Here is a 57671-nt window from a genome sequence, read left to right on the forward strand (position 1 = left end):
GGAGGTGCCCTGGAAATAACGGCACCACAGCGCCGAAACCAGCGAAAGGCCGACGATATCCTCGCCCAGCGCCAGCCGGTCGGCGGTGGATGGCAGGATGAATTTCGGCTGGCGGTTGGAACCGTCCTGCGCCAGACGCGGAATGGTGTCGCCGATTTTCGGATTGAGGAAACGCCGTTCGATCAGCCCGAAATAGTCGGCAAGATTCGTATCGGGAACCGGCGGAATGACCGGAATGATCTCTTCCTTTTCGAGCTTTGCCAGAAATGCCCGGATCAGCGGATGTTCCATGGCTTCATGCACAAAATGAATATCAAGAAGGGCCGCCGGATAGGCGATTGCCGCGTGGCCGCCATTGAGGATGCGGATTTTCATATGCTCATAGGGCGCGACATCTTTCACGAACTGCACGCCTGCCTTTTCGAGCGCCGGCCGGCCGGCGGGGAAATTATCCTCCATCACCCATTGCTTGAACTCCTCGCAGAAGACCGGCCAATTGTCCTCAATGCCGAAATCGTCGCGGGCGATATTGCGTTCGCGCTCGCCGGTAGCGGGCGTAATGCGGTCGACCATGGAATTGGGGAATGCAACGTTTTCGCCGATCCAGTTGGCGAAGGCCGGATCGGACAAGGCTGCGAGCCCAACCACGGCATTTTTCGTGACCTTGCCATTATGCGGAATGTTGTCGCAGGACATGACGGTGAAGGGTTGCAGCCCCTTGTCCCGCCGCGCCTTCAGCCCGGCGACGATCAAGCCGAACACGGTTTTCGGCGAAGCCGGGTTCTTCCCGTCTTCGGCAATGGCCGGATGCTGCGGGTTGAAGGAACCGGACGCATCGATGAAATAACCGCCCTCGGTAATCGTCATCGAGACGATGCGGATTTTCGGATCGGCGAGCGTATCGATAATGACCTTTGTGTCGCCCACCGGCAATATGTCGATCATCGGCCCGGTGACCCGCGCGCCGGTGCGGTTATTGTCCTGCTCCACCACCGTCGTCAGGAAATCCTGCGCGGCAAGTTTCTCACGCATCACCGCATCGGACGGCAAAACGCCCGCACCGATGATGGCGAAGTCATGGTCAGCGCCCATGTTGAAGAGGTCATCCAGATAAACCGCCTGATGGGCGCGGTGGAAATTGCCGACGCCGAAATGCACGATGCCGGCGGAAAGATCGGTCCGGGAATAGGCCGGAACCGCCGCCGTTTTTCTGGCGTCGTCAAGCGTTGCGAGGGAGAGTTTGCATGTCATGTCACGATCCTCGAAGGGGAAACGTTGTTCGTGCCAAGGCCGGGCGACAGGCGCCCGATACTCAGCTCATCCAGTTGCCGCCATCGACATTATAGGTCTGGGCGACGATGTATTCGGCCTCATCGGAGGCAAGGAAGATCGCCATGCCGGTCAGGTCTTCGGCACGGCCCATACGGCCGAAAGGTACGGCCTCGCCGACCAGCCGCTTCTTTTCGCCGGCCGGGCGGTTTTCATATTTCGCAAACAGCGCATCCACGCCGTCCCAATGCTCGCCATCGACCACGCCCGGCGCAATCGCGTTGACGTTGATGCCGTGCCTGATGAGATCGAGCCCGGCCGACTGGGTGAGGCTGATGACGGCGGCCTTGGTGGCGCAATAAACCGCCACCAAGGCCTCGCCGCGCCGGCCCGCCTGGCTTGCCATGTTGATGATCTTGCCGCCTTTTCCCCGAGCAATCATTGTTTTTGCGGCGGCCTGCATCATGAACAGCGTGCCGGATACGTTAATCGAAAACAGCCGCTCGTAGCTCTCGCGTTTGATCTCGACAATCGGTGCGAGGTCAAAGAGTGCGGCATTGTTGATGAGGATATCGAGCCCGCCCGCCTGGCCTTCCACGGTGCGGATGGCGGTGTCGATGGAATGCTGTTTGGTCACGTCGAGTTCGACGGCATAGGCATTCTCGCCGATCTCGCGGGCGGTCCTGCTGGCGCGCTCGAAATCGATATCGGCAATGGCGACGGTTGCCCCCTCGCGTATATAGGCCTCTGCAAAGGCGCGGCCGATGCCGCGCGCCGAACCTGTTATCAGCGCAGATTTGCCTTCCAGTCTTCCCGTCATATCGCCTTACCCTTCTCATCGAACCTGTGTATCTTGGTCTCGTCCGGGGTGATGAACACGGTATCGCCATGCCTGCATTCGAACTCACCATCGGTCCTTGCGGTGATCGGGCCGATGCCTGACACCTCGAGATGCAGGAAGGTATCCGATCCGAGATGTTCGGCGACGGTGACCTTGCCCTGCCAGAGCCCACTTTCCTTCGACAGCAGCAGATGCTCCGGCCGCACACCGGCGGTGGTGGCATTCTTGCTGCGGGCAAAGTCGCCGGTGATGAGGTTCATGCGCGGTGAGCCGATGAAGCCGGCGACGAAGAGGTTGGCGGGGGTGCGGTAAAGCTCCATCGGCGAGCCGACCTGCTCGATATTGCCGCGGTTCAAGACGACGATCTTGTCGGCCATGGTCATGGCTTCCACCTGGTCGTGGGTGACGTAGATCATCGTTGTCTTCAACGTGTTGTGCAGCTCGGAGATTTCCAGCCGCATGGTGCCGCGCAGCGCCGCATCGAGGTTGGAAAGCGGCTCGTCGAACAGGAAGGCTTTCGGTTCGCGCACGATGGCGCGGCCGATGGCGACGCGCTGGCGCTGGCCGCCTGACAGCTGCGAGGGCCGGCGTTCGAGATAATCGGTGAGGTTCAGCACCCGGGCGGCATCCTCGACCTTCTTGTCAATGATCGCCTTGTCGAGCTTGGCCATCTTCAGCGGGAAGGCGATGTTGTTCCTGACGCTCATATGCGGATAAAGCGCATAGGACTGGAACACCATGGCAAGGCCGCGCTCGGCCGGGGCCTTTTCGGTAGCGTCATTGCCGTCGATGACGATCTTGCCGCCGGAGACGTCCTCCAGCCCGGCGATCAGGCGCAAAAGCGTGGACTTGCCGCAGCCGGAGGGGCCGACGAAGACGACGAATTCGCCGTCGTTGATATCGAGATCGATCGACGGGATGACTTTCGCCTCACCGAAGAGCTTGGACACGTTCTGAAGGGAAATGCTGCCCATGTTTGTCGTTCCTTATTTCACGGCGCCAAAGGTCAGGCCACGCACGAGTTGTTTCTGCGAGAACCAGCCGATGACGAGAATGGGGGCGATCGCCATCATCGAGGCGGCCGAAAGTTTTGCCCAGAACAGCCCCTGTGGGCTTGAGAAGGAGGCGATGAAGGCCGTCAGCGGCGCCGCATTGGTGGTCGTCAGCCGGATCGTCCAGAAGGCTTCGTTCCAGGCAAGGATGACGTTCAAGAGCAGCGTCGAGGCAATGCCCGGCACCGCCATTGGTGTGAGCACATGGACGATCTCGTTCCACAGCGACGCGCCATCCATGCGGGCTGCCTCGAGGATCTCGCCGGGGATTTCCCGGAAGTAGGTGTAGAGCATCCAGATGACGATCGGCAGGTTGATGAAGGTGAGCATGATGGTGAGCCCGATGCGGGTATCGAGCAGGCCGGCATTGCGGAAGATCAGGTAGATCGGCACAAGCACGGCGACGGCCGGCATCATCTTGGTGGAGAGCATCCACATCAAAATGTCCTTGGTGCGTTTGGTCGGCGAGAACGCCATGGCCCAGGCGGCGGGAATGGCGATGATCAGCGCGATGATCGTCGAGCCGAGCGACAGCACCACCGAGTTCATGAACGGCTTGAAGTAATCGCGCTGGGTCTGGACCGTCACGTAATTCTCGAAGGTGCCCGAGGGAATGAGGCTGAAGCCGGCGATCGCCTCCGGTTCGGTCTTGAGCGAGGTGAGGAAGGCATAGAGGATCGGGAAGAACAGCAGCAGCGCCACGGCCCAGGCCGCGATGGAAAAGCCGATCTTCGCACGTGTGGTTGTCTTGCGGGCCATGATGTTTCCCCTTTACCGGTCGAGGTTCTTGCCGACGGCGCGCATCAGGAAGATGGCGACGATATTGGCGAGGATGACGGCGATGATGCCGCCGGCCGATGCGCCGCCGACGTCGTAACCCAGAAGCGCGGTGCGATAGATGAGGAAGGCAAGGTTGGTGGAGGCATAACCCGGTCCGCCATTGGTGGTGACGAGGATTTCCGCGTAGACGCCGAGCAGGAAGATCGTCTGGATGAGAATGACGACGGTGATGGCGCGCGACAGATGCGGCAGCGTCAGATGGATGAAGCGGTTGATGAAGTTGGCGCCATCCATCTCGGCGGCTTCCTTCTGCTCGCCATCGAGCGACTGCAGGGCGGTGAGCAGGATCAGCGTCGCAAACGGCAGCCATTGCCAGGCGACGATGATGATGATGGAGAGCAGCGGAAACTGCGCGAACCAGTCGACCGGCTGCAGGCCGAAGAAGCGTGAGAGATCGGCAAGCACGCCGTAACCGGGATGCATGATCATGTTCTTCCACACCAATGCTGCCACCGGCGGCATGACGAAGAAGGGCGAGATGATCATGATGCGGACGATGCCCTGGCCGAAAATGTCATTGTCGAGCAGAAGCGCAATGGTGATGCCGCCGATGACGGTGATCAGCAGCACGCCGCCGACGATCAAAAGCGTGTTCCAGATCGACTGGAAGAAGGCCGGGTCGGTGTAGAAATACTGGTAATTGAACAGACCGGCAAAGCTGACATTGGCCGGGTTGAGGAGATTGTAGTTCTGGAACGAGAACCACAGCGTCATCGCCAGAGGCACGATCATCCACACCAGCAATAACAGCACCGATGGCGCAAGCATCACCCGCGCCAGACCGCTCGTGTTTCGAGTTGCCATTGCACTCACCTCCCCTTGGGTACAGGCGTCACGACATGCGCCCGGCATATCCGGAAGAACCGGCTCATTCTTGTTTTGATTTGAAAGGCATTAGAGCCGCCTGGCGGCTTCCGACCCGGAGTGTTCGCTGCCCGGCACGGGAGCCGGACAGCGATCTTCGGGAGGATTACTTGATGTAACCGGCGCGGGTCATTTCACGCGTCGCAGTTGACTGGGCGCCCGCAAGCGCATCATCAACGCTGGACTGACCGGCAACGACCGCCGAGAACAGCTGACCGACCGTAGTGCCGAGCGCCTGGAATTCAGGGATCGCCACAAACTGACCGCCGGTGTAAGGCACGGGCTTTACAGTCGGCTTGGTTATATCGGCAGCATCCATGGCGGCAAGCGTCGGCTTGGCGAAGGCTGCGGCCTTTTCGTAATCGGCGTTCTTGTAAAGCGAGGTGCGGGTGCCCGGAGGCACGTTTGCCCAGCCTTCCTTGGAAGCGACGAGCGTGGTGTAGTCCTTGCTGGTTGCCCAGGCGATGAACTTTTCGGCAGCTTCCGCCTTCTGCGAGCTCTTCGGGATCGCAAGGTTCCAGGACCACAACCAGTTGCCATGGTTCTTCAGTTCGCCATGCGTCGGGAAGAGCGCATAACCGACCTTGTCGGCAACGGTGGAATCCTTCGGGTTTGACACGAAGGAGGCAGCGACCGTGGCATCGATCCACATGCCGCATTTGCCCTGCTGGAACAGTGTCAGGTTTTCGTTGAAGCCGTTGGAGGAGGCGCCCGACGGACCGGCATCCTTCATCAGATCAACATAAAACTGCAGGGAGCTTTTCCACTCCGGCTGATCGAACTGCGGCTTCCAGTTTTCATCGAACCAGCGGCCACCGAAGGAGTTGGTGAGCGCGCTGATGAACGCCATGTTCTCGCCCCAGCCGGCCTTGCCGCGCAGGCACATGCCGTTGATATCGGCCTTGCGGTCGGTAATCTTGCGGGCGGCGTCACCGATGAATTCCCAGGTCGGGTTTTCAGGCATCTTCAGACCGGCTTTTTCAAACAGGTCCTTGCGATACATGATCATGGCGGATTCGCCGTAGAAAGGTGCTGCGTAAAGCTTGCCCTCGGCGGAAAGACCGCCACGGATCGCCGGCAGGATGTCATCGACATCGTATTTATCGCCGAGCTTTTCGAGCGGCAGCAGCCAACCCTGCTTGGCCCAGATCGGCACTTCATAGTTGCCGATGGTCATGATGTCGTATTGGCCGCCATTGGTGGCGATATCGGTCGTCACGCGCTCACGCAGAACGTTTTCTTCAAGCGTCACCCACTCGACCTTGATGTCGGGGTTCTTGGTGGTGAAGTCCGAGGTCAGACCCTGCATGCGGATCATGTCGCCGTTGTTCACGGTGGCGATGGTCAGCGTCTCGGCGGAAGCAAGGGTCGAAAAGGCGAGTGCCGAGCATGCGCCCAGCAAAATGGTCTTCAATGTCATATCTTCCTCCCAGAAGAAAAATGATGAGCATTCGCTTTGCTCTAGGGCATTTACTCACCTCATCAGCAAAAAAGTCAAGCGACATCCTGTGCTGCGACGCACATGGAAAAACCAAGCCTTTGATTTTATGTGCTTAATTTTTGCTCAGTGGGTGAGCAAATATTCGCTCGTGACTTCATCGGTGATGAGGCCGTTCAGCAGACCGCCCCTCAGCGCCGCCAGAATCGAGGCGTTCTTGCGTGCGCCCTGCGCCATGCCGATGACGGTGCAGGTCTCTCTTGAAGGGATGGGAACCGAGGCGACGCGCTCGTTGACGGAATGCTCGAGAATGCGGCCATTGGCATCATACATCCAGCCGCAAATCTCGCCGACCGCCCCGCTTGCCATCAGCGCTTTCATCTCGTCCACGCCGAGGAAACCATCGACGCAGAGCGGTGCGTTTTCGCCAAGTTCGCCGACACCAACAAAGGTGACATTGGCGGCGGACCCAAGCGCCAGCGTGGAGCGCACCATGGACTGGTCGTGCAGCAGCTCCCGCTCCTCAGCCGACGAGCACAGAACCGGCAGCGGCATCGGAAAATGCCGCGCCTTGATGGCATCGGCCATGCTGAAGATGACGTTATAATAGGCGGCCGAGCCATCCGGCCCGATATTGCCCGTCAGCGAGACGATACGGTGCTGCGGGCATTCCATCGGCGGCAACTGGTCCACGGCGGCCTTCAAGGTACGGCCGGTGCCGATGGCAAGCACGATGGGATCGGCATTTTTCAGCCAGCGCTCGATTTCCGCCGCTCCAGCCTCGGCAATTCCGACCGTGGAAGAGACTCCGGCCGGATCGCTCGGCACCACCTCGATATATCTAAGGTCGAATTTCTCTTTCAGCCGTTCGGCCTTTTCCAGACAGGCGGCGATGGGGTGATCGAGCCGGACCTTGATCAGCCGCTCGGCGACGGCCAGCGACACCAGCCGCTGCGCCGACTGCCGCGAGATGCTCATGGCGGCGGCGATCTCATCCTGCGTGCGGCCGGCGACATAATAAAGCCAGCCGGCGCGGGCCGCATCGTCCAGCCGTCCATGTGCGTCGTTTCGTCTGGCCATGCCGCTGCCCTTTTCCGAATTCTGCTTGCGCATTTGCTGGCATTTTTTTGCGTCGGCTGTCAAACGGCGGATGTGCGCAAAGACTATACGGCGCGAAAATCGGCGGATGAGGAACGGTGACCGACGGGCTTATACGTCCGTGTCGTTATTTTTCGTCATTCCGGCCTTGAGCCGGAATCCAGCCACGGCGCGTCCGCGCCGTGAAAGAGTCTTTCGCGATCAAGGACTTGATCGCGCTGGACCCCGGATCAAGTCCGGGGTGACGATGCTGGATTATGCCCGCACCCTCATTCACGCCGCTTCCTGCACCAGATGCCCTGCGGAAACCTCGCGGTAGTGGCGCTGCGGCGGCACATAGTCCACCGGCCGGATCGGGCTTTTGATCTCGTCGGTCGCCATGTTGCGCCGGATCTGCCGCCGCGTCGGGTCCGGCACCGGAACGGCGGACATGAGCTTCCTCGTATAGGGATGTTGCGGATTGTCGAAAACCGCCGCACGCGGGCCGATCTCGACGATCTCGCCGAGATACATCACCGCCACACGATGGCTGACGCGTTCCACCACCGCCATGTCATGGCTGATGAACAGGAAAGCGAGATTGAGGCTCTGTTGCAGGTCGAGCAGCAGGTTGCAGACCTGCGCCTTGATCGAAACATCGAGCGCCGACACCGCCTCATCGGCGACAATGACCTTGGGGTCGAGCATCAGCGAGCGGGCGATGGCGATGCGCTGGCGCTGGCCGCCGGAAAATTCATGCGGGAAGCGTCGCATCATATCCGGGCTGAGACCCACCTTTTCCAGAAGATCGGCCGCCTTTTCGCGGGACTGCTGTTTGGTTCCGAGGCGATGCTCGATAAAGGGCTCCATGATCGCCGTGCCGATGCTCATGCGCGGATCGAGCGAGGCGAACGGGTCCTGGAAGATCATCTGCACGCTGCGGCGCATGGTGCGCAGCGTCGTCTTGTCGAGCTTCAGCACCTCGTAGCCATCGAGCATGACATTGCCGGATGTCGGCTCGATCAGCCGGGTGATCGAGCGGCCCGTGGTCGACTTGCCGCAACCCGATTCACCCACGAGAGACAGGGTTTCGCCCTCGGCGAGATCGAAGGAGACCTTTTCCACCGCATGCACGGCCCCGGATTTGCGGCCGAAAAGGCCGGTGCGGATATCGAAACGGGTGGTGAGGTCCCTGACCGAAAGAATGGGCGTGCGGCCGCCGGAGACCGTGTCCTTCACCTCCGCGACGGGCTGGCTTTCGCCGGTCTTGATATCGATGATCGGGAAACGCGCCGGCAGCACCCTCTCCTTCATCGAGCCGAGCTTCGGCACCGCCGAAAGCAGCGCCCGCGTATAAGGATGGCGGCCACGATGGAAGATGTCGTCGGTAGTGCCGGTTTCCACCACATCGCCGCGGAACATGACGATGGTGCGGTCCGAGACTTCCGCCACCACGCCCATATCATGGGTGATGAACAGGACCGACATCCCCTCCTCTTCCTGCAACGTCTTGATGAGGTCGAGAATCTGGCCCTGAATGGTGACGTCGAGCGCCGTTGTCGGCTCGTCGGCGATCAGCAATTTTGGTTTGGAGGCGAGCGCCATGGCGATCATCACGCGCTGGCGCATGCCGCCTGAAAACTGGTGCGGATAATCGTCGAAACGGTTCTTCGCATTGGGAATACGAACCTTCTCCAGCAGGCCGATGACCTCAGCCTTCGCGGCCGACGAAGAAATATCCTGATGCACGGTCAACGCTTCGGCGATCTGCTTGCCGATCGGGAAGATCGGGTTGAGGCTGGTCATGGGTTCCTGGAAGATCATCGAAATGTCCTTGCCGCGAACCTTGCGCATCTCCTCTTCCGGCAGCGCCAGCAGGTCGCGCCCGCCGAGCATGACCTTGCCTTCGATCCGGCTCGTCTTTTTATCGAGGAGCCGCATGATGGAGAGCGAGGTGACGCTTTTGCCCGAGCCGCTTTCACCGACGATCGCCACCGTTTCGCGCGGCGCGATCTCGAAACTCATATTGCGGACCACGGATTTCCAGCCGCCATCGACGCGGAAGGATGTGGTGAGATTTTGAACCGATAAAACCGGGCTGACTGAACCGCCGGTCTGTTCCATTGATGTCGCCGCCAAAAGCATGCCGATCTCCTGAAAAGCAGAAGGCGGCCATGAAGGCCGCCGGATGTCTTACGCAGCAAGTGCGGTTTCGGCCATCGAAACCCAGTAGCTGATGCCGTAAGGCAGCGCATCGTCGTTGAAATCATAGGCCGCATTGTGCAGCCCGGCCGTATCGCCATTGCCGATGAAGATGAAGGCGCCGGGGCGCGCTTCGAGCATGTAGGAGAAATCCTCCGCCCCCATATGCGGGTTGGGGTTGGTGTTGACGGCGCTCGCACCGGCCACGCCCATCGCCACGCCGGTCGCGAATTCGGTCTCGTCACTGTGGTTGAAGGTGACGGGATAACCGCGATGATATTTCACCTCCACGGTGGCGCCATGCGCCATGGCGGTGGCAGTCGCCACTTCCTTCAGGCGCTTTTCGGCGAAATCGCGGGTTTCCGGCAGCAACGTGCGCACCGTTCCCGTCAGCGTCACCGCACCGGGAATGACATTGACGGCCGTGCCGCCATGGGTGGTGGCGACGGTGACGACGAGCGATTTCAGCGGATCCGTCTCCCGCGAGACGATGGATTGCAGGGCGATGATGATATGCGCCGAGGTCAGCACCGGATCGATGGAAAGATGCGGTGCGGCCGCATGGCTGCCCTTGCCGGTGATGACGATTTCGAAACTATCCGCCGCCGCCATGGTCGATCCCTTGCGGATGGCGAAATTGCCAACCGGAATGCCCGGCTCATTATGCATGCCATAGACCTGCGAAATGCCGAATTTCTCCATCATGCCGTCGTTCAGCATGGCGAGCGCCCCCGCGCCGCCCTCTTCCGCCGGCTGGAAGATGACCGCCACGGAACCCTTGAAATTGCGGGTCTCGGCCAGATATTGCGCAGCACCAAGAAGCATGGCGGTGTGCCCGTCATGACCGCAGGAATGGGCCTTGCCCGGCGTCTTCGAAGCCCAGGGCTTGCCGCTCGTCTCTAGGATCGGCAGCGCGTCCATGTCGGAGCGGAAACCGATGGTCGGGCCATCCCCATGCCGGCCCTTGATGATGCCGACCACGCCGGTTTTGCCGATGCCGGTCTCGACCACGTCGCAGCCGAAGGATTTCAGTTTTTCGGCCACGAATTTCGATGTTTCGAAGACATCGTAGAGCAGCTCCGGGTGTTCATGCAGATGGCGCCTCCAGCCGGCAACTTCTTCCTGCATTTCAGCCACACGGTTCAATATCGGCATTCTCTTTTTCCCTTTTTTTGTTCCCCGCCGGGTTGTCGGACGCCATATTGCGTTTGGAATTTCTCGTTTTGCAAGCATGAAATTTGCTGCATGAGCGAAAAATAGGCCCAAAACTGAATGGCTCAATTTTTGTTCATCAAAGAAACATTGGGACTTGCTTTTCAAAAAAACTGACAATAGCATCATCGGGAATGGAGGAGTATTCCTTAGCAAAGTCAAATACTTAGAATAACAGACCTTGCACATGACGACGGGAAAAGCGTCAAACATTCAAATAGATAAAATCCAAAAAGGGGAAAACTACAATGAAGAAGCGCAGCGTTCTCTTTGCCAGCACGGTGGCGGCCATGGCCTTGGCAGGCTCTGCCGCCCATGCCGAGCGCGGCAGTGACGGCGAACTGAAAATCCTGTTCTGGCAGGCCGTATCGACACTCAATCCCTATCTTTCCGGTGGCACGAAGGAAGTCTACAGCTCGTCCATGGTGATTGAGCCGCTGGCGCGCTACGACGAAAAGGGCGAGCTGGTGCCGATGCTGGTCACCGAAATTCCGACGATCGACAATGGCGGCGTCGCGAAGGATTTGCTCAGCATGACCTGGAAGCTGAAAAGCGACGTGAAGTGGTCGGATGGCACGCCGTTTACCGCCGAGGACGTTATTTTCACCTGGAAATATTGCACCGCACCGGATGGCGGCTGCGCGCAGGCGGCGCAATATGAGGGCGTGAAGAATGTCGAGGCCGTCGACGCCCACACCGTCAAGGTCAGCTTCACCGAACCGAAACCCTACCCCTATTCCGCATTCGTCGGCGCACAATCGCCGGTCATCCAGAAGAAGCAGTTTGAAAAATGCGTCGGTGCTGCCGCACCCGGCTGCACATCCGCCAATTTCGGTCCCATCGGCACCGGCCCCTTCGTGGTCAAGGATTTCAAGCCGAATGACGTGATCAGCTTCGTCGCCAACACCAATTATCGCGACCCGGCCAAGCCCGCCTTCGCCACGGCGACCCTGAAGGGCGGCGGCGATGCCGCTTCCGCCGCACGCGCCGTGCTGGAAACCGGCGAATTCGACTATGCCTGGAACATGCAGGTGGAGCCGGAAATCCTCGCCACCATGGTGGCTGCCGGCAAAGGCAAGCTTGAGACAGCCTTCGGCACCCAGGTCGAGCGTATCAATCTCAACTGGTACAATGCCGATCCGTCGCTGGGCGACAAGCGCTCCACCAAGGAGGGCGGCCCGCACCCGGCCCTTTCCGATCCGGCCGTGCGCCGTGCATTGTCGCTTGCCATCGACCGCGATGTCATCGACGAAGCGGGCTATGGCGAAGCGGGCAAGCCGACCTGCAACATCGTGCCGGCTCCGGAAGCTGTCGCTTCCACCAAGAATGACAGCTGGTGCCTGAAGCAGGATGTGGAAGGGGCAAACAAGCTGCTCGACGATGCAGGCTGGGTGAAGGGCGGCGATGGCATTCGCGCCAAGAATGGCGTGAAGCTCTCCTTCCTCTATCAGACCTCCACCAACTCGGTTCGCCAGGCCACGCAGGAGCTGGTGAAGGACATGTGGTCGCAGATCGGCGTTGCCTCCGAACTGCGCAATGTCAGCGCCTCGGTCTTCTTCGGCGGCGACCCGGCAAGCCCGGATACCTTCCAGAAATTTTATGCCGACGTTGAAATGTACACCAACAATTTCGACGGCACGGACCCGGAGAAATATCTGGCGGAATGGCTGTGCGACAAGATCCCGGCCCCGCAAAACGGCTGGCAGGGCCAGAATATTCCGCGTTATTGCAACCCGGAATTCGACAAGCTGGTGGGTGAACTCTCCAAGACCGCGGACCTTGCCAAGCGTGGAGAGATTTCCAAACAGCTCAATGACATGCTGACGGAGGAAGGCGCGCATATTCCGCTCATCCACCGCGGCAGCGTTTCCTCGCATTCGCTGACGCTGGAAGGCGTTCGCATGAATGCCTGGGATTCGGAACTCTGGAACGTCGCGGACTGGTCCCGCAAGAAGTAACACGCAGATGGGCCGGCTTCTCCCCCGGAGAGGCCGGCCTTCTGCATGCCCCTGGACCATGATCTGAAGACACATTTGCCGCGTTAAGGCGAAAACGCTCCCAATTTTCGTCCTGCCGCGCTCTGGGTCTGGAGAGTTTCAGATGTTTACCTTTACGCTCCGGCGGCTCGCCTTTGCCGTACCGACGCTGCTCGTCATCAGCTTCGTCATCTTCGCGCTGCTCGATCTTGCGCCGAACGACCCGACCGGCGACCTGCCGCTCACCATCCCGCCTGAAGTGCGCGAGCAAATCCGCGCCTCGCTCGGCCTCGACCAGCCCTTCTTCATCCGTTACCTGATGTGGCTGCAGCAATTCTTCATCAACGAACCGCTGAACCTCTTCGAAAGGCTGACCGGCTGGCAGATCGGCGATGGCAGCCGCATGCGTGTCTTGTCATGGGCGACACGCAGCCCGGTGGTCGATCTCGTCATTCAGCGCATGCCGCAGACGCTGTGGGTGGTGGGCCTCGCCTATCTCTTCGGTGCGCTGCTGGCCATCCCGATCGGCGTCATTTCCGCCTATAAGCAATATTCGATCTTCGACCAGATCGGCACCTTCGTTTCGATGGTCGGTTATTCGGTGCCGACCTTCTTTACCGGCGTGCTGCTGGTGGTCGTCTTCAGCTCTTACCTGCAATGGTTCCCTTCCGTTTATGACACCAACCTTCAGGTGACCGACTGGGGCAGTTTCGTGGCGCAGGTGAAGCAGATGTTCCTGCCGGTGCTGGTGCTGACGCTCTACAATGTCTCGCAGATCAGCCGCTTCGTGCGCGCCTCCATGCTCGACAATCTGCACCAGGATTATGTGCGCACCGCGCGCGCCAAGGGCGTGAAGGAAAAATCCGTGCTGCTCGTGCACGTGCTGCGCAACAGCCTGATCCCGGTCGTGACCGTGATTGCGCTCGGCGTGCCGACCATCTTTTCCGGCGCCATCATCACCGAGCAGATTTTCCGCGTGAACGGGCTTGGCCAATTGCTGATCACCGCCGTTCAGGGCGCGGATATTCCGCTGGTGCAAACGCTCACCTTCATTTTCGCGGTGCTTATCGTGCTCTTCAACCTGATTGCCGACGTGCTGTACGGCATTCTCGACCCGAGGATCCGCTATGACTGACGCCACCATCGCAGCGCCGACGGTTGCGGCCACCCCCACGCAATCCGCCCTTGCCGATATCTGGAAACAGTTCCGCGTTCACAAGGGCGGCGTGGCGGGCCTATTCGTCTTCGTCTTCATCCTGCTTGCGGTCTATGTCGGCCCCTATATCCACACCGTTGCGCCCAACGCCATCAACGTGAAGGCGCGCAACCAGTGGCCGTCGCTTGCGCATCCCTTCGGCACCGACAATCTCGGCAAGGACATGCTGGCGCAGGTTCTGGCCGGCGGGCGCATTTCGCTTGCCGTCGGCATCACCGCCATGTTGCTGGCGCTGTTTCTCGGAACGCTGGTGGGCGTACTGTCTGGCTATTTCCGCAGGCTGGACGGCCCGCTGATGCGCCTGACCGACCTGTTCCTGGCGCTGCCGCTTTTGCCGCTGCTGCTCGTCATCCTGATGCTGTTTCGCGATACGTTGCGCGCCGCCTTCGGGCCGGAAACCGGCATCTTCATCCTCATCGTCTTCGTGATCGGGATAACCAGCTGGATGCATACGGCCCGTATCGTGCGCGGCGATGTGCTGACGATCAAAAGCCAGGAATTCATCATGGCGGCGAAATCGAGCGGCATGCGCGAATACCGCATCATCCTCAGGCATATATTGCCGAATGTACTGAGTTCGATCATGGTCTCGGCCACCCTCGGCATTGCCGCCGCCATCATCACGGAATCCGCGCTCTCCTTCCTCGGCCTCGGCTTCCCCTCCGACTTTCCGACCTGGGGACGGCTGCTGTTTGATGGCGCCAACTTCCTGCAACTGACACCGTCGCGCGTGTTATGGCCGGGGCTGGCGATTTCGCTGACGGTTCTGAGTGTGAACTATATCGGTGATGCGGTGCGCGATGCGCTCGATCCGCGGGCGCTGAAGAGCTGAGCGCTCCCCGTCCCTTATCCCTGTGCTTGTCACAGGGATCCAGCCAGCCCAAGTCCTTGGGCTGAAAGGACTCTCCCCGTCGCGCGGACGCGCGTCGGCTGGATTCCTGTGACAAGCACAGGAATGAGGTTGAGGGGAGCCCCGGCACAAAAGCGGGACGCACCCTAGTGGTAATTCACCTGTTCCGCCTCAAGGATGCTGTCCGCATCCAGCGCCGCAATCGGAATATCGCTGCGCGCCGGAATATCGCCGGAAAGCTGAAGCGCCAGATAACGCCCGCAGCAGACCCGAAGGAATGAGGTGAAATTGCCGAGATCGTGCCCGGCATCGATCGATTCATTATAAAGCTTGGCGATGAGCTGCACGCTGTTCATGCCGTCACGCCGCGCGATCTCGTCCAGCGTCGCCCAGAAAAGGTTTTCAAGCCGCACGCTGGTGACCATGCCATCGATCCTGAGCGACCTTGTATGGCTTTCCCAAAGCGTCGGGTCTGCCTTGATGAAAAGCTTGCACATGGTTTCCTCCCTTACCACGCCTGAAAGATAGGCGGAAAACGGGGCTGGAAAAAGCCCCGTTTCGCCGACCTTATTTGCCGAGCACGGCCATGAATTGCGAAAGCCAGGCCGGATGCGCCGGCCATGCGGGCGCCGTTACCAGCTTACCGTCGGTAACGGCCGCATCGATGGCGATATCGGCATAGGTGCCGCCGGCCAGTTCCACTTCGGGGCGGCAGGCGGGATAGGCAGAGCAGGTACGGCCCTTCAAGACGCCCGCAGCGGCGAGCAATTGCGCGCCATGGCAGACGGCGGCCACTGGCTTGTCGGCCTCGAAGAAATGTTTCACCGCCGAAAGCACATCCGCATTGAGGCGCAGATATTCCGGCGCGCGACCGCCCGGAATGACAAGCGCATCGTAATCCGCAACCTTGATATCGGCGAAGGTGGCGTTGAGCGCGAAATTATGGCCGCGTTTTTCCGAATAGGTCTGGTCGCCCTCGAAATCATGGATGGCCGTGGCAATGGTCTGGCCCGCCTTCTTGCCGGGGCAGACGGCATGCACCGTGTGGCCGACCGCCGACAAGGTCTGAAACGGCACCATGGTTTCATAATCCTCGGCGAAATCGCCGGCGATCATCAAAATCTTCTTCGGCATGTCTGCTCCTCCCGTTTTCGAATGCCTCTGGGCACCCTAACAGGCGGGATCGAGATGCGGGTATTATGGCAATACTACAGGGCCGATAAAGGTGGGATCAGCGAGCCTGCGGCGGCTGCGGCCAGCGTCTCACACCGCCGCCCCAATTCTCGAAGGCTTTTGAAAGCTTCAGCACGAACAAATCCTCGTAACGCGGCCCGACGATCTGCAAGCCGATGGGCATTCCCGATCTGGAGAAGCCGCAATTGATCGAGGAGGCCGGTTGTTCCGACATGTTCCACGGCACGGTGAAGGCGATATGTTCGAAGGGCCGTTCCGGATCATTGGTGGGCGAGGCCCAGTCGGCCGGATAGGACACGACGGGATTGACGGGTGAAATCACCGCATCAACGGACTGCATCAACCGCCCGCAGGTCTTACGCATTTCCATGGTCTGGTTGAAACCGAAAACGGCGCGCGAACCGGAAATATCCGCCCCCTTCTGCGCCCATTCATGAATATAGGGAAGGATCGCGGCGCGACGGTCAGCGCTCAGCGCCGCCATATCGCCCCAGAACTTCGCCCGCCAGAAATCATCCAGCCCATCCAGCATTTCCCGCGTCAGCACCGGCTCGACCGGGATGACGATGGCGCCCGCAGCCTCGAACAGCTTCGCGGCGGAAAGCACGGCGTCGCGCACCTCTTCGTCCAGCGGCAGGCCGCAGCCGGCATCCAGCATCAGGCCGATTTTCAGGCCCTTCACATTAATATCGAGGTCCATCCAGTTGATATCGTTGGGCGGCAGCGAGGTGCCGTCGCGCCAGTCGGGTCGCGAAAGCGTCGCCATGGCATAGGCGGCATCGGCAACGGTGCGGGTCATCGGCCCGGCGCAGCGGCCGGTATAATAGGGATCGACCGGGATGCGGCCCTGGCTCGGCTTGAAACCGAACAGGCCGGTCCACCCCGCCGGCAGCCGGACCGAGCCGCCAATATCCGTGCCGATATGCAGCGTGCCGTAACCCGCAGCTCCGGCCGAGGCCGCACCGGCGCTGGAGCCGCCGGGGTTCTGGGTGGGGTCCCACGGATTGCGGCTGAGCTTGTGGAAGCTGGAAAGGCCGGAGGAGAGCATGCCGTAATCCGGGCAGGTGGTCTTGGCGTAAATAATCGCGCCATCCTCACGGCAGCGGGCGGCCACCGGCGCGTCCTCAACCGCGGGCACCAGTTCCACCGCCCTCGTGCCAAGCGGCACCGGATGGCCTTTCGTGGCGATCAATTCCTTCAGCGAAACCGGAATGCCATCGAGGGGCCCGAGCGTTTCGCCCTTTTGCCAACGTTCCGTCGAGGCCAGCGCCTGCCTGCGTGCATCTTCCGGATCATAGGCGTAAAGCGCATTCACCACCGGTTCGAAAGCATTGATGCGCGCCTCCACCGCCTGCCAATATTCCGATGGCGAAAGCTTCTTATCCCGGTAAAGCGCCAGGATTTCGAGCGTGTTGAGGTCTATGAGATCGGTCATGGCATCGTCTCGTCAGAAAAACAGGAAATAAGGGCGACAGCTTTTTTGAGCGGTCAGCTCGTATCGCGCGGGTCCAGCAGGTCGCGCAGGCCGTCGCCGAGAAGATTGAGGCCGAAGACGGCGAGCGCAATCGCAAGGCCGGGCATGATGGCGAGCCAGGGTGCGGTGCCAAGATAGGTCTGGGCATCGGCCAGCATCCGCCCCCAGGTGGCGGCGGGCGGCGGCATGCCGAGACCGAGGAAGGAAAGGCCTGCTTCCGTCAATATCGCAAGACCGAGCTGGATCGTCACCTGCACAATGATCTGGTTGGAAATATTCGGCACGATATGGAAAAGCGTGATCTTGGCGCGGTTCTGGCCGATGCTGGTGGCGGCGGTGACATATTCCCGCGACCATATCTGCAACGCCGCCCCCAGCGTCAGCCGGGCAAAGACCGGCACCATGAAGGTGGCGATGGCGATGATGGCGGTAAAACGGCCCGTGCCGATGAAAGCGCCGAGCATCATGGCCGACAGGATAGGCGGCACGGCGAAGATGATGTCGCAGATGCGCATGACCACGGTTTCGGTGAAACCGCGCAGCGCCGCAACCGCCACGCCGATGGTCGTGCCGATAAATGCGCCGATGGCGACGGCGGCGATGGAGGTGGACAGCGAGTTCCACGCACCGGCCATCAGCATCGACAACACGTCGCGGCCGAAATGGTCCGTGCCGAGGCCGCCATAAACGAAGGGCGATTTCAGCTTCTGGACGATCTGCATCTTTGTGGGGGACACCGGCGTCCAGACCAGCGACAGCAGGGCGACTGCGACCAGAAAGACCGTGACGGCGATGCCGACGGCAAAGGCGGGGCGGCGGCGGATCAATCGCATCATCGCGCACCTGCCCGCAGTCTCGGATCGATGAAGAGATAGGCGATATCGACCACGAAATTCATGACGATCACCAGCGCCGAGAAAAACAGCACGACGGACTGCATGACGACGATATCGCGCTGGGTCAGCGCCTGATAGGCAAGCCGCCCGAGGCCCGGCAGGTTGAAGACATTCTCCACCAGCACCGCGCCGGCAATGAGGAAGGTGAATTGCAGGCCGATCATGGTGACGACAGGGATCATCGCATTCGGCACCGCATGCCGCCACAGCGCCACCCGCTCGCTCAGGCCCTTGGCGCGCGCGGTGCGCACGAAATCCTCGTTCATCACTTCCAGCACGGCGGAGCGGCAGACGCGGGTGAGAACCCCGGCCTGCGACAGCGCCAGCGCGATTGCCGGAAGGATGAGCGCCGTAAGGCCTGCTGAAAAGCTCGGCGTCCAGCCGGGAAAACCGCCGGCCGGCATCCAGCCGAGCGTGGTGGAAAAGACGATGATGAGCAGCAGCCCGACCCAGAAGCCGGGCACGGCAATGCCCACATGCGAAAACAGCCCGGCCGCAAAATCCAGCGCCCCGTTACGGCTCCTCGCCGCCGCCACGCCGAGCGGAATGGCGATGGCCACCGAAAGGCAAACGGCCAGCAGCGCAAGCGGCAGGGTAACGGCCAGCCGCTCCAGGATCAGCCCCGCCACCGGCACGCCATAGGTATAGGATTGCCCGAGATCGCCATGAAACACGCCGGCCAACCAGTGGAGATAACGCAGCGGCAGCGGCTGATCGAGGCCCATCTGCTTCTGCAGCGCGGCGAGCGTATCGGGGCTCGCCGAGGTTCCGAGCATGATGGCCGCCGGATCGCCCGGCAGCAGGCCCATGACGACATAGATGATGAGGGAGACGGCAAACAGGGTGATGACGAGGCTTAAAAGACGCCGGATGAGGACGGCTAACATCTGGCATCTTCTCCTTGCTTTGTTTCGCCTGCGGTCGAAGGTCCAGTTATCTCTCTCCCGTCATTCCGGCCTTGAGCCGGAATCCAGCCGACGCGCGTCTGCGCGGCGGAGAGAACCCTTTCAGCCCAAGGACTTGGGCTGGCTGGATGCCGGATCATCCTCGGGCTCGACCCGGGGACCGGCATGACGGAAGAAACGGGTATCGACAAACGTCACTCTTCCCAATGCACATCCGTCAGCACATTCGAGGGAATGGGCTCGTTTTCCCACAGCCCCTTTACCTTCCTGTCCCAGACGCCGAGTTTCGGCATGACGAAAAGATAAAGGGCGGGCACGTCTTCCGCGAGGATTTTCTGGGCTTCGCCATAGAGCTTTTCCTGCTCGCCGGCATCCGCCGTCTTTTCCACATTCGCCACGACCTCGTTGAAGGCCGGGTTCTTGTAATTGAAATAATAGGGGTCGCGCGCATAGATATCGATATCCATCGGCTCGGCATGGGCAACGATGGTCATGTCGTAATCCGCGCCCTTCAGGACATCCGCCACCCATTTCGCTGGAAACTCGGTGGTCTCGATGGTCATGGTCACGCCGATTTCGGCAAACATTGCCTGCAGGATTTGCGAGGTGCGCTGGGCATAGGCCATTTGCGGGGCCTTGATGGTGAAGCTGAATCCGTCCGGATAACCGGCTTCCGCAAGCAGCGCCCTGGCCTTGTCGATATCATAAGGGTGAACGCCCGTCGTATCGATATAGCCGCGGTCATTCGGCGTGTAATGGCTGCCGATGGCCGTGCCGAAGCCGGACCAGGCGCCTTCGATGACAGTGCCGCGATCCACAGCCATCATCAGCGCCTGACGCACGCGCTTGTCATCGAAAGGCTTGCGGGCATTGTTCATGCCGGCCACGACCTTCAACTCGGTATTGCCGACGAAGGTGCCGAGGCGCGCGTCGCCATCGAAGGAGGTCATCAGTTCCGGCGCGCCGAATTCCGGGAAGGCATCGATATCGCCGGATTTCAGTGCGGCGGCCTGCGCCTGCGGATCGGACACGAAACGGAAGGTCGCCTTGTCGAGCTTTACCGAAACGGCCTTGTCCCAATAGGCGTCATTCTTCTGCAACTCGACCTTGTCGCCCTTGGCCCAGTTAACGAATTTGAACGGTCCGGTGCCGACAGGAGTGGTGCGGTTATTCTCCGCGCTTTTCGGCGCCACCATCACGGAGGCGGGCCAGCCGAGCCAGTAGAGAAGGCTGCCGGCCGGCTGCTTCAGCTTCAGCACCAGCGTTGCCGCATCCGGCGTCTCGATAGTGTCTATGGCGGCGAAGAAGCGTTTCTGCGGATTGACCGAGCTTTCGCCACGCGCCCGATCCAGCGAAAATTTGGCGACAGAGGAATCGAAAGCCTCGCCATCATGGAAGGTCACGCCCTTGCGCAGCTTGAACGTATAGGTCTCGCCATCAGGGGAAATTTCCCAGCTTTCGGCAAGCTGCGGCTTTACCTTGCCCTCGCGGTCGATCTTCACCAGACCTTCGAAGACATTCTGCCAGGTGACCTGACCGATGGCGACGGGGGCGGCGATGGTCGGATCGAGACCGGCCGGCTCGACGGCCATGCCAAGCGTCAACGCGGTTTTCGGCGCGGCCTCGGCAACCTTTGCCGAAAGCGGCAGCCAGAGCGCCGTGCCCAATGCAAGGGTCAGCGCGGTACGGCGCGAAAGCGTTGCCGCCTGCGAAAGATAAGTGCGTGGCATCATTGTCCCCTGTCTGGCGGCCGGGGCATTTTTGCCCTCGGAAGACCGCCCGTTGCAAAAAGAGTGTCATGTTGCAGGCGCACACACAATCTCGATTTTTGTGTGCTCCGTGTAGCTGAAATGGCTACACGGAAATGCAGATGGAAATCAACCTTTCGGGCAGATTGCCGGCCATCTCGCTTATCCCGCCGTCGCCTCGCGCATGAAGCGCTCGATGAAAGCGGCGAGCTTGGAGGCGGCGAAGGACAATTGCCGATCCGGTGCGACGCAGAGATCGATCTGGGTGTGGATGCCCTTCTTGCCGGAGAGCGGAACGGCGACCATCTGCCCGCTGCGGATTTCCCGCGCCACCGAAAGCGCCGGCAGAAGCGTGGCGGCGGCGTGGCCCAGCACCAGTTCCTTCAGCATTTCCAAAGAGCTGGTGATGAAGACGGGATCAAGCTCGATGCCCGCATCGGCAAACAGCGTGTCGAAGGCCTGACGCGCAGCGAAACTTTTATCCGGCAGGGCAAGCGGCAACCCGGCCAGCTCTTTCAGCGAGACTTCCGGCTGTGCCGCGAGCGCATGGCCGGCCGGGAAGATGGCATCGTAGCTGATGCGGGTGCGCGAGCGCACTTTTACGCCGGAAAGCTTCGGCGCGAACAGGCTGACGACAAGATCGGCTTCCGCCGCACCCAGCGCCTCCATGGCCTGGCGGGCGCTGGTAATATGCACCTCGAAGCGCAGTTTTGGGTATTTCAGGCTGAACTGCGCCAGCACCGGCGCCAGAAGATTGGCCACCGTCGCGCCATTGGCATAGACCGTGACCCGGCCGCGCTGCAGGCCCTTTAGGTCGTCAATGAGCTGGTGCACATGGTCGAGTTCCCGCAACGTCTTGCCGGCGCGGGCGGCGAGCAGCTCTCCCGCAGCCGTCAGTTTCACGCCCCGGCTGGAACGCTCCACCAGCGGCGAGCCGAAATAATATTCGAGATTTTCGATCTGCCGGCTCACCGCCGTCGGCGCCACATTCAGGTTTTCCGCCGCGGCGCGCATGGAGTTGGTGCGGACCAGTTCGTCGAAATACATTAATGCGCGCAGTTGCATGGGGTGGATACCTTGTTCGGATAGGTCACGTGGCGGTTCACCATATCATCGCAGCGTCGCGAGAAAATACTTCACGCGGGAAGATCGCTCGTGAAAGCAAAGCTCGCCGCTTGTTTCTTCTCCCGCCGGGGAGAAGGTGGCGCGCAGCGCCGGATGAGGGGGCGACGGCAAAGATATGCGGAGAGCTTGCCCCCTCATCTGCCCCTTCGGGTCATCTTCTCCCCGGCGGGGAGAAGAAAAAGGAGGCACCCTCGCGCCATCACGCGCGTTTGAAACCCTCGCTCGCCACCAGCAGCTGCCTTGTATAATCCGCACTGAATTCTCGGCTTTCCAGCGCCTCCGCCTCCAGCATTTCCACCACCTTGCCGCTTTTCATCACCGCGAGGCGATCGCACATATGGCTGATGACACCGAGATCGTGGCTGACCATGACGAAGGTGAGGTTGCGGTCCTTGCGGGCCTGTTCCAGCAGATTGAGGATTTCCGCCTGAATGGAGGCGTCGAGCGCCGAGGTCGGCTCATCCAGCAGCAGGATTTTCGGCTCGACGATCAGCGCACGCGCAATGGCGATGCGCTGGCGCTGGCCGCCGGAAAGCTGGTGCGAATACCGGAAGCGGAAGCCGGAACCGAGGCCGACTTCATCCAGCGCGCGGGCAATGCGCTGTTCGCGATTGTCGAGACCGTGGATGACCAGCGGTTCGAGCAGCAGCGCATCCACCGTCTGGCGCGGGTGCAGCGAGCCGTAGGGGTCCTGAAACACCATCTGCACGTCGCTATAGAAGCTCCTGTCACGACGCTTGCCGGCATAGGAGCGTCCGGCCACTGTCAGGGAGCCTTCATCGAAATGGTTGAGGCCGGCAATGGCGCGCAGCAGCGTCGATTTGCCGGAACCGGACTCGCCGACGATGCCGAAAGATTCGCCCTCGGCCACATCGATGCTGACGCGGTCGAGCGCGATGTAACCGTCGAAATCGACCACCATGTCGCGGACGGAAAGAACTGAACTCATGCGCGCCACTCCGGCTTGCGTTCCAGAACCGGCAGCGGATGCCGGTGGCCGCCGATTTCCGGCAGGCAGTTCAGCAGGCCCTGCGTATAGGGATGTTTCGCTTCCTTCAGATTGGCCGAGGACAGTTCCTCCACCACCTTGCCGGCATACATGACGAGGACGCGGTCGCAGAAGGAGGAGACGAGCCTGAGATCATGGCTGACGAAGATCAGCCCCATGCCACGGTCGCGCACCAGCTTGTCGAGAATGTCGAGCACTTCGAGCTGCACCGTCACATCGAGCGCCGAAGTCGGTTCGTCGGCGATCAGCAGTTCCGGGCCGCAGACCAGCATCATGGCGATCATGACACGCTGCCCCATGCCGCCGGAAACCTCGTGCGGGTAAAGATCGAAGACGCGTTCCGGGTCGCGTATCTGCACGGCTTCGAGCATGGCGAGCGTGCGCTGGCGCGCCTCGCCGCTGCCGATCTTTTCATGGGTGCGCAGGGTTTCCATGATCTGGTGGCCGATGGTCATGACCGGATTCAGCGAATATTTCGGGTCCTGCAGGATCATGGCCATGCGCTTGCCGCGCATGATCCGCCGCTCCTTTGCAGACGCCTTGAGCAGATCGATGTCGCCGAAGCGCAGCGCATCCGCCTCGATACGCGCATTTTTCGGCGTCAGCCCCATGATGGCGCGGCCTGTCTGCGATTTTCCGGAGCCGGATTCGCCGACGATGCCGAGACGCTCGCGGCCGAGCGTGAAGGACACGCCGCGCACCGCCTCCACCAGCCCGGTGCGGGTGGGAAAGGACACGCGGAGATTCTGGACGGTCAGAAGCGGCGCGCTCATTGGCCCGCCTCCTTGGGGTCCAGCGCATCGCGCAGGCCATCGCCCAGCAGGTTGAAACCGAGGCTGACAATGAGGATCGCCACGCCCGGCATGGCCGCGACCCACCATTGGTCGAGAATGAAGCGGCGGCCGGAAGCGATCATCGCGCCCCATTCCGGCAGCGGCGGCTGTGCGCCGAGGCCGAGGAAGCCGAGACCGGCGGCAGTGAGGATGATGCCCGCCATATCCAGCGTCACACGCACGATGAGCGACGACAGGCAGAGCGGCATGACGTGCTTCAGCACGATACGGAAGGGCGACGCGCCCATGAGCTTGACCGCGGCGATGAAATCGGAATTGCGGAAGGTCATGGTTTCGGCGCGCGCGATGCGCGCATAGGGCGGCCATGAGGTAAGCGCGATGGCGAGCACCGCGTTTTCGATGCCCGGCCCAAGCGCCGCGACCAGCGCCAGCGCCAGAACGAGCTTCGGAAAGGCAAGGAAGATATCGGTGATGCGCATCAAAACCGCATCCACCCAGCCGCCGGCATAACCGGAAACCGTGCCGACGATGAGGCCGACGGGGGCCGCGATGATGGCGACCAGCAGAACCACGAACAGCGTCAGCCGCGAACCGTGAATGAGGCGCGAAAGAATATCGCGGCCCTGATCGTCAGTGCCGAGCAGGTAACCTTCCGTGCCGGGTGGCAAAAGCCGGGCATTGCGCAGATCGCCCTGCACCGGGTTATGCGGGGCCAGAACATCGGCAAACAGCGCCACGAACAGCAGCGCGATGATGATGGCCAGCCCAAGCAGCGCCAGACGGTTTTCCGAAAAGCGCCGCCAGATGACATAGGCGCGGCCAAGCCGCGCCTGCCTGCGCGAGGCCGGCCGGTCGGAGAGAAGCCATTCGCGGCTATAGGGTTTGATCGTATCGGTCGAAAGGGTCATCGGCTGCGCGTCCTTGGATCGAGCGTCCGGTAAAGCAGATCGGAGAAGAGATTGATGCCGACGAAGATGGCGCCGATCACGATCGTGCCGCCGAGAACGGCATTCATATCCGCATTCTGCAGCGAATTGGTGATGTAGAGGCCGAGCCCCGGCCAGGCGAAGATGGTTTCGGTCAGCACCGAACCCTCGAGCAGACCGGCATAGGAGAGCGCAATCACGGTCACCAGCGGCACGGCGGCGTTGCGCAGCGCGTGGAACCAGATGATGCGTGTTTCCGAAAGCCCCTTGGCGCGGGCAGCGACGATATATTCCTGGCTTAGCTCGTTCAGCATGAAGGAGCGCGTCATGCGACTGATATAGGCCAGCGAAAAATAGCCGAGCAGACAGGCGGGCAGGATGATGTGGCGGAAGAGATCCCACAACACGTCCCATTGCCGCTGCCAGATCGCGTCGATCAGGAAGAAGCCCGTGACCGGCGTGAAGGTGAATTCATAAACGATATCCATGCGGCCGGGATAAGCCACCCATTGCAGCCGGGCGTAAAACACCAGCAGCGCCAGAAGGCCGAGCCAGAAGATCGGTACGGAATAACCGATGAGGCCGATGACGCGCACCACCTGGTCGGCAAAGCTGCCGCGCTTGACGGCGGCAAGCACGCCGAGCGGAATGCCGAAGACGGCGCCGATGATGGTGCCGAGCGTGGCAAGCTCGATGGTGGCCGGAAACACCCGCTTGATATCCTCCATCACCGGATTGGTGGTGAGGACGGAGGTGCCGAAATCGCCCGATAGCGCCTGTTTCAGATAAAGGAAGAACTGCTGCCAGAGCGGCAGGTTGAGGCCGAGCTGCTCACGCACCCGCTCGACCACATGCGCGGGCGCACGGTCGCCGACGATCGCCAATGCAGGATCGATCGGCACGACGCGGCCAATGAAAAATGTGACCGCCATCAGCCCCAGAAAGGTGGTGATGACGGTGACGGCGAAGCCGAGAACGGCTTTCACGCGGGCATTGGCACGGCGTTTGCCGTGCCTCGCCCTGCTGTTGCTTTCAACCATGCTCAAGAGACCGATCCTTCCGGATCATTCCTTGGAAATGGTGTAGACGAAGTTGGTGTCGAAGCTCGGTCCGAGCTTCAGGCCCTTCAGCTTGGCGGAATATCCCGCCACTTCCGTCTGCTGGAAGATGATGACGAAGGGACCCTTCGCCAGAACTTCCTTCTGCAGGTTTTCATAGATGGCGGCGCGCTTGGCGCTGTCCTTCTCCAGAAGCGCCGACTGCGTTTCCTTGGTCAGATCAGGAACGTCCCAGGCATTGCGCCAGGCGAGCGTCTTGTTCTTGCCCTCATCGGAATTGTCGTAGTTGATGGTGAAGGTTTCCGCATTCGAGTTCGGATCAAAATAGTCCGAACCCCACTGGCCAATGTAGATATCATGCGTGCGGGCGCGGTATTTGGTCAGCGTCTGCTTGCCGTCGCCCGGAATGATTTCCAGCTTTATGCCGGCCTGCGCCAGCGTCTGCTGCACGCTTTCGGCAATGCCGGTCACCGGCTGGGTGTTGCGCACATCCATGGATACGGTAAAGCCGTCCTTCAGGCCGGCCTTGGCCAGAAGCTCCTTCGCCTTGGCGACGTCGAGCTTGTAGGGGTTCTCGTCAAGCGCGCCGAGCTGGCCCTTCGGCAGGAAGGTCTGGTGAACTTCGCCGATGCCCTTGATGATCGTCGCGCCGATGGCGTCGTAATCGACCAGATATTTGAAGGCTTCGATGACCTCGGGCTTCTTTAGGTTCTCGTTCTTCTGGTTGAGGCTGAAATAATAGACGGTGCCCTTCGGCGCGGAAGTGACGGCAAGGCCTTCCTTCTTGGAAACGGCTTCCATGTCGCCCGGCTCGAGGTTGCGGGCCACATCGATATCGCCGTTTTCAAGCGCCAGGCGCTGGCCGGAGCTTTCCTTCATGTGGCGATAGACGACGCGCTTCAGCTTCGGCTTCTCGCCGTAATAATTCGGGTTGGCTTCCAGAATAACGGCTTCGTTGGCCTTCCAGCCAAGGATCTTGTAGGGGCCGGAACCGGCGTAACCCGTCTTCAGGAACTCGTTGCCGAAATCGGTGTCGTATTTGTAATCGGCGCTCGGCGTGACGGACTTTGCCTTTTCGGCGATGAGCTTCTTGTCGACCACCGAAGCGACGGTCGCGGTGAGCACGTTCAGCACGAAGCTCGGCGCATAGGGCTTGTCGACCGTCAGAACGAAGGTGTTCGCATCCGCAGCCTTCGCCTTTTCGGTGACGTTGTCACCGCTGAGACCGAACTGCGTCAGCAGGAATGCCGGGGACTTGTCGAGCTTCACGGCGCGTTCGAAGGAGAAGGCGACGTCATCAGCCGTGACCGGATTGCCGGAGGCGAATTTCAGGCCGGATTTCAGCTTGAACGTATAGGTCAGACCATCGTCGGAGGTCGTCCAGCTTTCGGCCAGATCGCCGATAACCTTGGACGTGTCGTTAAGATCGATGGAAACCAGCTTGCTGTAGGTATTGCCGGTCACTTCGGCAGCGGAGAGTTCGAAAGCCTCGCCCGGATCGAGCGTGATGATGTCGTCGATGGCGAAACCTTCGACCAGCGTATCGGCCGGCGTTGCGGCAAAAGCCTGCGGCGCCGCCAGCATCATCAGCGACAAAGCGGCGCTGGTGCTGAGAATACGCATGGATTTGTTGAGCGATTTGATCATAGGATCTCCCCTTTTGTTATAAGCTTGATTTGGTTCGCTTCAGCTCTTCTCAGGCCGCCTCGTGCCAGGCCTGAGACAAAACACGCAGCCAGTTTTCCCGGCATATTTTAGCAAGTTCTCCATCACCGTAGCCCGCCGATTTCAGCGCCGCAACCAGATTGTGATTGCCGCTCGCATCGGCAACGCCGACGGGTATCGTCGCGCCATCGAAGTCCGATCCCAGCGCCACGCAATCGACGCCCATGCGCTCCACCATGTAATCGATATGGCGCACCATGTCGGAAAGCGGCGTATCGGCAATGTCGCGCGCATCGGCCCTGAGCATGGTCACCGCGTAATTGAGACCCACCAGCCCGCCGCTTTCCTTGATGGCGTCCATCTGCCTGTCGGTGAGATTGCGGGCCACGGGGGTGAGCGCATGCGCATTGGAATGGCTGGCGATCAGCGGCTGGTTGGTGGTCTTCGCCACATCCCAGAAGCCTTTTTCGGTGATATGCGCGAGATCTATGAGAATGCCGAGCCTGTTGCATTCCTTCACCAGAGCAAAACCGGCGTCGGTGAGGCCGGGCGCCGTATCGGGAGACATGGGATAAGAGAACGGAACGCCATGGCCGAAGATATTGTGCCGGCTCCAGACCGGGCCGAGCGAGCGCAGGCCGGCGGCGTAAAATACCTCCAGCGCATCGAGATCGGCCCCGATCGCCTCGCAGCCTTCCATATGCAGCACGGCGGCGAAGATATCCTCGGCAAAGGCCTTGCGGATATCGGCCGTGGAGCGGCAAAGCCGCCACGCGCCGGCGCGGTCGAGCCTCAGCGCAATCGCCGCCTTTTCCATGGCGATATCGAGCGAGGGCTGGCGCTCCAGCGGGGAGGCGAGCGGCGTGTTGTAATGGCCGCTTTCATCCGGTTCCTGCAGGATGAGATCGCCGGAGGGAATATAGATCGCGCAGATGCCGCCGCCAAGGCCGCCTGCCCTTGCGCGGGGCCCATCTATATGGCCTTCGCGTGTGCCGTTCCTGAATTCGGCCACCGGATCGGCACCGGCCTTGCTGTTGCGCCACAACCGAAGCAGCACATCATTATGACCGTCGAACACTGCGTGCATGGGAAGAAATTCCAGTCATCGGAAAGAACAAAACGGGGGCGGGCAGACGCCGGGATGACACCGCGCGAAAGCAAACCGGCGCATTGTTCGCCGACCGCTATTGTCTGTCGGAGGCGATCTTAGGACGATCTCTTCGAGCTTCGCAAGACACAAATTAGGCAGCGGTGAAATTATCACCACTTGCCTTTTGCCGGAATTTGCGCTTCGTCAGGCGCGCCAGCCGCCTTCCGCTTTCGTGAGCAGCGGCGTTGAAAAAACACCCCTCACCCGCTCCGGCCATTCCGGCCCGAAAGCCGCGATTTTTTCCCGCCAGCGATCCGATTGCAGCATGGCCGCGCCGATGACGGCGGGCCGGATGCCGGAGGCGGCGAGAAGCGAAAGACCCGATATGATGGAGCTGCCGCTGGAGATCACGTCATCCACCAGCGCCACCCGCCGGTTCTCGATGAGCGGCAGCATGCGCGGATCGATATAGAGCCGTTTTTCCTGCCTTGTGGTGATGGAGGACATCGGCACCGACAGTTCCTCCAGATACCAGAATTTGCGCGAGGTGCCGAGCGGCACGTAACGGGAATGGCCGAGATGCCGGGCGACGGCGGCGGCGAGCGTCAGCCCCAGCGTCGGCAGGCCGATGACGACATCCGGCTTGAAGGGAAGAAGCTGTGCGGCGAGATCGGCCGCCAGCGCCTCGAGCACCTCAAAAGAGGCCTGATTGACGATAAGCGAGGCCAGCGCATGTTCGCCATCCGCCAGCGGCCTTATCGGCAGACATATCTGCCTTCCATCATCCAGCGCCGCTGGAAAGAAGGCGGAATGCGGGCCTGCCGTTTCGAAGCTGCGGCGCGGATGGATCTCCTGCCAGAACTCATGCGGCGCGGCGGGGGAATGGGCGGCAGGCGATGCGGATGACGGCATCGGTTTTTCCTTTCAGAACCGGGATGGCGCAAGGCGGAGGCGGTTTTCAGCCACGCCAATCCCGTTCGGCAGATTAGTCATTTTAGCAACCACAGAGACGCTGCGGGTTCATTTCATTGGCTTTTTCCGTTAGAAGAGAAAAAAGCAACAGGCATTCGGATGAACCCACCTATGACGCGGGTTTTTCCCATATTCAAGGACAAGCTGCCCATGAGACTGCTGGACCGCATAGGCGAGGACCTGCCATTCCTGACGGAGCTTCGCCACGACCTGCACGCGCATCCCGAACTGGGTTTCGAAGAGGAAAGAACCAGCGCCATCGTCGCCGATCTTCTCGAGCGTGCCGGGTTGAAGGTGCATCGCGGTCTCGGCGGCACCGGCGTGGTCGCCACGCTGCAGGTGGGCAACGGCACCCGCAGCATCGGCCTGCGCGCCGACATGGATGCGCTTGCCATGCCGGAAGTGCCCGACCGGCCCTATAAATCGAAATTCCCCGGCAAGATGCATGCCTGCGGCCATGACGGCCACACCGCCATGCTGCTGGGTGCTGCGCGTTACCTCGCAAAGACCCGCGATTTTTCCGGCACCGTGCATTTCATTTTCCAGCCTGCCGAAGAAGGCCGCGGCGGCGCGAAAAAAATGGTGGAGGACGGGCTTTTCACCCTGTTCCCCTGCGATGCGGTCTATGGCCTGCACAATATGCCGGGGCTCGGCATCGATGAAATGGCAGTTGTGGAAGGCCCGCAGCTTGCCTCTTCCGACAGCTGGCGCGTGACCTTCAAGGGCATCGGCACCCACGGCGCCAAGCCGCATCTCGGCCGCGATCCGGTGACGGCGGCGGGCACCTTCCTCGCCTCGCTGCAAACCATCGTCGGCCGCGTCGTCGATCCGCTGCAGCCCGCCGTGGTCAGCGCCTGTTCGGTGCAGGCGGGCGACCCGAAGGCGCTCAACGTCATTCCCGATCTCGTCGAAATCGGCGGCACGGCGCGCGCTTATGCGGCTGACGTGCGCGACCAGCTCGAAGCGGAAATCGGCAGGCTGGCGAAGGGCACGGCGGCGATGTTCGCCATCGAGGCGCATTACGAATTCATCCGCCGGATTCCACCCGTCATCAACGAGGCGGATGCAACGAAACGGGCGCTGCGCGCCGCAAGAACCGTCTTCGGCAACAAAACCCGCAACGCCTTCCCACCCTCGACCGCCGGCGACGATTTCGCCTTCTTCGCAGGCGAAGCGCCCGGCTGCTATGTCTGGCTGGGCAACGGCCCGGCGGTGGATGGCGCGCTTCACCACAACACCTCCTACGACTTCAACGATGCGGCCATCGTGCCGGGTGTGGCGTTCTGGGCGACGCTGGTGGAGCAGGAACTCGCGGCGGAGTGACGCCCCGGCCGGCGCGATGGCCGCTCAGGCGCGCCGCGCGCCCGGGCGAGCGAGGCTGGCTAAAATTCCGGCAAACGCGCAGCCGGCGGTAATGGCCATGATGCCGGGCCAGCCGGCATGGATCCAGAACCAGCCGCCGACCCAGCCGGTAATGCTCGCTCCGCAATAATAAAACAGCAGATAAAGCGCGGAAGCATGGCTTTTGGCGGCGCCCGCATTCGCGCCCACTCCGCTGCTGGCAGCCGAATGCCCGATGAAAAATCCGATGGTTATCGCCGCAATCCCCGCCACGATGAGGATGATGCTTGAGGCGAATGTGAGCAGGATACCGGCAAGAATGGTGGAAAAGGCAACCACCAGCATGATCCGCCGGCTGAATCGGTCGACCAGCGCGCCGCCATAAGAGGACGCGACGATACCCAGGGCAAAGGTCAGGAAAATCATGCTGACGGCCGTGCGGCCCAATTCGTAAGGCGGCGCGACGAGGCGAAAGGCGCAATAGTTGAAAACGGTGGTGAACACGCTCGTCAGCATCGCGCCGAGGAAATAGAACCGCCGAAGTTCCGGGTTTCCAAGATGTTGCGCCCATATTCTCAGATGATTTTTAAGCGGCATGTGCTGCGGCCGGAAATTCCGCGAAGGCGGAAGCAGCAGCAGGAAGCCGATGGCCGCGAGGATGCAGACCGCCCCCAGCGCATACATTGCCGCCTGCCAGGAGGTATAGGCGGACACAAGCCCCATGCCGACACGCCCCGCCATGGAGCCGAAGGCCGTGCCGCCGACATAAAGCCCCATCGCCTTGCCGAGACTGGAAGGTTCGATCTCCTCGGCAAGATAGGCCATGGCGACGGCCGGAACGCCGCCGAGCACGAACCCTTCCAGCGCGCGGGCGGCAAGCAGCCATGCCCAGCCTTGCGTGCTTGCCGCAATGATATTGGCGATGGCTGCCAGCATCATCGAAACGAACATCAGATTTCGGCGGGTGAAGAGCTGGGCAAAGGCACCGCTGAGCAGAATGGCGAAGGCAAGCGTTCCCGTCGTCAGCGACAGGGCCAGCGATGCAGTTGCAGGATTGATGCCGAATTCCGCCGGAAATTCCGGCAGGAGCGGCTGTACGCAATAGATCAGCGAAAAGCTGGCGAAGCCCGCGAGGAAAAGCGCCCAGCTCGCCCGGCGAAACTGACGGCTTCCCTGCCGTATCCAGAGCACATCCGGCGGCTCCTCCGTCATGACGATCGGCGGCGTGAAATCCTGTTTTTTGAGCTGGCGCATCGGGTTTGTCCCTTTCGCTCCCAGCTATAGCGCAGGTCCGTCTTTCATTCTAATATATGGAAGGCGTTCCCATCATATCTGGATCTAATATCATGGAACTCAGGCACATCCGTTATTTTCTGGCCATCGCCAATGAGGGCAGTTTTACGCGGGCGGCCGAACATCTGGGAATCGCGCAGCCGCCGCTCAGCCAGCAGATAAAGGTTCTGGAACAGGAAATCGGCGTGCGGCTATTCCGGCGTCTTGCGCATGGTGCGGAACTGACAACGGCGGGCCATGCCTTTCGGGCTGCGGTGACCCATATTCCGCATCAGGTGGGCGAAGGTGTCCGGCTCGCACGCAGGGCGGCGGCCGGTGAAACCGGCATTCTGCGAATAGGCGTCACCGGCACGGCGGCGCTCAACCCTCTGGTTCCGGCCTGCATCCGCACCTATAGACGCCAATATCCCGACGTGGAGCTTCAGGTGATGGAGGCAGCCGCCCTGGCGTTGACACCGGCCCTGCTCGAAGATCGGCTGGACGTGGCGCTTTTGCGGCCTTCTCAATCCGATCCCGATACATTGCTCGAAGAAGTGCTCACCGACGAACCGCTTCTGGTCGCCCTGCCTGCATCCCATCCGCTCGCGCGGCGCGGCACCGCCATAGACCTGATGGAATTGCGCGACGATCCTTTCATTCTGACGCCACGCAGCGTCGGCACCAGCCTTCACGATGCATCGATAAAAGCCTGCCAGGAGGCCGGTTTCACGCCGCGCCTTGGGCCGGCGGCACCGCAAATCGCCTCGATATTGTCGCTGGTCGCGGCCGAACTCGGGGTTTCCCTCCTCCCGGAATCCGTCGCGCAGGTCAAAATGCAGAACATCGTCCTGTTGCCCTCCAGCGGCCCGCCGCCACGGCTTTCCATATCGCTCGCCTATCGGCGCGGAACGACATCGCCGGTGGTGAAGAATTTCGTGTTGGCGGCGCGCATTGCCGCGCGCGAAACACAGACGCCTGACGTGGCCGCGGTCGAATAAACCGCAGCCCGCGGATTCGGGCCGCCGCTATTCGAGAACGGCAATCACCGGGCTTTCCATCACCCTGCCCGCCAACACATCGGCAATGCCCATATCCGTCTGGTGCGGGCCGATATTGCAGGCGAGCGTGGCGCCGAAGCAGGCCTTGAAGACGAGATAGGGCGGCTGCCATTTCACCACCCTGCCGACGGCTTCGCGCAATTCTTCGAAAGCCTTTGCCACGTCTTCAAGCGGAGCATCGGAAACGAGGCCGGAAAGCGGCAACGGGAGAAGTGCGGTCACCTTGCCTTCGGAAGCGACAGCCATGCCGCCGCCGGCCTTTATCACCGCATTGGCGGCGAGCGCCATGTCGTCTTCATTACCGCCGAAAACGGTGAGGTTGTGGCTGTCATGCGAGACGGTGGTGGCGAAAGCGCCGTTCCAGGTGCCCCAGCCGGTGAGAAAGCCGGTTCTGGTGATCGGCTCGGCCATGCCGTGGCGATGGGTGACAGAGATCATCGTCGCACCTTCAGGCGGAACGACGAAACCATCCTTCACCTCGGCTTCCGCCTCGCCCCATTGCGTGAAGCGCGGACGGTCGATGGTGGCGAGGCGCACCTTCGCGCCTTCGCTGGCAACCCGGAAATCATCGGCTGCGCGCAGCGGCAGCTTCATCGAGCCTTCGAGCGCTGTCGCATCGCAGGTCGGAACGTCGACGAGCATATGCCCGCCTTCCGCAACCGCCCTGCCCCCGGCCAGAACGTGGCGGGCGGCAAAACCGCTCAAATCCTCGAAGACGACGATATCGGCGCGACGGCCGGCGGCGATGAGGCCGAGATCGGCACGGCCGAGCCTTTGGGCTGCATTGAGCGTTGCGGCGCGTAGCGCCCATTCCGGCTTCAGGCCATAACGGACAAGACGGCGCACCACATCGTCAAGCCCACCGCCTCGTAGCAGATCATCGGGGAAGACGTCGTCCGTACAGAGTGTCACCGTCTGCGGCAGGTGGCCGAGCGCGTTCAGCGTTTCCACGAATTCCGGCAGCAGGTGATCGTGCGAGCCGCGCAGCTCGATGGTGAGCCCAGCTCGCAGTTTCGCCATCAGGTCTTCGCCCGAGACCAGCTCGTGATCGGAAGAAACGCCCGCCGCCATGAAGGCGTTGAGATCGGCGCCCTTCAGGCCGCGTGCATGGCCGCAGACCAGCTTTTCCGAGGCAAGCCCGGCCTGCACGATGCCGCTCATGCGCGGATCGCGCTCGATGACGCCGCGCATGTTCATGATTTCCGCGACACCGCCGACCTGCGGCCATGACAGGATATCGGCAAGAATGGCGGCGTCGAAATCCGCCCCGCCGCGCTCCAGCCCCGGTGCGGAAGGCACGCAGGAGGGGGCGAGCAGAATGGCGCGCAGGGGCAGGTTTTCGATGGCCTTCGCCGCCCAACGAACCCCATCCACACCATGCACATTGCCGAATTCATGCGGGTCCCAGACGATGGTAGTGACGCCACGGGCAACCACAGCCGCCGCATAGGCGGCCGGTGTGACCATCGAGCTTTCGATATGCATATGTGTGTCGATGAGGCCGGGCGAGACATAGGCGCCTGCCGCATCGATGATCCGTGCAGCGTCGCTGCGGCTTGCCCGCTCGTGCACGCTGGCGATCAGCGGGCCGACGATGCCGATATCGGCGGCGCGAAGCTCTCCCGTCACCACATCCACCAGCGTTCCACCGGTGATGAGACCATCGAAAGGCGCATCGCCGCGTGCGGCGGCGACCGCGCGGCTGCGGAGCGCATCATCGGTGAGATCGGTTGGCTCGCGTGTCGGAGAGTTCGCGCTCATCGGGCGGCCTCCCGGCGCAGCGCCTCGAGAATCGCCGTCTTCGCACCTTCGGCATCCACCGTTTCGGCGAAATGCGCGTTGAAGGCTTTAGCTTTCTGAGCGCGCGTCTCGACCACGGTTCGCCCGCGCGTCAGCGTCGCCTGAAGCTCGACATCGATCCGCGCATGACGCCAGCCGATGAGACCGGAGGTAAAGGCGACGGCGGCCACGGGATCGTAAAGCGCCATGGCGGCTCTGCCACGGCTGGTGGCGATGCCGATGAAACCTTCCAGCAGATCGGCGATCAGCCCGGCATTGTTGCCGCCGGCATTACGGATCGGCAGCACATCGTCCGGCGAGGCCATAACCTTGCGGCAGGCGTCCAGATCGACCATGCGCAGCGGCAGGCCGTGGGAAAGCACGATGGCCAGCGCTTCCGGATCGGCAAAGGCGTTGAATTCAGCCGATGCAGTATGGTTGCCGCTGGTCACGCCGCCACCCATCCAGGTGAGATCGGAAATTCTGGCGGCAAGATCGGGTCGGGCAAGGCAAAGCGCGGCAATATTGGTGAGCGGGCCGAGCGCCAGAATGCGCTTCTCACCATCACCCTCAAGCCAGTTGCACAGGGCGGTAAAGGCATCGCTTTTCGACACGGCCGGCGCATCCGGCAGGCTTTGGCCGACGGTCGGAATGCCGTTATCGCCCAGAATGCATTGCGCGGTTTCGAGCGCGCCAAGCACGGGCTTGGCACGGCCCTGATGGATCGGCATCGACCAGCCGAAAGCTGAGACCGCTCCGGCGGCATTGCCGCACACCGCTTCCAGCGTCGTATTGCCGAACACCAGCGAAATGCCGTCGATGGCAAGGCCTGCCGATTGCACCACCATGATGGCGGCAATGTCGTCAAAGCCCATATCGGTATCGATCCATACACCCATGGTCAGTTGAACACCTTGAGGCTCGCCGCCTTTTCGACCGGCAGATCAAAGGCGAGCGTATCACCAATGACATGCGCGGCAAGCGCCGCATCGGTTTCCGCCTTGATGGGTCCGAGCGGCGTATCCAGCAGATATTCGCGGCTGTTGCCGGCAAAGGATGTGCCGCGCACGGTTCCCTGGAAAGGACCTGAACCGAGGGTGACCATGCGCGGCCGCCAGGCCAGTCCAGATGCTGAAGGGACTGGTCCGGAAAGCGGTGTTGTACCGTTTGCGGTTTTCAGCGCGCCGCCTTCCAGCGCGAAGATGTTTTCAAAGCCGACGAAGTCAGCCACGAAGGACGAAACCGGCGCGTTGTAAATCTCTTCCGGCGTACCGATCTGCTCGATCTTGCCGCCCTTCATCACGACAATGCGGTCGGCGAGCGCCAAAGCCTCGATCTGGTCATGGGTGACGAAGATCATCGTCACGCCGGTTTCCTTCTGCACGCGCTGCAATTCGGTGCGCATTTCAAGGCGCAGACGGGCGTCGAGGTTGGAGAGCGGCTCATCGAGCAGGAGCACCTTCGGCTCCATGACCATGGAGCGCGCCAACGCCACGCGCTGCTGCTGGCCGCCGGAAAGCTCCGCCGGCTTGCGCGAGGCGAAACTGGACAAGCCCACCGATTTCAGGCCGGAGGCGACCTTGTCTTCCAGCGCCTTGCCGCTCATGCCCTTGAGCTTCAGGCCGAAGGCGACGTTTTCGTAGACCGTCAGATGCGGGAAAAGCGCATAGGACTGGAACACCAGACCGACGGCGCGCTTGTTGGCCGCGACCCGCGTAATATCGGCCCCGTCAAGATCGATGCGCCCGCCCGCCACCGGCATCAGCCCGGCAATGGCGCGCATGGTGGTGGTCTTGCCGCAGCCTGATGGTCCCAGAAGCGCGAGCAGCTCGCCCTTGCGGATATCGAGATCGAGGTCCTTGACGGCGACATTGCCGCCATAGGCGAGCGAGACTTTTTGGAGCGAAAGGTAATTTGCGTCAGACATAACGGGAGAACCCCAGAAAACGTTCGGCCATGAAGACGATGCCGATGGAAAGGAAGGCGAGCAGCGAAGAAAGGGCGGCCACGGAAGGATCGAAGACGATTTCCATGTAACCCAGCATGTCGATGGGCAGCGTGCGCACGCCGGGGCCAGACAGGAACAGCGACACCGGCACCTGGTTGAAGCTCGTCACGAAACCGAGAATGAAGGCGGAGAGAATGCCGCCGCGAATATTCGGCAGCACCACCCGGAAAAATGCGCCAATCCGCGACGAGCCGAGCAGCACCGCCGCTTCCTCGATATCCGAGCGCAGATTGTTGAGGCTGGCAGACACCACCCGCACCGCATAGGGCAGGATGAGCGCTGTGTGGGCGAGAAACAAAGCAAGCGTGATGCCGATGCCGAAAGGCACGACGAAGTATCGCAGCAGCGCCAGACCGACGATGATGCCGGGCACGATGATCGGCGCGGAGACGATGGTGCGCACTGTCTCGGCAAAAGGCAGCTTGTATCGCGACATGGCGTAGGAGGCGGGAATGCCGAGGATGAGCGCCGTGAACGTGCCGCCGATGGCAAGGAACATCGACATCGCGAAACTTTCGCGGAAGCTTTCGACGGTGAAGACCTTTGCGATCCACTTCAGCGAAAAGCCCTGCGGCGGAAAGGCGAGCGTATCGCCGGCCGAAAATGAGGCGGCGACGATGATGAGGAACGGCCCGATCAGGAAACCGACGACAAGCAGAAGCGTGAGCGGAATGAAGAGCTGCCGGGTCATTTCTTGTTCCTTGCGGTGGCGATGCGCTTCAAGAGGATATTGGCGGCAAAGCTCATGACGATCAGGATAAAGGCGATGACGCTTGCGGAGACGAAATTGTTGGAGACCGTCACCTGCTGGTAAAGCAGGGTTTCCAGCATCAACACCTTCGAGCCGCCGAGAATGGCGGGCGTGATATAGGCCGTGAGCGAACCGGTGAAGACCAGCGTGCCGCCGACGACCAGCCCTTCTTTGGTGAGCGGCAGGATGACCTTCCAGAACACCTGCAGCCAGCTTGCGCCGAGAACGCGGGCAGCCGCAATCGTATCCTTAGGCATATTCTCAAGCGCGCTGATGAGCGAGATGATCATCAGCGGCAGGAACAATTGCAGAAGACCGATGAAGACGGCCGTTTCGGAAAACAGGATACGGATCGGCCCGTCGCTGAGGCCGACGGCCTGCAGCGCCTGATTGACGATGCCGGTTCGACCCAGAATGACGATCCAGGCATAGGTGCGGGCGACCGGCGAAATCATCAGCGGCAGCACGACCAGATTGACGACGTGTCCCTTCGCGCCCGGCGACAGGTTGACGATGGCGAAGGCCGCCGCATAACCCACCACCGCCGAGACGATGGTGACAAGCGCGCCGAGCTTCAGGGTGCGCAGGAAAACCGTCTGGTTCAGCGGATCGGTGAAGAAATCGGCGTAAGCCGACAATGTCCAGCCATCGGCGGTGCGAAAACCCTCCGACAGCAGGATGAAGACCGGCACAAGAAAGACCGCCGCCGCGAAAATTGCGGCGGGCAAGGCAAGCGCCAGCGCTTCGGCCCGGTTCTGAAACATGGGTTTATTCCCTGAACGGCCTGAGGGCCGGTTGTTTTTTCAGCCAGACGCGCCGGCCTATGATTAAAAGGGTGGAAAAGCGGTCAGGGGACGACCGAACCGCTTTTCCGGGAATGGAGCCGCCCTGACGGACGTTTAGGTGCCCCATTCCAAACAGTGAAGGACTTACTGGCCGACCTTGGAATTCCACTCGGACAGCCACTTGTCGCGGTTATCCAGCGTCACGTCGGAAGGAATGAGCTGAAGGCTTTTTGCGGTTTCGTCGCCATAGGTGATGTTGTTCGCCACCTCGTCGGAAACCTTGACTTCCCTGTTGGTCGGGCTGTCCACCAGCTTTTCGGCCAGCGCCTTCTGAACGTCGGTCGAGAGCCAGAAATCCATGAACTGCAACGCCAGATCTTCGTTCTTCGTGCCCTTCGGCACCACGAGCACATTCATGCCGCCGGTCTGGCCTTCCTTGGGCGTTGCCCAGGCGAGCGGCAGATCGAGCTTGGTGAAAGGCGCCCAGGAGAAGCGGCCGATGGGCGCTGCCCAGATTTCTTCCTGCTGCATCAACTGCACCAGCTGCGAGGACTTGACGTAGAAAGTGACGATATCGTCCTTCTTTTCGCCAACGGCCTCGATGGCGCCGGAAAGATCAGGCGTATCCTTGCCGATGGCCTTGCCGAGCATGTAAAGCGCCGGCGGGCCCTGGTTGGTGGTGACATTCGGGAAGGCGACGTGGTCGACAATGCCGTCCTTCAAAAGATCGGCCCAGCTGTCGATCTTCATCTTGTCGGTGCGGTAAACGATTGAGGTGGCGTAGAAATTGACGCCGACGCTCATGCCGTCGCCATTCGGATCCTTGGCGATATCATAGAGCTTTTCGATATTCGGAACCTTGGACGCGTCGATCTTCTGGATCAGGTCCTTGCGGGTGGCCGACAGCGCATCCGCCATGGAAACGATGGCGAGATCGACCACCGGATTGGCCTTGTTGGCCTCCATCTTGGCCAGACGCTCGACGCTGTTGCCGGTCTCGACGACCAGCTTGCAGCCGCATTGCTTTTCGAACGGCGTATAGACCAGTTCCTTGAATTCGTCCTGCGCGAAGGCGTAGACAGAAATCGTCAGCGTCTTGTCCTGCGCCTCAGCGGCGCCCATCGTCAACATCAGGGCGGCGCCCGATGCAAGAATGATCTTTTTCATGGTGTGAGTTCTCCTGCTGTCGTTTTTTTGGCTTCAATCGCATCATGCTTTGCCTTGCCGGTGGAGCCGCGCATGATCAGCGCCATCGGTACTTTCGAGATGTCCGCCGTCACATCGACGGCGACGCCGTTTTCGCCCGCGCCGTCTATCGCGCGTAGCAGCGCGCCGACCGCGAGATCGGCGATGCGGCCCATATCCATGCGCATGGTCGTCAAGGGCGGGGTGACCACGGCGGAAAAGATGAGATCGTCGAAGCCGGTGACACTGGTCTCTTCCGGCACCTCGATGCCCTCGCGCTGCAATTCGGTGAGCACGCGCAACGCATGCAGATCGGACACGGCGGCAAAGGCGGTGAAACCTTCGGCAACCTTCTCTGCAAGACCAAGCCGGCAACCCGCGCCGCCCGCCTGTTCAATGACGTCCACCCAGAGCGTCTGCGTCACGCACGCCTTGCCAAGACCGTCGCGAATACCGCCGAGACGGTCGTTCTGCACGTTGGAATCGCGGTTCTTGCCCACCAGCACCACCTTGCGATGGCCAAGCCCCGCCAGATATTCACCCACCTGCCGGCCGCCATCCCAATGGTCGGCGGCGACCGTGTTGCCGGGCGTCGAGGGGCTGTCGATCACGGCGACGGGACAATCGACATCGGCAATGCGCGTGCCGCGACGGGGAACGATGACCATGCCATCCACACCGCGCTCGATCAGCCGGTTGATCGCATCCGTCTGCATGGCGATCTCGCCGCGCGAGTCGGCGATGAGCACGCCGTAACCGGCAGTGACGGCCGCCTTTTCGATGGCCTGCGCGATCTGCGGAAAGAGAGGATTGGCAATATCGGGCAGCACCAGCCCCAGAACACCGCTTCTGCCGGTGCGCAGCGCCCTGCCCGCCGAGCTCGGCACATAGCCCAGCTCGCTTGCCGTCTTGCGAATGCGCTCCACCAGCTCCGGCGAAACGCGGCCCTTGCCCGACAGCGCATTGGACACGGTTGCAACCGACACGCCGAGTGCCGCTGCTATCGCGCTCAGATTGGTGGCAGGCCGTGACGACGCCATGATGGTCCGGAAGGGCTGATTAAACGTTTAATCACGATAATCGAGCAAGGCTGCCCTGTCGAGTCCGGAGGAGGGCAAAATCGGCGAAAACCCGGGCATAAAGTCTAACTGCCCGAAAAAAGTGCGATTATTTTTATGGGGCTTCGCTGTTCGCTGCGCGGTATGCCTCCACCTGCCGCACCAGCCAGTCACGAAACAGCACGACGGGAACGTGGTTGGCGCGCGAAAGCGGCGCCACGGCATAATAGGAGCTGGGGCTTCTGGCCTGATGATCGAAGGCCTTTACCAGTTGCTTCGATTTCAGTTCGTTATCGATCAGGAAAAGCGGCATGAGCGCCACGCCAAGCCCGGCGATGCAGGCCTGGGCCACGCTGGAAAACTGTTCGAAGCGCATGCCCTGCGGCAGGGCGAGCGACAGGCCGAGGCTTTCGAACCAGTGACCCCATGCGCCCGGCCGCGAGGCCATGTGCAGCAGCGGCAGGGCGGCGATGTCTTCCCCCTTTTCCACGGGATGGGCGCTGAGGAATTGCGGGCTGCACACCGGCGCGACCATTTCATGCATCAGGAACGTGCTTTCCGCACCCGGCCAGTCGGCCTGGCCGATATGGATCGCCATATCCAGCTGCTCGCGCTCAAAGTCGAATTGCCCGATGCGGGTGGCGAAATTGATGGTGATTTCGGGGTGGTTCGCCACAAAATCCGGGATACGCGGCAGAAGCCAGCGGGTGCCGAAGGTGGGCAGCATGGCGAGGTTCAGCGTATTGCCATGCGTTTTGGTCATGATCTGCAGCGACGCGGAGCGTATCTCGCCAAGGGCGGAGGCAATCGATTTTGCATAGGCGCGGCCCTCGGTCGTCAGCGCCACGCCGCGTGCGCCACGTTCGAACAGGCGCACGCCAAGCTGTTCTTCCAGTGACATAACCTGCCGGCTGATCGCCCCCTGCGTCAGGGCAAGCTCATCGGCGGCGGCGGAAAAGCTGCCGAGCCGGGCCACGGAATCGAAGGCGGCGAGCGCGCTGGTGGAGGGCAGGAGTTTGCGGCTAAGAGATGTCATGAGCCATTACTATATGTAATGCAAAAATGAGTAAACATGGCTTGTGCCGACTGGCTCGAATACCAATAATCCGGCCAGCAAATCCGGAGGCATCACGTGAGCGAACACGCAGCATTCAATTGGCAGGACCCTTTTCTGCTCGAAGACCAACTGACCGACGACGAGCGGATGATCCGCGACGCCGCCGCCGCCTTCGGCAAATCGGAACTCTTGCCGCGTGTCTCCGAGGCCTATCTTTCCGAGACCACCGAACCGGAACTGTTCCGCCTGATGGGCCGCACCGGCCTGCTCGGCGTCACCCTGCCGGAAGAATACGGCGCGGCCAATGCCAGCTATGTGGCTTACGGCCTCGTCGCCCGTGAGGTGGAGCGGATCGACAGCGGTTACCGCTCGATGATGAGCGTGCAGTCCTCGCTCGTCATCCATCCGATCTTCGCCTATGGCTCGGACGAGCAGAAGAAGAAATACCTGCCCGGCCTCGTTTCCGGCGAGTTGATCGGCTGTTTCGGCCTCACCGAGCCGGATGCCGGTTCCGATCCCGGCGGCATGAAGACCCGCGCCGAGAAAATTGCCGGCGGCTATCGTCTGCGCGGTTCGAAAATGTGGATTTCCAATGCGCCAATCGCCGATGTCTTCGTCGTCTGGGCGAAATCGGAAGCCCATGACAACCAGATCAGGGGCTTCGTGCTGGAAAAGGGCATGAAGGGCCTCTCCGCTCCCAAGATCGGCGGCAAGCTGTCGTTGCGTGCCTCCATCACCGGCGAGATCGTTCTGGACGGCGTGGAAGTGGGCGAAGACGCGCTGCTGCCCAATGTTTCCGGCCTGAAAGGCCCGTTCGGCTGCCTCAACCGCGCCCGTTACGGCATTTCCTGGGGGGTCATGGGGGCTGCGGAAGATTGCTGGTTCCGCGCCCGGCAATATGGTCTCGACCGCAAGCAGTTCGGCAAGCCGCTCGCCGGCATGCAGCTTTACCAGAAGAAGCTTGCCGACATGCAGACCGAAATCGCCCTCGGCCTTCAGGCATCGCTCCGCGTCGGCCAACTGATGGACGACCATAAGATGGCGCCGGAAATGATTTCCATCATCAAGCGCAACAATTGCGGCAAGGCGCTGGATATCGCCCGCCAGGCCCGCGACATGCATGGCGGTAACGGTATCCAGATCGAATATCACGTCATGCGCCATGCCCAGAACCTCGAGACGGTCAATACCTATGAGGGCACGCACGACGTCCACGCGCTGATCCTCGGCCGGGCGCAGACGGGCATTCAGGCGTTTTTCTGAGGCTTTCTCGGCGTCGTTTCATCAAAAAGGCCTTCGAAGATCGCTTCGAAGGCCTTTTTGCTTTTCAAATCCGGCAATCGCTCAGAACGTGCCGCGAATACCGACGCCAAACATGCGCGGTTCGGTCATGCTCGCCTCGATGCCGCCAATGCCGCGGTTTTCCTTCATCAGCGTCGGTGCGCGCTCATCGAAGACGTTCTTGACGTAAGCGTAGAATTCAAGCTCCTCCTGGAACTTGTAGCTCGCCCGCACATCCGCAATCGTATAGGGATCGATTGCATAAACGGCCTTGTTATCCGTGTCGGAATAATAGCCGTCGAGATGGCGCACCTGCCCCGAAACGGTGAATTTATCCGTCACATCCCAGCTTGCGCCGATGGTGAAGCTGTAACCCGGCGACTTGGCGAATTCCTTGCCGACATAGGCGGCATTGCTGGAAATCTCGTCGATCTTCGTCTTCAGCAGACCGGCACTGGCCTTCAGCGTCAAATTGTCGAGAACCTGATAATCCACGCCGATTTCCAGACCGTAAGCATGGGCTTCTTCGGCATTGACCGTGTAGGATTCGCTGATGCCCGTGGAGACGACGACCGGTACGTTAAACTGAGCGTTCTTCATGTCCATGTAGAACAGGTTACCGTTCACCGTCAGCGTATCGTCCAGCAGGCTGGCGCGGGTGAACAGCTCGTAGTTCCAGATGGTTTCCTTGTCGAAGGTGCGCCATTTGCTGGTCGTCAGATCGAATGCGACGCCGCCGGGATTGTAACCGCGGCTGATCAGGCCGCCCACCGTCCAGTCGTCATTGATGGCGTAGGCCAGCGACGCCTTGGGCAGGATTTCCGAGAAGGTTTCGTCATAATTGACCGAGCTTCTGCTGGTGGCGCTCAGCGTCCGGTAACCGGCGCGCTGAATCTGGTCCTGCTGGTAGCGCAGACCGCCCGTCAGGGTCCATTGATCGGTCAGGCGATAGCTCAACTCGCTGAAGAGGCCGAGATTGTCCTTGGTATCGTTGAAGCGCGAGGTTCCACGCAGATAAAGCACCTCGTCGGCTTTCGTATGTGCGTAATAAATACCCGCGACACCGCTCAGCACGTCTTCCTGATCACCGAAGGTCACGCGTGTTTCGTGGGACGTGTTCTTCAGGTCGATATCGGCATCACCCGTATTCGCAATGCCGACCCGGCGCTTGGCGATGGACGAGGAGAACTGTGTCTGGTTGAACAGTTTCACGCCGTTTTCGAAATCGTAATTGATGTCGAGAATGCCGGTATTGGTGTACTGGCTGAAATTCGGCATCGTCGTGGTGACGTGGTTGAGATCCTCGAAGGGGCGCGACGCCGCTTCCTGGCTCGGCCGGTTGGAGGCGTTGTAGGAATAGGTCAGCTTGGTCGAGAGGCCGGGAATTTCCGACGGTTCCCACAAAAGCTTGAAGCGACCGTTGAACTCCTTGAAGTTCTGGTCCGTGCCCTCATGGGCGAATGCGGAATTGATGTAGTCGATGAAGGTATCGCGGCCGGAATAATCGATCGCCATGCGTGCCGCCAGCTCATCCTCGATCAGCGGACCGGAAAAGGCGAAGGAACCGCGCTTCTGGTGATAATTGCCGATTTCCGCCTGATAGCTGGCTTCGGGCGTAAAGGTCGGGTCCTTGGTGTTGACGAGGATCGCGCCGGCAATGGCGTTGGCGCCCTGCGAGGTGGTCTGCGGGCCGCGGAACACCTCGATGCTTTCGACATCCCAGATGGAGCTCGCGCCATAGATGAACTCGTTATAACCGAGATAATGGCCGTCGACATTGATCGTCGCGCGCGGCACCGTGCCGGTGAAGAAGGCGATGGAGCCGGTGTTCGGTCCCTGCGTGTCCTGTCCGCGAATGATCGGGGCGCTGACATTATCGGTGTAAACGACGTTCGGAATATCCTTGATCGCTTCCGATACGGTCGGGTCGCCGGTCTTTTCCTTCTTGATTTTATCACCGGATATGACTGAGACGGACGACGCCGTGTTCTTCATGTCGCGCGCCACTTTTTCACCGGTCACGACGATCGGCTTCAGGACGGTGGTGCCCGCCGTCGCTGCCTGCTGATCCTGACCGAGAACCGGCGTCACAAACAATGTCGCCAGCGTCAGAGCGCTGACCCCGCTCATCAAACGACCGTTAGAGCTAAACCCCATCACACACCCCTAGATAAACATGAGTATTAAAGTCATATTCAAGTAACGGAAGCGTTATCCGTTTCGCAATAGAGAATGCGTTCTGTATTGCGGGCAAAAAGGCTTCCGTAACGGGATGTGCCATATTTACAACAAAGTTTACCGACCGCCGCTTGTTCACCCGCAGCGTTTCGAAAGGGAACAGCATAGTTCCGTCCGCAGAAATCGATTCCGATTTCCGGCCCGATGCGTTAGGCATGCTCAACAAACGGGGGGAACGCGCTTGAACGCCATGGGTGACGATTCGGACAAACTGCCGGAAAACGAGGGCGAAAAGCGCTCGGCCCTCATTCAGTCGGTGTCGATCGCGGCGCGTTTCCTCAATCTTCTCGCCAGATCGGACAGCGCGCTGGCACTTGGCGACCTCGCCAGACGCGCCGGCACCGGCCGCTCCACCGCGCATCGCTACATGCAAAGCCTCGTGCGGGAGGGGCTGGTGGTACAGGACCCCGCAAGCGGCAGTTACGATCTCGGACCGGCGGCGCTTGGGATTGGCATCAGCGCGCTCAGGCGAATCAATCCGGTCGAAACCGCCGGCCGCCAGATGAATGCGCTTGCCTCCGAGATCGGCGCCAGCTGCGGCGTGGCGATCTGGACCGAACGCGGCCCGACCGTGGTGCGGTGGGCAAGAAGCGCCAGCTTTTCCATCAGCACCGTGGCGCTCGGCGATGTTCTGCCGCTGGATAACAGCGCCTGCGGCCTGGTTTTTCAGGCCTATCTGCCGCCGGACAGGGTGGCCGCCGTGCGCAGGCTGCAACCGCCCGCCTTTCGCGGCACCCGCCCGGATGCCCGTATTCTGGAGACCATCCACGAGATGGGCGGCGCGGAACTCAACGAACATCTGTTTTCGGCCCTGACGGGCAAGGCCGCACCGGTTTTCGACGCCCAGGGCGAACTCTGTTGTGTCGTCACCACCGTATCCTTCGTGGCCACCGCCGAGACCGAACGGCATTTTTCCCGGCTGATCGAAGCCGCGGGACAGGCGACGGCCGAATCCGGCGGCGCATAAGCCTATTCGGCCAGATGCTCCGCAAAGGTGCAGCCGGAATAGGCCGTGCGGAACAGCCCGGCATCGGCGAGCTTCGGCAACAGCCGCTCCAGCACCAGCCGCATGGACGCCACCGAACCGCCGGGCACCGCGACGAAACCGTCGATCGCACCGGCAGCCGCCCATTCACGGATCACCTCAAGGGCATCTTCAACGGTGCCGATGATCTGCCAATGGCCCGACCCCATCACTTCCGGACGCCGCAATAATTCCGCGACACTCAGCGTCTCCCGCTCGATCAGCCGGCGCAGCAGGCCGGCATGGGTGCGGCTTCTCGGTGTCTCCGGCGGCGGCGGCAGGTCGGAGGCGGTAACGATCCGCGTGAGCGGCCAGTCCGTGAGGTCAAGACCCGTCATATCGCGAATGGAGGCAAAGGCGCGGGCGCGGTTGGCGCGGGCATGGGTCTCCGCGAAGAGTCCCAGCGCCTCCCTGCCAGTCTCCGCAAGGTAGAGGCTGAGGCCCGGCATCAGCTTCACGCCGTCGGGGTTGCGGCCGTGGCCCTCGGCACGCCGTCGCAAATCCGCCCTGAGTTCGATGGCCGCCTGCATGTCCGGCGTCGAGGCAAAGACAGCGTCGGCCACTGACGAAGCGAAATCGCGCCCCTCGGGAGAGGCCCCCGCCTGCACCAGCGGAATGCGGCTGGCATGGGACGGCAGGTTGAGCGGGCCTTTGACGCTGAAATGCCTACCCTCATGCGCCACCGGATGCACCAGCGAGGAATCGGCGAACCGCCCGCTTTCCCGGTCGAGTTTGAGAGCTTCGTTCGGAAAACTCGCCCATAGCGCCTTCACCACCTGCGTGAATTCGGCGGCGCGCTCGTAACGCTCCTGCGGCGAAGGCATCTCTTTCAGGCCGAAATTTTCGTGCCCCTCAAGCGCCGTGACGATATTCCACCCCGCCCTGCCATTGCTCAGCCAGTTCAGCGACTGGATCTGGCGGGCCACCACATAGGGCGGCAGAAATGTGGTCGAAACGGTGGATAACAGCCCGACATGGCTGGTTTCCCGCGCAATGGCCGCAAGAAGCATGGTCGGGTCCATGCTGGCAAATCCGCCGCCGGTCTCCAGCCCCTCGGTGCGCAGAAAAAGCGTATCCGGCCGAAACACGAAATCCACATGCGCGGCTTCCGCGCGCTGTGCCAGATCGACGAAATAATCGCTGGAAAACACCCCGTTTATGTCGCTGTCCGCCCGTCGCCAGGCTTCGCCGCTGAGCCAGGTTGGGGCCAGCGACATGCCGACATGAAGCTTGGCTGCGACTGACATGATGCACCTCGACTGAAATAACAGGCAAGAAATCCGCACGTTGAATCGGCAAATTTCGATTTGTGGAGAGTTTTACTATAGTTTAGTGTCGCTTCAAGACCACACCGTCGCGCCCGCCGGAAAGAAATGCTTTTTCCACGGGTTCGATATTTAAATTCAAATACTTATAACGACCGTGCGGCGTCTCGACGCATGGGCGCATGAATAACAGGAGTTGTATCCGGTGCTCGACGCCACGGACCTTCACGCCAGCTATGGACATGTTCCCGTCCTGCGGGGGCTTTCCGCCCGTTTCCAGAACGGCCGCGTCACCGCGCTGGTCGGCCCCAATGGCTGCGGCAAGTCGACGCTGTTGAAGACCATCATGGGTTTCGTGCCTTTGTCATCGGGGGCAATAAGGCTCGGCGAGCGTTCGATCGGCGAGATCGGACGCCGCGAACTGGCACGGCGCATCGCCTATCTGCCGCAGGAGTGCCATTGCCCTGACTATATGACGCTCGGCGAGTTGATCGAGCTTGCCGGTTACGCCCGCTACGGTCTTGCGGGCGGCCCAACCGAACGCGACCGCGCGCTTTTTGCCGAGGCGCTGAAGACCGTCGGGCTGGAAGACAAGGCGAAAGCGCAGGTCAACACGCTTTCCGGCGGCCAGCGCCAGCGCGCCTTCATCGCCATGGTGCTGGCGCAGGATACGGACGTGATCCTGATGGACGAGCCGGTCAATCATCTCGACATGAAATATCAATATGCCGTTCTCAGCCTCGTGCGCGAACTGACGGACAGGCATGGCAAGACCGTCATCGTCGTGCTGCACGATCTCAACCTTGCCTCCACTTTCGCCGATGATGTCATCATGCTGAAAGCCGGGCGGGTTCTGGCATCCGGGCCAGTTGCCAAAACGGTCACACCCGAAAATGTCGCCGAGGTCTTCGATCTCGAAGCCGATATCTTCTCCCGGCAGGGGCGGCTCATCTGCGTGCCCCGGCTGGAGCGGCAGGAACAGGCCATTCCGGCATGACCCCGAAAATAACGCTGATTTTCGCCGCCGCGCTGCTGCTGGCCGCCATCCTCGCCATCAATCTGCTTGTCATGTCCGGCGACATGCTGCCTGCCGAAATCATGGCGACGCTCTGGCGCGGCGAGGCCGACAGCTATGAGCAGTCGGTGCTTCTCTATCAGCAAATCCCACGCTCGCTGATTGCCATCTATGTGGGGGCGACGACGGCCGTCAGCGGTTGCGTGCTGCAGGGGCTTGCGCGCAATCCCCTCGCCTCGCCTTCCACCCTGGGGCTGAATGCCGGCGCGACGCTTTTTGTGATTGCCGGCGCGCTGGTGTTCGATTTCTCTCCGGAAATACAGGGCCTTGCCGCGCTCGCGGGCGCTGGCTTCGGTTTTGCCGCCTGCTTCGTTGTCGCGCGTCTCGCCGGGCGGGCGAACGATCCGCGCGGCCTGTCGCTCATCCTTTCCGGTGCGCTGGTTTCCATGCTGCTGATCGGCGTGACCAACGCCCTGCTTCTCTCCAACCCCACACGCCGCGCCGAGTTCCTCAGCTGGGTGGGCGGCAATATCAACCACGTCTATGCCGAACGCCTGTTCGACTTCTGGTGGATCGGCGCAATTGCGCTCGTCATGTTGTGGGCGGTCGCCAGGCCGCTGACGCTGGTTCTGCTGGGCGCGGAAAAGGCCTCCTCCGCCGGTGTGAATGTCAAGCGTATTTCCCGGCTCGCGCTCTTCGCCACCATGCTGGCCTCGGGTTCGGCGGTGGCGATCTGCGGCCCTATCGGTTTTGTCGGCCTCATCGTGCCGCATATGATCCGGCCGCTGGTCGGGGTGAACTTCACGCTTGCCCTGCCGGCCTCCGCGCTTGTCGGCGCGGGCCTCTGCGTGCTGGCCGATCTTGGCGCGCAAACCCTGTTTGCGCCCTATGTGGTCAATACCGGGCTGTTCATGGACCTGCTCGGCGGCCTCGTCTTCATCGTCATCGTCAAGCGCTTCTATCTGTCGCCTTCGGCGAGGGGGCTGTCATGAAGGGGGCTTTCATGAAACGGCATTTCGCCACCGACGGCAAAGCCGTCCTCCGGCTGCCGAGCGGCCTGCAGATCGGCATCGGCAATCTGAAGGCCGGTCTTGCGCTGATGGTGCTGGCGCTGGCGCTCGCCGCCCTGTCCGTCAGCCTCGGCAATACCGAAACAGGCCTTGCCGATCTCCTGCGCGGATTGGTGGGCGGGCATCTCGGCGACGATCAGGCCTATGCGCTGTGGACGGTGCGGCTGCCGCGTATCCTCATCGGTTTCATGGCCGGCTGGAGCGTGGCGCTGGCAGGCGCCATGCTGCAATCCGTCGCCCGCAATCCGCTCGCCGATCCCGGCCTGTTCGGTCTGAGCCAGGGGTCGATGACTACCATCATGCTGCTTCTGGTGCTGGTGCCGGCCGCACCCAAGACGCTGGTCGCGCTCGCTGCCGTCGGCGGCGGTCTGGCCGTCGCCTTTCTTCTCATCGCCCTCGTCGGGCGTGAATGCTCGAGCGGCCTTGCCATATTGCTGATGGGCATCGCGATCGAATCGGCGCTTTCCTCCGTCTCCTCCGTGCTTCTGCTCTACACGCCGGCCGAAACCTCGCTGTCGCTGGCCGACTGGATGGCGGGTTCGCTGTTTCAGGCCAGCTGGTCGACCATCCTCGTTTTCGCGCCCCTCTTCGCCGCAAGCCTCGTGGGCATTTTTCTCATCGGCCGGGCGCTCGCGGTCTTCGATCTCGGCAATGAAATGGCCATGGCGCTCGGTGAAACCGTCAGGCATTCGCGCCCGCTCGTCATTGTTTTTGCGGTGATCCTCAGCGCCTCCTCGGTTACCGCCGTCGGCCCGCTGACCTTTCTCGGCGTTATCGCCCCGCACCTCGCCACCTTCGTTTCGCCCGCCGTCGGCCGCGCCAGGCTTTTCCTGTCGGGGCTTACCGGCGGCATTCTGGTCGTCACCGCCGATACGCTGTCGCGCGGGCTGGTGGCCGATACGCCGATGCCGATCGGCCTTGCGCTGACGCTTATCGGCGTGCCGCTTTTCATCCTTACGCTGCGCCTTCAGGCGCTGCGCAGAACCAATAGCCACTGAAGACATCGAATAAAGGGAATGCCATGCGAATTGCCATGCTCATCGCCGCACTTCTGGCCGCCGGAACGAGTCTCGCCGCCGAGCGCAGCGTGACCGATGCCGCCGGCCGCACCGTCTCCGTTCCGGAAAAGCCGCAGCGCATCGTCGTCATGCACGAGCCGCTGCTCGGCGTGCCGCTGATGAATCTCGACGCCAATGTGGTCGGCGCCTATGGCCGCAACAGCGACGGCAAATTCGCCACCGCCGTCGACTTCGTCGACACCGTTCTCGGTGAAGGCCGCACGAAACCGAAGGGTTTCGGCGCGGTCGGCCAGATCGACCTCGAAAAACTGCGGGCGCTGCAACCGGACCTGATCGTCGCCACGGAAATGGATGGCGGCAAGGCCGAACAGCTCTCCACCGTCGCCCCCGTCTATCTGCAAAAGGTCAGCACCGGCCACGCCTATGGTTTCAACGTCGAAGAAAACCTTGCCGCCCTGGTCGGGCGAAGCGATATCTTTGCCGAGCGCCGGAAGACCTATGACACGAAGCTCGCCGCCGTCAAAAAGACGCTGGGCGACGATATCAAGGGCAAGACCTATCTCGCAATCCTGCTGACCGACCAGATCAATGCGGTGGGCGACATGTCCGGCGCGGTGCAGGCATTGGAGGATCTGGGTTATACCCGCCTGAAGATTGACAACGCCGCCTCTTCGGGCGGAATGGGCTCGACCCTGATGATGCCGCTGAGCGCGGATGCGTTCGGCAAGCTCAATCCCGACCTGCTGGTAGTAATGAACAGCTATACCAGCCCCGCCCGCGGTGAGGCGGGAACACGCGCCGCCCTTGAAAAGATCATTCCCGGCTGGGAGCGTTTCGTAAAACCGGCGCGCGAGAAAAGGATCGTTTTCCTCGATTCCACCCGGGTCACGACGCCTTCCATTCCAAGCGCCCTGCACACATTGAATGAAGTGGAAAGCTGGGCGAGCCGCCGCTGAACGGCGTTATCCAAAGCCAATCCCGGCACGATTTATGTGCCGGGTATAAACTTGAGTTTTTGGAGAAAGTTATATTGCCGGAGCCGAAACCGCCTGTTATGGTTCGCGCATCTTGACGCAACGACGCCGGAATATCGCGCCGGATTAAGATTCCCAACGCGCGATCGTCCGGCACGCCGACCCGGGACAGCGAGACCGCCGAACCCGTCGGCGATATCCCAGGAAAGACAACAGCATGAGCATGCCAGAAACCATGGATTCCCCCGTTCCGGACCGCACTCCCAAACGCCATCGCCACGCCGTCGCGCTGCGCGCGCTCAATGTCGCGCGCGTCGAAAAGCTCAGCCGGTCCATGGTCCGCATCGTCCTGACCGGACCGGAACTGGAGGGCTTTGCGAGCCTCGGTTTCGACGACCACGTCAAGATGTTCTTTGCCCAGCCCGGCGAAACCGAGCCGAGCCTGCCGGTGATCGGTCCGAACGGTATTGAATTCCCGGAAGGCGCGCCACGCCCGCTGGCGCGTGACTACACGCCGCGCAGTTTCGACGCCGAAAAGGGCGAACTCGCCATCGATTTCGCCACCCATCACGACGGCCCCGCCAGCAACTGGGCGAAAGCCGCCAAAGCGGGTGACAAAGCGTGGATTGCCGGTCCGCGCGGCTCTTTCACCGTTCCCTTCACCTACGATTGGCATCTGCTGATAGCCGACGATACCGGCCTTCCCGCGCTGGCGCGGCGGCTGGAGGAAATGCCTGATGGCACGCGCGTCGTGGCGCTGATCGAGGTCGAGACGGATGCCGACCGGCTGGAGCTCACGACCAAGGCGGATGCGTCTATCGTCTGGGTGACGCAGAAGACGGAGAACGGAACCGACCACGACGCGCTGGTGGGCGCGCTGCGCAAGCTCGACCTGCCGAAGGGCGATTTCTTCAGCTGGGTCGCCTGCGAATCGAAGGCTGCAAAGGAGGTTCGCGCCCTTCTGGTCGAAGAATTCGGCGCCAACCCCAAATGGACTCGCGCTTCCGGTTACTGGCGGCGCGGCGCCAGCGGCGTTCACGATCATTTCGATGAATGAACCGGCAATCGCGGCGGACGCCATGCCGGAGGCGGAAACGATGATGACGGAACTCAAGGCCCTTATCGCCAGAGTTCTCGACGATGAAGTGCGCGACATCGAACCGGGGGACAACCTGTTCGGTCGCGGGCTTCATTCGCTTGCCCTCATGCGGCTGATGCCGCCGCTCTCACAGCTTGCCGGAACGCGGCTCGATTATGACGATCTAGCCCGGCGGCCCATGCTTGCCGCCTGGCAGGCGCTCATCGAACGGTCGCGCGCGGGACATTGATCCCACGACACAGCACTTTTCGCGCCGGAGCGCGATTCCCGAATATTTCCAAGGAGAGGACCATGGCAGCAGACAATACGCGTATGCTCGCACGTCGCATCGAAGAAACTTTCGACAGGGCGGATGCAGCCCCGCCCAGCCAATACGAAGAACGGGTCTGGTTCGAGCAGTTTCAGGATCCCGATCAGGTCTTCCGCGCCCTTCTCGCCTATCGCATCGGTGAAGAGTGCGATCTGCTGCGTCTGACTTCGGCGCTGAAGACGGTTTGCGAGGTCTGGCCCGAGCTTCGTGCGCGCTTTGCCTTCGGCGAGGACGGCACGCTTGCCAAGAGCATCGAGGCCCCGTCCGCATCCATCGTGCAATTGCTGCATGTTCCATCGGCGGGCGAGGCCCTGACCTTGCTGCACGACCTGCAGGCAAGGCCCTTCGATGCCGAGACCGACCCGCCGTTTCAGGCCGTCGTGCTCTTAAGCGAGGGAGAAATCCTGCTGGCATTTCTGGTCCACGGGCTGCTCGGCGAAGTCCTCTCGCCGCAAATCCTGCTGGAAGGCATTACGGCGGCCTATGCCAGTGAGACACCGAAACCGCTTTCGCCGCGCGTGGTCGAAAGTGACGGCGTTGACCCGCTTCCGCTCGGCTGGCTGCAACGTCCGGCCTCCGGCTCAACCGTCGTGGCGCTGCGGCAAAACGGGATCGACAGGCCGGCGAGCCACAGCCACGGCGTCGATCTTCCCGCCACCCTGCTCGGCCTCAGCAGCTCCACGGCGGCGAGCGCGCTTCTGGCCCGCGCCGGATCGCGTTTTGCCCTTTTCCTGGCAAAAACCGGCGGTCCCGAGACGGTAACCCTGCGCCTGCAGCCGGGCCAAGGCGCTTCAATGGCGATGTCAGCCGAGGCTGCGGCACGGGTAGCGATCTCCCGCGACCAATCGCCCGAACAGGCTGAAAAAGCCGTGCTGTCCGGTCTGGAGCAGCGAAACGACAATGAAGGCGGAACCGCCACCTTCACACTGCAGGCGCTTGCGACACCCGTTCAGGCCATATCGGAGCATGGGCTCCAGTTTGAGCACCTGCCCCTGCCCTCCCTGCAATCCGGTCTCGGCCTGACGCTTGCCGCCGGTCCGACAACCGTCGGCGATATCCGTCTCGAATTGACGGGCGGCAGGGAGACATCGCCGCATGCGACGGCCTTCCTGCTGGAGCGCTTCGTCAGCCATCTCGAAGGCGGCGCGGATTTTTCCGGCATCGTCCCTCAAAACGCCGCGGCAACAGCCCTTTCGCCCGCAGCTTCCGTTCAGAACGACGACGACACCGTCGCAACGATCCTTGCGGAATTCCGGGAAGCGCTCGTCTCGCCCGACATGGGGCCGGATGACGATTTCTTCGATTTCGGCGGCCATTCGCTGATTGCGACGCGCATCATCGGACGTCTTCTCAGCAATCACGGCATCGAGCTGCGCTTCAACGACCTGTTCAGCTACCCGACCGCCGCTTCGCTCGCAAAACAGGCGACCCGGCTCGAAACCGCAGCACCCGCGCAGGCCGAAGCGACGGCGAGCGGCTCGCTCACCGCACCGCTTTCGCTGGCGCAGATGTCGCTCTGGAAGGCCTATGCCGCTTTCGGCTTCGGCGAAATCTTCAACATTCCCTTCGCGCTCGATTTCCTCGATCCCGTGGATGAGAATGCCTTCGAATGCGCCTTCCTCGATATTATCGAGCGCCATCCCGGCCTGCGGACCCATTTCTACGTCGAAAACGATACGGTTCTGCAAAAGATCGTGCCGATGCACGACCTGCCCGGTTACAAATGGTTCTGGACGAGCGAAGAAAGCCAGGGTGTTGACCGGCACGCGGAAGCCGGCTGGCGGTTCGATCTTGCGCATGAACTGCCGATGCGGCTGCGCTTCCTTAAGGATGCGCAGACCGGCCGCCAGGTGCTTTCCTTCCTCTTCCATCACATCGTACTCGACGAATGGTCGGTGAACCTGATGATGGACGAGCTGACCGAGGCCTATCGGGCAAGGGCGGCGGGCAAGGCCCCGGTCTTTGCCACCAAGCCGGCGCCCTTCCATGAATTTGCGAGAAAACAGGTCGCGTCAGGCGTCAATGCCGGCCACCTTGCCTACTGGGCCGATATGCTGCGGGATGCGCCGAAAGGCCTTACCCTCAACGGACAGGATGGCACGCCGCACGAGGCATCACAGGACGAAGCACCGGCGGGCGGCTGGATCGAGTTCAAGCTGGAAAAACACGTCAGCGACGGGCTTTACGCCATTGCCAAGCAGAACAGCGCCTCGCTGTTCAACGTGGTTTACGCCGCCATTGCCGCATCGCTGCGCCATCTCGGCGGGTTGAGCGATCTCGTGGTCGGCACCTCGGCTTCAGGCCGCACCGATAGCGGTTATTTCGATACGATCGGTTATTTCACCACGGTTGTCGCCCATCGCGTGCGTTTCGGCGAAACCATGACCGTTGGCGACCTGATTTCTTCGGTGAAGAACACCATCAACGGTTCGCTGGAACATAGCGAAATCCCGATCGATCTCGTCGAGGAAGCGCTGGGCATGACGCCCGGCCGCGACCATCTGTTCGAGGTCTTCATCCAGATCCACGCCAAGAACAAGCTGAACGGCATCCTTGCCGGGCCGGATGGCAAGCCGGTGGAGTTCCGCCAGATCGACCCCGACAAGCATGAATCCATGCTGGGGCTGCAATTCGAGGTGATGGAAGAGACCATCGGCGGCGAGCGCTCCATTCGCGTGCTGATGAGCTACCGTTCGGATCGCTACGGCCCGCAGGACGTCGAGCGGCTGCGCAACACCACCAGCGGCGTCTTCAGCCGCTTTGCCGAAGCCGGCGCTTCGAGCCGCGTGCTGACAACGCTCGCCTGAGCTGGAATTGGGGCAAGGAAAACCCGGCTTCGCTTAGCGGAGCCGGGTTCAATTTGTTGGCAAAATCCTGAAAGCCCTCCTCCGTCATGCTCGGGCCTGTCCCGAGCATCTGCAACGCCTCGACTTATTGGACGTGATTAGATCCTCGGCACAAGGCCGAGGATGACGTGGAGTATAGGGGAAGCGTTATCGGCCCTCCCCCTCAAACCGCCAGACGGAACGCCGTGGACGCCTCCGCCGCCGCAAGCGTCAGCGCGTCCTCGCGCAGCATGGCGTCGAGGAACAATGGCAGCTCCTCGCGGTAACGGGCGAAATCCTCCGCTTGCGTCAGCGCTGAATCCGCATCGATATGCAGGTTCAGCTCGCTGCCGTCATCTTCGCCACGGAAGGTCAGGTTGAAACCGTCGCCGGGACCATTGGCAAGAATGTGCCTGATAACGGTAAGCCCGGCAAAGACCGGCGCGCTGAAGGGCAGGACATTGATGAGCGGCGAGAAGAAGAAGCGTCGGCCCTTCGGGATTTCACGGTCGGCGGCGATCTGCTCGATGCGGTAGCGGCCATGCAGGCGCTGCTTTCGCAGATTGGCGGCGTTGCGCGTCAAGAATGCGCCGAGGCTCTCGCCCGGCTCGATGGTGAGATGGAAGGGCAAAATATTGACGAGCATGGCCGGCATATGCGCGCCGACGCTGCCCCAGCGGCTCATGAAGGGCAGCCACAATGTCAGCACATCGCGGTCCGGCCGTGGCAGGACACGGTGGAGATAAAGGCCGGATAGCAGCACCAGAAGGTCCGGCCAGCCGATCTCCATTGCGCCCGCCACCTGTTGCAACCGCGTGCTGAAACCCTGCGGCAAGGCCGCGTCCGTATGCAGGCCGCCGCCGCCATAGTCCTCGCAATCCTTGTCCAGCACCGGCAGATCGGCGGGTGCGGCAAGATAGGCCGCCCAGAAATCGCGGTCTTTTTCAAAACGCCGGCTTTGCTTGTAGGCATCCTCTTCGGCAAGGAAATCGCCGAAGAGGTGGAAATCCGGACCCGCTTCGCCTTTGCCGCAATAGTGCCCGTAAAGCTGGCCGCAACGCTGCTCCACCAGCGTCAGGCCATAACCATCAACGACGATATGATGGGCGCGGATGTACCAGAGGTAACGATCGTCGGCGATACGGTAGAGCAGCTGCGCCGAAAGCCTGTCGGTTCTGAGATCGAGCCTTGCTTCCACATCCGCGTTCATGCGCCGCAGCGCCTCTTCCAGAGGAGCGAAATCGCCGCGGAGATCGACAAGCTCCACCACCGGGGCATGGTTTGGGTCGCAGCATTGCTGCGGCGTCTCGCCGTCGTCGCCGATACGGAAACGGATCGACAGGACTTCGGATTCGCGCACGGTGCGTTTGATCGCCTCGATGAGCGCGCTTTCATTCACCGCACCGGAAAGATCGATGTAATGGGCGACGGTGGAAACCGGCTCATCGGGATGGAAGGAAAACTCCTCCCAGAAATCGAGTTGCGGCTGCGTCAGTGGAAGCCAGCCGCCGGCAGGATCGATATGCGCCATCTGTTTTTCCTTGCACAATTTCCGTTATCGGGC

General features: G+C 61.4%; 49 protein-coding genes (1 of these 49 running past the window's edge). 14 read left to right on the forward strand and 35 right to left on the reverse strand.

Annotated elements, in window-relative coordinates:
• From ACIK7D_RS18705 to ACIK7D_RS18745, 9 genes are all read right to left on the reverse strand, one after another.
• Nucleotides 1-1251, reverse strand: partial view of a mannitol dehydrogenase family protein gene (locus ACIK7D_RS18705; RefSeq protein WP_400157032.1) — the 5' portion only. The gene continues 234 nt to the left of window position 1, outside the view; the window shows 1251 of its 1485 coding nt (coding positions 1-1251); it begins with the start codon at nucleotides 1249-1251; its stop codon lies beyond the left edge, outside the window.
• A 61-nt stretch (nucleotides 1252-1312) separates the two neighbouring features.
• Nucleotides 1313-2089 carry an L-iditol 2-dehydrogenase gene (locus ACIK7D_RS18710; protein ID WP_400157033.1) on the reverse strand — a complete coding sequence of 259 codons (777 nt, stop codon included), beginning with the start codon at nucleotides 2087-2089 and terminating at the stop codon, nucleotides 1313-1315.
• Nucleotides 2086-3084 carry an ABC transporter ATP-binding protein gene (locus ACIK7D_RS18715; protein ID WP_400157034.1) on the reverse strand — a complete coding sequence of 333 codons (999 nt, stop codon included), beginning with the start codon at nucleotides 3082-3084 and terminating at the stop codon, nucleotides 2086-2088. Before ACIK7D_RS18715 ends, ACIK7D_RS18710 begins: the two co-directional genes overlap by 4 nt.
• Before the next feature lie 12 nt (nucleotides 3085-3096).
• Nucleotides 3097-3921, reverse strand: coding sequence for a carbohydrate ABC transporter permease (locus ACIK7D_RS18720; protein WP_065116739.1), 825 nt, complete (start codon nucleotides 3919-3921; stop codon nucleotides 3097-3099).
• Nucleotides 3922-3933: 12 nt separating this feature from the next.
• The gene (locus ACIK7D_RS18725) at nucleotides 3934-4806 is read right to left on the reverse strand and encodes a carbohydrate ABC transporter permease (protein WP_400157035.1); all 873 of its coding nucleotides are present in this window, start codon (nucleotides 4804-4806) and stop codon (nucleotides 3934-3936) included.
• Nucleotides 4807-4972: 166 nt separating this feature from the next.
• Entirely contained in the window at nucleotides 4973-6286 is a 1314-nt protein-coding gene (locus ACIK7D_RS18730) for a sugar ABC transporter substrate-binding protein (RefSeq protein WP_127758457.1), read from the reverse strand.
• A gap of 144 nt (nucleotides 6287-6430) precedes the next feature.
• Nucleotides 6431-7384: a sugar-binding transcriptional regulator gene (locus tag ACIK7D_RS18735; RefSeq protein ID WP_400157036.1), complete on the reverse strand. Its 954-nt coding sequence runs from the start codon at nucleotides 7382-7384 to the stop codon at nucleotides 6431-6433.
• Nucleotides 7385-7675: 291 nt separating this feature from the next.
• Complete coding sequence (locus ACIK7D_RS18740; RefSeq protein ID WP_400157037.1) at nucleotides 7676-9526, reverse strand: ABC transporter ATP-binding protein; 1851 nt, start codon at nucleotides 9524-9526, stop codon at nucleotides 7676-7678.
• A gap of 48 nt (nucleotides 9527-9574) precedes the next feature.
• Nucleotides 9575-10738, reverse strand: coding sequence for a M20 aminoacylase family protein (locus tag ACIK7D_RS18745; protein WP_127758459.1), 1164 nt, complete (start codon nucleotides 10736-10738; stop codon nucleotides 9575-9577).
• A gap of 305 nt (nucleotides 10739-11043) precedes the next feature.
• Here ACIK7D_RS18745 and ACIK7D_RS18750 point away from each other — a divergent pair, with 305 nt between their 5' ends.
• The 3 genes from ACIK7D_RS18750 (at nucleotide 11044) to ACIK7D_RS18760 (ending at nucleotide 14819) form a co-directional block, all read left to right on the forward strand.
• Nucleotides 11044-12753: a peptide ABC transporter substrate-binding protein gene (locus ACIK7D_RS18750; RefSeq protein ID WP_127758460.1), complete on the forward strand. Its 1710-nt coding sequence runs from the start codon at nucleotides 11044-11046 to the stop codon at nucleotides 12751-12753.
• A 142-nt stretch (nucleotides 12754-12895) separates the two neighbouring features.
• Nucleotides 12896-13906: an ABC transporter permease gene (locus ACIK7D_RS18755; protein WP_080820590.1), complete on the forward strand. Its 1011-nt coding sequence runs from the start codon at nucleotides 12896-12898 to the stop codon at nucleotides 13904-13906.
• Nucleotides 13899-14819, forward strand: a complete 921-nt coding sequence (locus ACIK7D_RS18760) for an ABC transporter permease (RefSeq protein ID WP_003523158.1) — start codon at nucleotides 13899-13901, stop codon at nucleotides 14817-14819. Before ACIK7D_RS18755 ends, ACIK7D_RS18760 begins: the two co-directional genes overlap by 8 nt.
• A 164-nt stretch (nucleotides 14820-14983) precedes the next feature.
• Here the strand turns inward: ACIK7D_RS18760 and ACIK7D_RS18765 are convergent, their stop codons facing one another.
• From ACIK7D_RS18765 to ACIK7D_RS18830, 14 genes are all read right to left on the reverse strand, one after another.
• On the reverse strand, nucleotides 14984-15334 hold the full coding sequence (locus tag ACIK7D_RS18765; RefSeq protein WP_400157038.1) for a ribbon-helix-helix domain-containing protein: 351 nt from the start codon (nucleotides 15332-15334) through the stop codon (nucleotides 14984-14986).
• A 70-nt stretch (nucleotides 15335-15404) separates the two neighbouring features.
• Nucleotides 15405-15971, reverse strand: coding sequence for a DJ-1/PfpI family protein (locus tag ACIK7D_RS18770; RefSeq protein ID WP_400157039.1), 567 nt, complete (start codon nucleotides 15969-15971; stop codon nucleotides 15405-15407).
• Between the two features lie 97 nt (nucleotides 15972-16068).
• Entirely contained in the window at nucleotides 16069-17466 is a 1398-nt protein-coding gene (locus ACIK7D_RS18775) for an amidase (RefSeq protein WP_400157040.1), read from the reverse strand.
• Between the two features lie 53 nt (nucleotides 17467-17519).
• A complete protein-coding gene (locus ACIK7D_RS18780; protein WP_003499034.1) occupies nucleotides 17520-18341 on the reverse strand; it encodes an ABC transporter permease in 822 nt (273 codons plus the stop codon).
• Entirely contained in the window at nucleotides 18338-19288 is a 951-nt protein-coding gene (locus tag ACIK7D_RS18785) for an ABC transporter permease (RefSeq protein WP_400157041.1), read from the reverse strand. Before ACIK7D_RS18785 ends, ACIK7D_RS18780 begins: the two co-directional genes overlap by 4 nt.
• Before the next feature lie 212 nt (nucleotides 19289-19500).
• On the reverse strand, nucleotides 19501-21036 hold the full coding sequence (locus ACIK7D_RS18790) for an ABC transporter substrate-binding protein (RefSeq protein ID WP_400157042.1): 1536 nt from the start codon (nucleotides 21034-21036) through the stop codon (nucleotides 19501-19503).
• A gap of 180 nt (nucleotides 21037-21216) precedes the next feature.
• Entirely contained in the window at nucleotides 21217-22119 is a 903-nt protein-coding gene (locus tag ACIK7D_RS18795; RefSeq protein ID WP_135399609.1) for a LysR family transcriptional regulator, read from the reverse strand.
• A gap of 259 nt (nucleotides 22120-22378) precedes the next feature.
• Entirely contained in the window at nucleotides 22379-23128 is a 750-nt protein-coding gene (locus ACIK7D_RS18800) for an ABC transporter ATP-binding protein (protein WP_080820583.1), read from the reverse strand.
• Nucleotides 23125-23961 (reverse strand): ABC transporter ATP-binding protein, encoded by an 837-nt coding sequence (locus tag ACIK7D_RS18805; protein ID WP_400157043.1) that lies wholly within the window; start codon nucleotides 23959-23961, stop codon nucleotides 23125-23127. The genes ACIK7D_RS18800 and ACIK7D_RS18805 overlap by 4 nt, the downstream gene beginning before the upstream one ends.
• Complete coding sequence (locus tag ACIK7D_RS18810) at nucleotides 23958-24890, reverse strand: ABC transporter permease (RefSeq protein ID WP_065655287.1); 933 nt, start codon at nucleotides 24888-24890, stop codon at nucleotides 23958-23960. Before ACIK7D_RS18810 ends, ACIK7D_RS18805 begins: the two co-directional genes overlap by 4 nt.
• Nucleotides 24887-25954 (reverse strand): ABC transporter permease, encoded by a 1068-nt coding sequence (locus ACIK7D_RS18815; protein ID WP_080820577.1) that lies wholly within the window; start codon nucleotides 25952-25954, stop codon nucleotides 24887-24889. The genes ACIK7D_RS18810 and ACIK7D_RS18815 overlap by 4 nt, the downstream gene beginning before the upstream one ends.
• 18 nt (nucleotides 25955-25972) lie before the next feature.
• Nucleotides 25973-27613, reverse strand: coding sequence for an ABC transporter substrate-binding protein (locus ACIK7D_RS18820; protein WP_135399613.1), 1641 nt, complete (start codon nucleotides 27611-27613; stop codon nucleotides 25973-25975).
• A 49-nt stretch (nucleotides 27614-27662) separates the two neighbouring features.
• On the reverse strand, nucleotides 27663-28718 hold the full coding sequence (locus tag ACIK7D_RS18825) for a dipeptidase (RefSeq protein ID WP_080820571.1): 1056 nt from the start codon (nucleotides 28716-28718) through the stop codon (nucleotides 27663-27665).
• 207 nt (nucleotides 28719-28925) lie between these two features.
• A complete protein-coding gene (locus ACIK7D_RS18830; RefSeq protein WP_137005549.1) occupies nucleotides 28926-29633 on the reverse strand; it encodes a phosphoribosyltransferase in 708 nt (235 codons plus the stop codon).
• A 210-nt stretch (nucleotides 29634-29843) separates the two neighbouring features.
• On the opposite strand from ACIK7D_RS18830, the gene ACIK7D_RS18835 reads away from it, so the two are divergent.
• Nucleotides 29844-31016: a M20 aminoacylase family protein gene (locus tag ACIK7D_RS18835; RefSeq protein WP_400157044.1), complete on the forward strand. Its 1173-nt coding sequence runs from the start codon at nucleotides 29844-29846 to the stop codon at nucleotides 31014-31016.
• A 24-nt stretch (nucleotides 31017-31040) separates the two neighbouring features.
• Here the strand turns inward: ACIK7D_RS18835 and ACIK7D_RS18840 are convergent, their stop codons facing one another.
• A complete protein-coding gene (locus ACIK7D_RS18840; RefSeq protein ID WP_400157045.1) occupies nucleotides 31041-32288 on the reverse strand; it encodes an MFS transporter in 1248 nt (415 codons plus the stop codon).
• A gap of 92 nt (nucleotides 32289-32380) precedes the next feature.
• On the opposite strand from ACIK7D_RS18840, the gene ACIK7D_RS18845 reads away from it, so the two are divergent.
• Nucleotides 32381-33304 carry a LysR family transcriptional regulator gene (locus ACIK7D_RS18845; protein WP_400157046.1) on the forward strand — a complete coding sequence of 308 codons (924 nt, stop codon included), beginning with the start codon at nucleotides 32381-32383 and terminating at the stop codon, nucleotides 33302-33304.
• 27 nt (nucleotides 33305-33331) lie between these two features.
• Here ACIK7D_RS18845 and ACIK7D_RS18850 read toward each other — a convergent pair whose 3' ends face one another.
• From ACIK7D_RS18850 to ACIK7D_RS18885, 8 genes are all read right to left on the reverse strand, one after another.
• Complete coding sequence (locus ACIK7D_RS18850) at nucleotides 33332-35125, reverse strand: adenine deaminase (RefSeq protein WP_400157047.1); 1794 nt, start codon at nucleotides 35123-35125, stop codon at nucleotides 33332-33334.
• Nucleotides 35122-36042, reverse strand: a complete 921-nt coding sequence (locus tag ACIK7D_RS18855) for a nucleoside hydrolase (RefSeq protein ID WP_400157048.1) — start codon at nucleotides 36040-36042, stop codon at nucleotides 35122-35124. Before ACIK7D_RS18855 ends, ACIK7D_RS18850 begins: the two co-directional genes overlap by 4 nt.
• A gap of 2 nt (nucleotides 36043-36044) precedes the next feature.
• The gene (locus ACIK7D_RS18860; protein ID WP_400157049.1) at nucleotides 36045-37070 is read right to left on the reverse strand and encodes an ABC transporter ATP-binding protein; all 1026 of its coding nucleotides are present in this window, start codon (nucleotides 37068-37070) and stop codon (nucleotides 36045-36047) included.
• The gene (locus ACIK7D_RS18865; protein WP_400157050.1) at nucleotides 37063-37842 is read right to left on the reverse strand and encodes an ABC transporter permease; all 780 of its coding nucleotides are present in this window, start codon (nucleotides 37840-37842) and stop codon (nucleotides 37063-37065) included. The genes ACIK7D_RS18860 and ACIK7D_RS18865 overlap by 8 nt, the downstream gene beginning before the upstream one ends.
• Nucleotides 37839-38666 (reverse strand): ABC transporter permease, encoded by an 828-nt coding sequence (locus ACIK7D_RS18870; protein ID WP_262532394.1) that lies wholly within the window; start codon nucleotides 38664-38666, stop codon nucleotides 37839-37841. The genes ACIK7D_RS18865 and ACIK7D_RS18870 overlap by 4 nt, the downstream gene beginning before the upstream one ends.
• Before the next feature lie 165 nt (nucleotides 38667-38831).
• Nucleotides 38832-39854 (reverse strand): ABC transporter substrate-binding protein, encoded by a 1023-nt coding sequence (locus tag ACIK7D_RS18875; protein ID WP_400157051.1) that lies wholly within the window; start codon nucleotides 39852-39854, stop codon nucleotides 38832-38834.
• On the reverse strand, nucleotides 39851-40912 hold the full coding sequence (locus ACIK7D_RS18880; RefSeq protein ID WP_400157052.1) for a LacI family DNA-binding transcriptional regulator: 1062 nt from the start codon (nucleotides 40910-40912) through the stop codon (nucleotides 39851-39853). The genes ACIK7D_RS18875 and ACIK7D_RS18880 overlap by 4 nt, the downstream gene beginning before the upstream one ends.
• 133 nt (nucleotides 40913-41045) lie before the next feature.
• Entirely contained in the window at nucleotides 41046-41966 is a 921-nt protein-coding gene (locus ACIK7D_RS18885; RefSeq protein WP_269312756.1) for a LysR family transcriptional regulator, read from the reverse strand.
• Between the two features lie 96 nt (nucleotides 41967-42062).
• On the opposite strand from ACIK7D_RS18885, the gene ACIK7D_RS18890 reads away from it, so the two are divergent.
• Nucleotides 42063-43250 carry an acyl-CoA dehydrogenase gene (locus tag ACIK7D_RS18890; RefSeq protein WP_400157053.1) on the forward strand — a complete coding sequence of 396 codons (1188 nt, stop codon included), beginning with the start codon at nucleotides 42063-42065 and terminating at the stop codon, nucleotides 43248-43250.
• Between the two features lie 81 nt (nucleotides 43251-43331).
• Here ACIK7D_RS18890 and ACIK7D_RS18895 read toward each other — a convergent pair whose 3' ends face one another.
• Nucleotides 43332-45398, reverse strand: a complete 2067-nt coding sequence (locus ACIK7D_RS18895) for a TonB-dependent receptor (RefSeq protein WP_400157054.1) — start codon at nucleotides 45396-45398, stop codon at nucleotides 43332-43334.
• Between the two features lie 298 nt (nucleotides 45399-45696).
• Between ACIK7D_RS18895 and ACIK7D_RS18900 the strand changes: the two genes are divergently transcribed.
• Nucleotides 45697-46473 carry an IclR family transcriptional regulator gene (locus ACIK7D_RS18900; RefSeq protein ID WP_400157055.1) on the forward strand — a complete coding sequence of 259 codons (777 nt, stop codon included), beginning with the start codon at nucleotides 45697-45699 and terminating at the stop codon, nucleotides 46471-46473.
• 2 nt (nucleotides 46474-46475) lie between these two features.
• Here the strand turns inward: ACIK7D_RS18900 and ACIK7D_RS18905 are convergent, their stop codons facing one another.
• Nucleotides 46476-47777, reverse strand: a complete 1302-nt coding sequence (locus ACIK7D_RS18905; protein WP_400157056.1) for an NtaA/DmoA family FMN-dependent monooxygenase — start codon at nucleotides 47775-47777, stop codon at nucleotides 46476-46478.
• A gap of 214 nt (nucleotides 47778-47991) precedes the next feature.
• Between ACIK7D_RS18905 and ACIK7D_RS18910 the strand changes: the two genes are divergently transcribed.
• From ACIK7D_RS18910 to ACIK7D_RS18940, 7 genes are all read left to right on the forward strand, one after another.
• Nucleotides 47992-48792, forward strand: a complete 801-nt coding sequence (locus tag ACIK7D_RS18910) for an ABC transporter ATP-binding protein (RefSeq protein ID WP_400157057.1) — start codon at nucleotides 47992-47994, stop codon at nucleotides 48790-48792.
• Nucleotides 48789-49802 (forward strand): FecCD family ABC transporter permease, encoded by a 1014-nt coding sequence (locus tag ACIK7D_RS18915; RefSeq protein WP_400157058.1) that lies wholly within the window; start codon nucleotides 48789-48791, stop codon nucleotides 49800-49802. The genes ACIK7D_RS18910 and ACIK7D_RS18915 overlap by 4 nt, the downstream gene beginning before the upstream one ends.
• 11 nt (nucleotides 49803-49813) lie before the next feature.
• Nucleotides 49814-50878: a FecCD family ABC transporter permease gene (locus ACIK7D_RS18920; protein ID WP_400157059.1), complete on the forward strand. Its 1065-nt coding sequence runs from the start codon at nucleotides 49814-49816 to the stop codon at nucleotides 50876-50878.
• 23 nt (nucleotides 50879-50901) lie between these two features.
• Nucleotides 50902-51855: an ABC transporter substrate-binding protein gene (locus tag ACIK7D_RS18925; RefSeq protein ID WP_400157060.1), complete on the forward strand. Its 954-nt coding sequence runs from the start codon at nucleotides 50902-50904 to the stop codon at nucleotides 51853-51855.
• 235 nt (nucleotides 51856-52090) lie between these two features.
• Nucleotides 52091-52930 carry a siderophore-interacting protein gene (locus tag ACIK7D_RS18930; protein WP_400157061.1) on the forward strand — a complete coding sequence of 280 codons (840 nt, stop codon included), beginning with the start codon at nucleotides 52091-52093 and terminating at the stop codon, nucleotides 52928-52930.
• Entirely contained in the window at nucleotides 52923-53201 is a 279-nt protein-coding gene (locus tag ACIK7D_RS18935) for a phosphopantetheine-binding protein (RefSeq protein WP_400157062.1), read from the forward strand. The genes ACIK7D_RS18930 and ACIK7D_RS18935 overlap by 8 nt, the downstream gene beginning before the upstream one ends.
• Nucleotides 53202-53263: 62 nt before the next feature.
• Complete coding sequence (locus ACIK7D_RS18940) at nucleotides 53264-56089, forward strand: condensation domain-containing protein (protein ID WP_400157063.1); 2826 nt, start codon at nucleotides 53264-53266, stop codon at nucleotides 56087-56089.
• Between the two features lie 202 nt (nucleotides 56090-56291).
• Here ACIK7D_RS18940 and ACIK7D_RS18945 read toward each other — a convergent pair whose 3' ends face one another.
• Nucleotides 56292-57638 carry a condensation domain-containing protein gene (locus tag ACIK7D_RS18945; protein ID WP_400157064.1) on the reverse strand — a complete coding sequence of 449 codons (1347 nt, stop codon included), beginning with the start codon at nucleotides 57636-57638 and terminating at the stop codon, nucleotides 56292-56294.
• Between the last annotated feature and the right edge of the window lie 33 nt (nucleotides 57639-57671).

Origin of the sequence: Agrobacterium sp. P15N1-A (assembly GCF_044626815.1) — a bacterium.
Lineage (GTDB): Bacteria > Pseudomonadota > Alphaproteobacteria > Rhizobiales > Rhizobiaceae > Agrobacterium > Agrobacterium leguminum.

Coding starts and splice junctions, on each gene's coding strand:
- ACIK7D_RS18845 (WP_400157046.1), top strand. CDS start 32,381: ATGGAACTCAGGCACATCCGTTATTTTCTGGCCATCGCCAATGAGGGC.
- ACIK7D_RS18770 (WP_400157039.1), bottom strand. CDS start 15,971: ATGCCGAAGAAGATTTTGATGATCGCCGGCGATTTCGCCGAGGATTAT.
- ACIK7D_RS18725 (WP_400157035.1), bottom strand. CDS start 4,806: ATGGCAACTCGAAACACGAGCGGTCTGGCGCGGGTGATGCTTGCGCCA.
- ACIK7D_RS18895 (WP_400157054.1), bottom strand. CDS start 45,398: ATGAGCGGGGTCAGCGCTCTGACGCTGGCGACATTGTTTGTGACGCCG.
- ACIK7D_RS18775 (WP_400157040.1), bottom strand. CDS start 17,466: ATGACCGATCTCATAGACCTCAACACGCTCGAAATCCTGGCGCTTTAC.
- ACIK7D_RS18850 (WP_400157047.1), bottom strand. CDS start 35,125: ATGAGCGCGAACTCTCCGACACGCGAGCCAACCGATCTCACCGATGAT.
- ACIK7D_RS18925 (WP_400157060.1), top strand. CDS start 50,902: ATGCGAATTGCCATGCTCATCGCCGCACTTCTGGCCGCCGGAACGAGT.
- ACIK7D_RS18920 (WP_400157059.1), top strand. CDS start 49,814: ATGAAACGGCATTTCGCCACCGACGGCAAAGCCGTCCTCCGGCTGCCG.
- ACIK7D_RS18735 (WP_400157036.1), bottom strand. CDS start 7,384: ATGGCCAGACGAAACGACGCACATGGACGGCTGGACGATGCGGCCCGC.
- ACIK7D_RS18745 (WP_127758459.1), bottom strand. CDS start 10,738: ATGCCGATATTGAACCGTGTGGCTGAAATGCAGGAAGAAGTTGCCGGC.
- ACIK7D_RS18715 (WP_400157034.1), bottom strand. CDS start 3,084: ATGGGCAGCATTTCCCTTCAGAACGTGTCCAAGCTCTTCGGTGAGGCG.
- ACIK7D_RS18865 (WP_400157050.1), bottom strand. CDS start 37,842: ATGACCCGGCAGCTCTTCATTCCGCTCACGCTTCTGCTTGTCGTCGGT.
- ACIK7D_RS18870 (WP_262532394.1), bottom strand. CDS start 38,666: ATGTTTCAGAACCGGGCCGAAGCGCTGGCGCTTGCCTTGCCCGCCGCA.
- ACIK7D_RS18855 (WP_400157048.1), bottom strand. CDS start 36,042: ATGGGTGTATGGATCGATACCGATATGGGCTTTGACGACATTGCCGCC.
- ACIK7D_RS18790 (WP_400157042.1), bottom strand. CDS start 21,036: ATGCCACGCACTTATCTTTCGCAGGCGGCAACGCTTTCGCGCCGTACC.
- ACIK7D_RS18795 (WP_135399609.1), bottom strand. CDS start 22,119: ATGCAACTGCGCGCATTAATGTATTTCGACGAACTGGTCCGCACCAAC.
- ACIK7D_RS18760 (WP_003523158.1), top strand. CDS start 13,899: ATGACTGACGCCACCATCGCAGCGCCGACGGTTGCGGCCACCCCCACG.
- ACIK7D_RS18820 (WP_135399613.1), bottom strand. CDS start 27,613: ATGATCAAATCGCTCAACAAATCCATGCGTATTCTCAGCACCAGCGCC.
- ACIK7D_RS18835 (WP_400157044.1), top strand. CDS start 29,844: ATGAGACTGCTGGACCGCATAGGCGAGGACCTGCCATTCCTGACGGAG.
- ACIK7D_RS18900 (WP_400157055.1), top strand. CDS start 45,697: ATGGGTGACGATTCGGACAAACTGCCGGAAAACGAGGGCGAAAAGCGC.
- ACIK7D_RS18940 (WP_400157063.1), top strand. CDS start 53,264: ATGGCAGCAGACAATACGCGTATGCTCGCACGTCGCATCGAAGAAACT.
- ACIK7D_RS18885 (WP_269312756.1), bottom strand. CDS start 41,966: ATGACATCTCTTAGCCGCAAACTCCTGCCCTCCACCAGCGCGCTCGCC.
- ACIK7D_RS18805 (WP_400157043.1), bottom strand. CDS start 23,961: ATGAGCGCGCCGCTTCTGACCGTCCAGAATCTCCGCGTGTCCTTTCCC.
- ACIK7D_RS18875 (WP_400157051.1), bottom strand. CDS start 39,854: ATGAAAAAGATCATTCTTGCATCGGGCGCCGCCCTGATGTTGACGATG.
- ACIK7D_RS18730 (WP_127758457.1), bottom strand. CDS start 6,286: ATGACATTGAAGACCATTTTGCTGGGCGCATGCTCGGCACTCGCCTTT.
- ACIK7D_RS18765 (WP_400157038.1), bottom strand. CDS start 15,334: ATGTGCAAGCTTTTCATCAAGGCAGACCCGACGCTTTGGGAAAGCCAT.
- ACIK7D_RS18860 (WP_400157049.1), bottom strand. CDS start 37,070: ATGTCTGACGCAAATTACCTTTCGCTCCAAAAAGTCTCGCTCGCCTAT.
- ACIK7D_RS18840 (WP_400157045.1), bottom strand. CDS start 32,288: ATGCGCCAGCTCAAAAAACAGGATTTCACGCCGCCGATCGTCATGACG.
- ACIK7D_RS18710 (WP_400157033.1), bottom strand. CDS start 2,089: ATGACGGGAAGACTGGAAGGCAAATCTGCGCTGATAACAGGTTCGGCG.
- ACIK7D_RS18830 (WP_137005549.1), bottom strand. CDS start 29,633: ATGCCGTCATCCGCATCGCCTGCCGCCCATTCCCCCGCCGCGCCGCAT.
- ACIK7D_RS18945 (WP_400157064.1), bottom strand. CDS start 57,638: ATGGCGCATATCGATCCTGCCGGCGGCTGGCTTCCACTGACGCAGCCG.
- ACIK7D_RS18930 (WP_400157061.1), top strand. CDS start 52,091: ATGAGCATGCCAGAAACCATGGATTCCCCCGTTCCGGACCGCACTCCC.
- ACIK7D_RS18755 (WP_080820590.1), top strand. CDS start 12,896: ATGTTTACCTTTACGCTCCGGCGGCTCGCCTTTGCCGTACCGACGCTG.
- ACIK7D_RS18780 (WP_003499034.1), bottom strand. CDS start 18,341: ATGATGCGATTGATCCGCCGCCGCCCCGCCTTTGCCGTCGGCATCGCC.
- ACIK7D_RS18905 (WP_400157056.1), bottom strand. CDS start 47,777: ATGTCAGTCGCAGCCAAGCTTCATGTCGGCATGTCGCTGGCCCCAACC.
- ACIK7D_RS18935 (WP_400157062.1), top strand. CDS start 52,923: ATGAATGAACCGGCAATCGCGGCGGACGCCATGCCGGAGGCGGAAACG.
- ACIK7D_RS18740 (WP_400157037.1), bottom strand. CDS start 9,526: ATGCTTTTGGCGGCGACATCAATGGAACAGACCGGCGGTTCAGTCAGC.
- ACIK7D_RS18880 (WP_400157052.1), bottom strand. CDS start 40,912: ATGGCGTCGTCACGGCCTGCCACCAATCTGAGCGCGATAGCAGCGGCA.
- ACIK7D_RS18915 (WP_400157058.1), top strand. CDS start 48,789: ATGACCCCGAAAATAACGCTGATTTTCGCCGCCGCGCTGCTGCTGGCC.
- ACIK7D_RS18785 (WP_400157041.1), bottom strand. CDS start 19,288: ATGTTAGCCGTCCTCATCCGGCGTCTTTTAAGCCTCGTCATCACCCTG.
- ACIK7D_RS18825 (WP_080820571.1), bottom strand. CDS start 28,718: ATGCACGCAGTGTTCGACGGTCATAATGATGTGCTGCTTCGGTTGTGG.
- ACIK7D_RS18750 (WP_127758460.1), top strand. CDS start 11,044: ATGAAGAAGCGCAGCGTTCTCTTTGCCAGCACGGTGGCGGCCATGGCC.
- ACIK7D_RS18810 (WP_065655287.1), bottom strand. CDS start 24,890: ATGACCCTTTCGACCGATACGATCAAACCCTATAGCCGCGAATGGCTT.
- ACIK7D_RS18800 (WP_080820583.1), bottom strand. CDS start 23,128: ATGAGTTCAGTTCTTTCCGTCCGCGACATGGTGGTCGATTTCGACGGT.
- ACIK7D_RS18720 (WP_065116739.1), bottom strand. CDS start 3,921: ATGGCCCGCAAGACAACCACACGTGCGAAGATCGGCTTTTCCATCGCG.